This window comes from Flavobacterium swingsii, assembly GCF_900111965.1.
Taxonomy (GTDB): Bacteria; Bacteroidota; Bacteroidia; order Flavobacteriales; family Flavobacteriaceae; genus Flavobacterium; species Flavobacterium swingsii.
In genome coordinates this window covers 1-57,671 of record NZ_FOJT01000002.1, presented here as the reverse complement: position 1 = coordinate 57,671, position 57,671 = coordinate 1, and the positions used below count along the sequence as shown (strand labels likewise).

Below are 57,671 nucleotides of genomic sequence, written 5' to 3'. Positions count from 1 at the left end.
AATGCTTAATAATTTCAGTAGAAACCAAAATTATTAAGCATTTTTTAAAATCTAATTTATCTGAAAATTATTTTTTCCCGAACAAATTATTTATATCTGCTTTAGTCATCGAATCAGAAATTCCAGTAGCCGTAGTTACTTTATTTTTGCTCATAAACTGTAAGGTAACAAGTTTTTGTAAGTTTTTTGTGTAGTGTAACCAAACAATATCATTAGGTAAGTCTAATTTTATATCAGCAACTGGTGTTGCATTAAAGCCATTAGAAATAATCGTATACAAGCTTTCGAAATCACCAGCTAAATCTTTAAAATTAAATTTTATATTGCCATTATCTACATCATCAATGTTTTTGAAAGAAATAGTGTATTCATTACCTTCTTTCTGAATATAAATATCATTCGTTCCGTTATCTCCTATTCTTCCAATTTTTTCGATTGGCACCGTTTCTATAACTTTTATTTGACTAAATCCTGTGTAGGTAACTAATAAAAATGCAATTGCAACAAATTTTCTCATGGTACTTTGGGTTTTTGGGGTTATTTTTTTAAAATAAAATTTTGACAAACCTAATAAAAAAATGTTACGAAATAAACTATTCAAACTTAATTTTTTTATTGTGCAAAATAAAATTAAATTTTCTTCCCAATAATTATTTATTAACCGTGTATTTTCCTCATAATTCTTAATTTATCAATCTATTTTTTTATAAATTGCTAACTGTAAATATTTCATGATATTTTTTAAATTAATATATAAAAAAATGAAACTAGACATACTCGCTTTTGGAGCTCACCCAGATGATATCGAATTGGGTTGTGGCGCTACAATTGCCAAAGAAATTTCGCTTGGCAAATCCGTAGGAATTATCGATTTGACACGTGGCGAGTTAGGAACTCGAGGATCGGCAGAAATTAGAGATTTAGAGGCTGCAAAGGCTGCAAAAATTCTTAAAGTCGCTGTTAGAGAAAACCTTGGTTTTAGAGATGGTTTTTTTAAAAATAACGAAAAGCACCAGCTAGAAATTATTTTAATGATTAGAAAGTATAAACCAAAAATTGTGCTTTGCAATGCTATTGATGACCGTCATATAGACCACGGAAAAGGAAGCAAGTTAGTTTCCGATGCGTGTTTTTTGTCAGGATTATCTAAAATAGAAACCAGCCTAGATGGCAATATCCAAGAGGCTTGGCGACCAAAAGTCGTGTATCATTATATACAATGGAAAAACATAGAACCCGATTTTGTAGTAGATGTTTCTGGTTTTATGGATATTAAAATGGAAGCTATTATGGCTTACGATTCGCAGTTTTATAACCCGAGTTCGAAAGAACCAGAATCGCCAATAACCTCTAAAAACTTTCTAGATAGTGTAAAATATCGTGCTCAGGATCTAGGAAGGTTAATAAATACGGAATATGGGGAAGGTTTTAATGTGGAAAGGTATTTGGCTGTCAATAGTTTAGGAGATTTGAAATAATTTTTTTATTTTTTTCTTTGCAAAACACAAAATTTACAATATATTTGCACTCGTTAAACAAATGGTGGTTGTAGCTCAGCTGGTTAGAGCGCTGGTTTGTGGTGCCGGAGGTCGCCGGTTCGAAACCGGTCATCCACCCTAAATAACGCAAAAGCTCCGAAGTGATTCGGAGCTTTTTTTATACAATACTATTTCTTGCGTGAGTGATGGTAGCGGTAGCCCACAGCCTGACGAAGGAAGTGCGAGGACTACAAGCGAACAGCACGACCCTTGGGGTCACGCCCTAAAAAAATTATTTCCCTGATTTATCTACTACAGGTCTATTTTTTTTGTTTGCCAATTCCCAAGCGATGCTAAAGGCGAGTTGTGTTCTTTTTGCTAGCGCATCAAATTCTATTTTGCTTACTTCGTCCGATGCTTGGTGGTAATCTTCGTGAACTCCATTAAACAAAAATACCGATGGTATATTGTGTTTTGCAAAGTTATAATGGTCTGAACGATAGTAAAAACGATTGGGGTCGTTACGATCATTAAACTTATAATCTAAAGTGATATTTGTATATTTTTTGTTTGCTTCTTCGCAGGTTTTATACAAATCGGTCGAAAGATAATCGGAACCTATGAGGTAAACGTAATTGCTGGAATCTTTGTGAAACTCATCACGGCGCCCTATCATATCGATATTAATGTCGGTAATGGTATTTGCTAACGGAAACAAAGGATTGTCTGTATAATAGCGAGAACCATGCAGTCCGTGTTCTTCTCCAGTTACATGAAGAAAAAGTATAGAACGTTTTGGACCATGACCTTCGTTTTTTGCTTGTTGGAAAGCTTGCGCCATTTCTAACAAAGCTACTGTTCCTGAGCCATCATCATCGGCACCATTATAAATCTCTCCATTTTGGATACCAATATGGTCATAATGTGCTGAAATAACAAGAATTTCATTGGGTTTTTCAGAACCTTCTATATACGCCCAAATGTTTTCAGAATCGGGTAATTTTTCGCCATATTCAGTATTCATAAATGCCGCTGGAACTTTCTGATAAAAATTCGCTGCTCCTTTTGGAAAAGAGATTCCGTTGCTTTTATAAGTTTCTATCAAATAATTTCCTGCTTTTTTTTGCCCTTTTGTTCCTGTATCTCTTCCTTCCATTTCGTCGGAAGCAACAATAGTAAGATGTGCTTTTAGGTCTTCAACAGTGATTGAATTTATGTATTTTGTGGCATCGTCTATCTTTTCTGGAACGGCAGATTTCTGCGCAGAACAACCAGTAATTGCGATTGATGCTAAAGCGAATAATATAATTTTATTTTTCATTATTGAATTGTTATATTGACGAAAATAAACTTTTATATTTAATTTTTTCACTATTTATCGAAATTTAATTTTCCTCTTCGTTTAATGTATTTGTGTTTGAATAGGTTCTCCATTTTTCGATACATTCTTTCATATCCGAAGGCAATTCGGTGTCAAAACGCATCATCTCGCCCGTAGTTGGATGTTCGAAACCCAATGTTTTTGCATGCAAGGCTTGTCTTGGAAGAATTTTGAAACAATTGTCTATAAATTGCTTGTATTTTGTAAATGTTGTTCCTTTTAGGATTAGATGTCCTCCGTAACGTTCATCATTAAATAAAGGATGTCCAATGTGTTTCAAATGCGCACGAATTTGGTGTGTTCTTCCTGTTTCTAATTTACAAGAAATAACTGTAATGTAGCCAAAACGTTCTAAAACTTTATAATGAGTTATGGCTGGTTTTCCTATTTCTGGATCGGCAAAAACCGCCATTTGCATTCTGTCTTTTAAGTGTCGTGCCAAATTTCCTTCTATAGTTCCTTCATCTTTCTGAACATTTCCCCAAACGATGGCAACATATTCTCTTTCGGAAGTTTTGTTTTCAAATTGCTTGGCCAAATGAGTCATGGCTTGCTCCGTTTTTGCAATAACCAAAAGTCCTGTGGTATCTTTATCAATTCTATGAACTAATCCTGGACGTTCGCTACTGTTTAGTGGCAAATTCTGAAAGTGAAAAGCCAATGCATTTACTAATGTACCAGTATAGTTTCCGTGACCTGGGTGCACAACTAATCCTGCGGGTTTATTTATGAGCAATAAGGCATCGTCTTCATAAACAATATCTAACGGAATATCTTCAGGATCAACTCTGTTTTCAAACGGTGGATGCGATAACATAATCGTAACTACATCGAACGGTTTTACTTTATAATTTGATTTTACAGGAATATCATTTACAAAAATATTTCCCGATGTTGCTGCTTGTTGTATTTTATTTCTGGTAGCATTTTCTAACAAATGCATCAAATATTTGTCTATTCTAAGAATAGATTGCCCTTTTGTGGCAACAAACTTATGGTGTTCGAATAATTCTTCGTCTAGTTCGTCGTTGTCGGTCGTTATGTCTTCGTTCATTATTGTGTTAACTCTTTTTTAATACTATCATTTTCAGAACCGTTTAGTTCTTCTTCTTCAAAACCTATTTTTCCGTCACCAAGAACCAAATCTACTTTTGTCATTTTTAGTACTTGTTGTCCAGCTTTTATAGGTTGTCCGTTCATTTTCATTTCTAGTATCATGTCTTTTGCAAGATTAGGCACATAGGTTGTATCTCCTACTTCAAGTCCTAATGCTGCAAGTGTTGGCACGGCTTGACGATACGTTTTCTGAATCAAATCTGGAATACGCACTTTCGAATAGCCCGTTGAATTTATTTTTAAGTAAATGACCCTGTTTTGTTTTACTTTTTCTCCTGGATTCGGATCTTGTTGTACAATAGACAGTTTCGGATAAGCATCATTATAATCTACAGTGTCTAGCAATTCGTAATCTAAATCTAGCTCATCAAGTTTGTCTTCTGCTTGCTCAAGTGTTAGTTTACTCAAATTGGGAACAACAATTTCTTGTCCGTGGTTTGTGGTAAAACCTATCCAATACATAAACAGAAAAAGGGTAGCACATATAATAAACATAGCTATTAGCACTTGCTTGACAAAGGTAAAACTGAATAAAAATTTCTTGAAACTCATAAAAATGTATTTTGACAAAGATAATAAAATTGTTATGAGCTTTTGTTTGAAAAAAAATGATAATTTTGTTAAGTAATTTAATTCTTTTTTAGATGAATGTAGCAGTGGTTATGGGAGGATATTCTGACGAAAGTGTAATCTCGTTAAGAAGTGGTCAGTTAATTTTAAATAATTTAGACAAATCGAAGTACAATATCTTCGAAGTTCACATACTTCCAAATGATTGGTCGGTCGTTATTGATGGCGAAAAATATCCCATAAATAAAGCCGATTTTTCTTTTACTAAAGATACTATTACAACAAAATTTGATGTTGCTGTAAACACGGTTCATGGTACTCCTGGCGAAGACGGACATTTGCAATCCTATTGGGAACTGATGGATATTCCTTATACGGGTTGTAACTTTTACCAATCTGCGTTAACATTTAACAAACGTGATACTTTATCGGTTTTAACCAAATTTAATATTCCAAAAGCTAAATCTATTTATTTACGAAAAGGAGATAGTATTGATGGAAATAAAATAAAAACAGAACTTGGCTTGCCCTTTTTTGTAAAACCAAACCAATCAGGAAGTAGTTTAGGCGTTTCTAAAGTTGATGTTTTAGACCAATTAGAAAAAGCGCTCGAATTTGCTTTTGCAGAAGACAACGAAATCCTAATAGAATCTTATCTTAACGGAACAGAAGTTTCCGTTGGAGTTTTAAAGTATAAAGGTGAAACTAAAGTTTTAGGTATTACCGAAATACTTTCTCAGAATGATTTCTTTGATTATGAAGCGAAATATTTAGGAAAATCCGAAGAAGTTACGCCCGCAAGAATTTCGAAAGAAGAAGAAACGTTGGTTATCGAATCGGCTAAGAAAATATACGATTCACTTGGAATGTCTGGTTTTTCTAGAACCGATTTTATTATTATGAACGGCATTCCGCATTTTATCGAAATAAATACCAATCCAGGATTATCGCCACAAAGTATATTTCCGCAACAAGCAGCAATTGCAAAAATGAATATGAGCGAAATGTTTGACAACGAAATCGCATTGGCTTTGAGCAGAAAACCAATTTGGAAAAAATAAAAAATTTATATGAATAAAAGTAGAATTGAAGCATTTAGCGATGGCGTTTTGGCAATTATAATTACCATTATGATACTGGAGATAAAAGTGCCTCATGAAAACACTTTTCAAGCACTGAAGCCTCTCATTCCTGTTTTTCTGAGTTATATTTTAAGTTTTGTCTACGTAGGAATTTACTGGAATAATCACCATCATATGTTTCATTTAGTAAAAACAATCAACGGATCTGTCATGTGGGCAAATATGCATTTGCTGTTTTGGTTGTCTTTAATTCCTTTTGGTACAAGTTGGATTGGCGAACAACATTTTTCGGCAGTACCAATGAGTATTTACGGATTTATTCTGCTAATGAATGCTATTTCATACACATTACTTCAAAATAAATTAATTCGTTTACAAGGAAAAGAATCCCATTTACATCATGCTGTAAAAGATGACAAAAAAGGAAAAATATCATTATTTTTTTATATCATAGCAATTCCTTTAGCATTTGTTTCTCCTTGGATTTCTGGATTATTATATATTACAGTTGCTTTAGTTTGGATTATTCCAGATAAGAGAATTGAGAACCAAATAAATAAAGACTAATTTTACTTATAAAAGTGCAAACATGATATTTTACGGAACAAGGTCATCAAATTTAAAAAACGGGAAAATTAAAAACATTTCTTGCCAAAATTGCGCAACCAATACAGATATGAATTATTCTGTTTTCGGAAAATATGCTCATATATATTGGATACCATTTTTCCCTATAGGAAGAACAAATATTGTAGAATGTAATAATTGTAAATCTACTTATGATTTAAAAAATCTTGATGAATCTGCAAAAGAAAAATTTAAAAAGCAACAAGATTTTAATCCCGTAAAAACACCAATATGGTTTTTTAGTGGATTATTTGTCATAGCAGCAATAACAACGTCTGTCATGTATTACAATAACAAGCAAGATGATGACGAAAAAGTGTTTATTAAAAACCCTAAAGTGGGTGATTTATACCATTTTAAAGCAAGTGAAGGTTTTTATTCTTGTATGAAAGTACAAAAAGTCACAAAAGACAGTGTTTTTTGTCTTGCAAATAATATGGAAATAGATCAAGAAACAGGAATTGATGATATTAATATTGATAAAAATTATAGTTTAAAAACAATTTGGGGTTATTCTAAAGAAGAATTAGTCGAATCAATGAAAGACGAAGAATTTATTTATCAAATAGACCGTAACTAATGAGAAAAGCCATATTCCCAGGTTCGTTTGATCCTTTAACTTTAGGACATTTAGACATCATCAAAAGAAGTATTCCTCTTTTTGATGAAATTATCATTGCTATTGGTGTAAATGCTGAGAAAAAATATATGTTTTCGCTCGAAGAACGCAAACAATTTATCGAAGAAACCTTCAAAGATGAGCCTTCAGTTTCGGTAATTACTTATGAAGGATTAACTATCGATTTGTGCAAAAAACATCACGCTGCATTTATACTTCGTGGGCTTCGCAATCCTGCCGATTTCGAGTTCGAAAAAGCCATTGCCCACACCAACAGAAGATTATCTAAGATAGAAACTATCTTTCTTCTAACTGCAGCAAGTACGTCGTTTATAAGCTCGAGTATTGTTCGTGACGTAATTAGAAATGGTGGTGATTATAAAGTTTTGGTTCCTGAAGCTGTTAGGATTAAATAGAGTTTAAACAACAAAAGACATCTTAAATAAAGATGTGTTACCTGCAATTGCCAGCAAACTCAGCTTAAATAGAAAATATTCAACAAAAAATGAACTTAAAGAAAACTACTCCACCATATAAACTAGGATATTTAGGAATAATTCCACTTGTTGGGTTCGTCGTTGGATTAGCCCTCACATTGTATGGAATATTTAGATATAAAGACAGAAAGTTAACCGCAATAGGAATAGCTTGCATGGTATTTACAGTTATTGTATATTCTGCATTAAACTACGTTGCATTTTGTACAGATATAGGCAAAGTAGACAAGGAGAAACTTGCTCAAGTTAGGCTGAATTCATTAATCGCAAATATTGAATATTATAAAGGTCAAAATGGAAAATATCCAGATAGCTTGGCGCAAGTAAAAAGTGAGACTGAATTAATATTTATATTGGATCCTACATCAAAGGCAAACGTACATTATTTTAACTATACAAATATTGGAGAAAACTACCAACTCTTCTCATGTGGAAGTGACCAAATAAAAAATACATCTGACGATATTTATCCGCAAATAAAAAATCTAAAAAAAGTCGGGTGGATAGAGCATAATAACAACAGCTGGTAACAGCATTTTATGAGATGCTAGGCTTGATTTGTATTTGAAAAATAGGCTTTAATCAAAAAATTCGGCTTTCTAAACCAGCCACATCTCCAAACGACCAAACGTAAAACAAAAAAGCATAATAAAATCCCTTTTATTATGCTTTTTTGAAACTATTTTTATATTAAATTAAAAAACGAAAATCGCTCTTTCTCCCATCATTTCGTTTACTTCGTCAGCAACTTGTTCAAGTATTTCTTCATTAGTATGGTTCATAATTACTTTATCTATAAAAGCAACGATAGTTTCCATATCTTCTTCAAGTAAGCCACGAGTTGTAATAGCTGGTGTTCCTACACGAATTCCTGAAGTTACAAATGGTGATTTGTCATCAAAAGGAACCATGTTTTTATTTACAGTAATTTCTGCTTTAACCAATGCATTTTCAGCTTCTTTTCCAGAAATATTTTTATTTCTTAAATCGATAAGCATCATATGGTTATCCGTTCCGCCAGAAATAATATTATAACCTCTTTTTACGAAAGCTGCTGCCATGGCTTTAGCATTTTTTTGCACTTGCATCGCATATCTAAAAAACTCATCTGTTAATGCTTCTCCGAATGCTACTGCTTTTGCTGCGATAATATGTTCTAACGGACCACCTTGATTTCCAGGAAAAACTGACATATCTAAAACGTGCGACATCATTCTGATTTCTCCTTTTGGCGTTTTTAAACCCCAAGGATTTTCAAAATCTTTACCCATCATAATTAATCCACCACGAGGTCCACGCAAAGTTTTGTGCGTTGTTGTAGTTACAATATGACAATGTGGAATTGGATCATTCATTAATCCTTTAGCAATTAATCCCGCTGGATGCGAGATATCAGCCATCAAAAGTGCTCCAACTGAATCCGCAATTTTACGGAAACGTTCAAAATCCATATCACGAGAATAAGCAGATGCTCCAGCAATGATTAGTTTTGGTTGTTCTTTTGTTGCAATTTCTTGTATTTTATCATAATTCAAAACTCCTGTTTCTGGTTCAACACCATAAAACGTTGGGCTGTATAATTTTCCTGAGAAATTTACTGGAGAACCGTGCGTTAAATGTCCACCGTGAGATAAATCGAAACCTAAAATTTTATCTCCTGGTTTCAAACAAGCTGCAAAAACTGCTGTATTCGCTTGCGAACCTGAATGCGGTTGTACGTTTGCATATTCAGCACCAAACAAATCTTTAGCTCTATCTATCGCAATTTGTTCGATAACATCGACTACTTCGCAACCTCCGTAATATCTTTTTCCTGGATATCCTTCAGCGTATTTGTTTGTTAATACAGATCCCGCAGCTTCCATTACTTGGTCGCTTACAAAATTTTCGGAAGCAATTAGCTCTAAACCGTGAATTTGTCTGTCTTGTTCTTCAATAATTAGGTCAAATATTTGTTGGTCGCGTAACATATTTTTTATTTAGTTAAATTCCGTACAAAAATACAAAAAAACGTTTGGTAAAATAATAGTTTATGATATATTTGATATACCAATTATCAACAAATAAACAACACAATTATATGCCCATTACAGCAAACGATTCGAACAGAAAATCATGGCTAAACATAGCTAATGACAGCGATTTTCCGATACAAAATATTCCTTTTGGTGTTTTTTTGACCAAAGAAAATATAGTAACCGTTGGAACTCGAATTGGAGATTACGCAATAGATTTAGGTGCTTTGCAACAATTAAATTATTTTGAAGGAATAGAATTAACTGATGATGTTTTCATGCAAGACACTTTAAATGATTTTATTTCTGACGGAAAAAAAACATGGCGATTGGTTAGAAATCGTATCGCAGATATTTTTGATATTAACAATCCAAAATTAAAAGACAGTAAAAAACATCGTGATATAGTAATCTTTAATATAGCTGATGTAGAAATGCAACTTCCTGTATTTATAGGTGATTATACCGATTTTTATTCGAGTAAAGAACACGCTACAAACGTAGGGAAAATGTTTCGTGATCCAGAAAATGCTTTGTTACCGAACTGGTTACACATTCCCGTAGGTTACCACGGAAGAAGTTCTACGATTGTTCCTTCTGGAATTCCGGTGCACAGACCAAACGGACAAACTTTGCCAAATGGAGAAACGCAACCTGTTTTTGGTCCTTCTAAATTAGTAGATTTCGAATTAGAAACTGCTTTTATTACAACCGATGCTAATATTATGGGAGATAATATTCCTGTAGGTGAAGCCGAAGAATATATTTTTGGAATGGTTTTACTAAACGATTGGAGTGCTCGTGATATTCAGAAATGGGAATATGTGCCGCTTGGTCCATTTTTAGCAAAAAACTTTGCCTCTTCTATTTCTCCTTGGATTGTAACTATGGATGCATTAGAACCATTTAGAGTAGAAAGTCCTAAACAAGAACCAACACCACTTCCCTATTTGCAACAAAAAGGAAAACATTCGTTTGATATTAATCTTGAAGTAGCTATTGCTCCTGAAAATGCTGAAGCTACAGTGATTTCTAAATCAAATTACAAATATATGTATTGGACAATGAGCCAGCAATTGGCACATCATACTAGTAATGGTTGCCGAGTTAATTCTGGCGATATGATGGGCTCTGGTACAATTTCTGGCCCAACCGAAGATAGTTTTGGTTCGATGTTAGAATTGACTTGGGGCGGATCAAAACCTTTAAAAATGAATGATGGTTCTGAAAGAAAATTTATAAATGACGGAGATACCGTGATTATGAAAGGTTTTTGCCAGAATGACCAAGTAAGAATTGGTTTCGGGGAAGTTTCTAGTAAATTATTGCCTGCAAATAAGATGAAATAAAAAGGTTTATAAGCTAAACTTGAAAAAGAAAAAATTATAATTTCTTTTTCAAGTTGGCTTTAACTTCATCAAACCATTCGTCACGAAGAATACTCAAAATAATGCTATCTCGTCTTCCGCCGTCTAGTTTTGTCATATTGCTTCTCAAAACACCATCTACTTTACAACCAATACTTTTCATCGCGGCTTTACTACGCTCGTTTGCATTATCAGCGCGAAATTCGACACGTTCCATATTCATTTTTTCGAAAGCAAATTCTAGTAATAAATATTTACAATGTTTATTGAGTCCTGTTCCGTGAAATTGTTTTCCGTACCAAGTATATCCTAATTGCAAGGTTTTATTACTAAGCTGAATATCGTAAAAGCGAGTACTTCCTGCGTATTCATTTGTGCGTTTGTCGAAAACCACAAAGGCGTATTCAGTTAGTTTTTCTCTATTATTTAATGCAAATTGAATGTAGTTTCTAAAATTTTCTTCTCCAATTGCGGGTAAAGATGAAAATGTCCAGATTTCTGGATTTTGCAAAGTTTCTGTAAATAAATTGGCAAAATGAGATTCTTTCAAAGGTTCTAATCGAACGGAATCATTTTCTAAAATGTAGTTTGTAGCAAAATCGAAATTCATAACAATTGTATTACTCATTGAATTCGTCTTGTCGTTCTGGAACTTGCGGATCATATAACGGACATTTGTATTCTTCGAGAATATCTACCAATTTGTCCATAGTTTTTCCTTCAGTACCGTAGCAATCTATTTTGATGCTTTGTGGTGTGGTTCTTATGTGAAATGCTCCTACTCCGTCGTTATTTTTCCAGCTTTTTTCGTCTACTTTTTCCCATTTTGAGAAAACGTTTGCGATTCGGTTCAGGATTACTTCGATGGGTAAATCTTCAAGTCCGTCGACTATTTCTTCCTCTGAAATGGCTTCGTAAACCAAATGATGGTTTAGGTAAATTCCTTCTTTATAATTCCAAAACACTAGTTCGTACATAGTTTGTTATTTAAAAACAGATTACACAAATTATAACAGATTTTTATATTATTCCTGAAAATTACAAATATTTTAGCCCTGATAGAAGTGAAAATCCTTTTTATTTTTTCTTTAAAAATAAAAAGATTACTTCACTTAACTTTTATTTCAATTGGAGTTCAGTGAACTTCGTTTGCAACGGATAGCAGTCCCGATAGCTATCGGGATATCTCCTAAAAAAATTAATACTTGAAAGTCCCGTATTCGGATTGTATTGTTAATTTTTTATTTTCGCTTGCTTCTACTCTACCTACAATTTGCGCATCGACACCAAACGATTTCGAGATTTCGATGATGTTATTTGCTATGTTTTCTGGGACATAAATTTCCATTCGGTGACCGCAATTAAACACTTGATACATTTCTTTCCAATCGGTTTTCGACTGCTCTTGTATGAGTTTGAAAAGTGGCGGAACTGGAAACAAATTGTCTTTTATAACGTGTAAATTATCTATAAAATGTAGAATTTTTGTTTGTGCTCCTCCGCTACAATGCACCATGCCGTGTATTTCGTTTGGTGTGTAATTTCCTAGTATTTTTTTGATAATTGGCGCATAGGTTCTTGTTGGAGAAAGCACTAATTTACCAGCGTCTATTGGGGAATTTTCTACTTCGTCTGTTAGTTTTACACTTCCTGAATATACGAGTTCGTTAGGCACTTGAGCATCGAAACTTTCTGGATATTTGTGTGCTAAATATTTGTCGAAAACATCGTGACGGGCAGAAGTCAACCCGTTGCTTCCCATTCCGCCATTGTATGATTTTTCGTAATTTGCTTGACCAAATGAGGCTAATCCTACGATGACATCTCCTGGTTGAATATTGGCATTATTGACCACGTCTTTGCGTTTCATACGAGCTGTTACGGTCGAATCGACAATAAGTGTTCTCACGATATCGCCCACATCGGCAGTCTCGCCACCTGTAGAATGTATGGTTACTCCGAAGGTTTTTAGTTCGGCAATTAGTTCTTCGCTTCCGTTGATAATTGCAGAAATAACTTCGCCTGTTATGAGGTTTTTATTACGCCCAATGGTTGATGATAACATAATATTATCGGTCGCACCAACACATAATAAATCGTCGATATTCATGATTAAAGCATCTTGCGCAATGCCTTTCCAAACGGACATATCGCCTGTTTCTTTCCAGTACATATAGGCTAACGACGATTTTGTACCTGCTCCATCTGCATGCATAATGAGGCAATATTCTTCGTCATTTGTTAAATAATCTGGGACAATTTTGCAGAATGCTTTGGGGAATAATCCTTTGTCAATATTTTTGATGGCGTTATGCACATCTTCTTTGCCTGCCGAAACGCCACGAAGTGCATATCTTTTTGAAGTATCAGAACTCATTTTTGTTTGTGTTGTTGTCTGGCAAAGATAATATTTTAGATTTTAGATTGTAGATTTTAGATTGCGGATTTTTACTTTTCTACAATTAATATTTCTACTCGGCGATTGGCCAATTTTTCCGAATCATTTTTTTCTGGTATTTTATAAATAGGTTTCGAACTTCCGAAGCCTTCGTGCGTTACTCGAAAAAATAAAATTTCTTTTTCTACTAAATAAGTATAAATAGATTGTGCTCTTTTGCTAGATAATTTTACGTCTTTAATATCTGTATTACAACAAATATGTCCGTTTATTTTGATTTTTAAATTCGGATTCTGTAATAAAATATTATAAAGTCCTAATAAAATTGGTTTCGATTTTTCGATTATTTTATCAGAATCGAGGTGAAAATAAATATTATCAATCGTAATGATATCTCCTTTTTTGGTGTTTTTAAATTTACTTACTAAAGAATTCGCTTCTTTAGTAATTTTAGCATTTAAATCATTATCCGTCGGAATTTCCTCGTTTGTTAACACACTAATTTTTTGCGCTTTTGGATTGTCATAAAAAAAGGTTACTTTTCTGTTTTCATTCTGATTATCAGACAGCTTGAAATCTTTACCAAACGGCATTAGTTCGACGTTTTCGCTTAACTGAAGTTTGCTTTCTTTCAGGATTTTTATCACTGCATTTATTCTTTTGGTCGACAATTCTTTGTTATACGATTTGTCATCTACGCTGTCGCAATAGCCATATATTTTAGTTATTTCGGCTTTCGGGTTTTCTGAAATCCAATTTTGAAAGTTTTTGGCTGAACTTTCGTTTGGAACCTCAACATTAAAATCGAAAAAAATATCGAACTTCTCTTGCGAATAAGTTCCTATTGATAAGAATAAAAAAAGTAAAATGTAACGTGTCTTCATATAATTAATTTTCGATAACTTCAATTTCTACTCGGCGATTGGCCAATTCTTCTTGGTAACTTTTTTCTGGAATTTTGTAAATTGGGTTAGCGCTTCCGTAACCTTTGTAACCTAATCTTGCAGTTGAAATTCCATTTTTTATTAAATAATCGAATACAAATTTAGCTCTTCTGTAGGACAATTTTACATCATTTGTGTTACGATTGCAACAAATATTTCCGTGAATATCGATTTTTAGTTTCGGATTGTTTTTTAAATATTCTAAAAGATCTAATACAACTTGCTCTGAACCATCGGCTAATTTTTCGGAATTAATTTGAAATAAAATATTATTAATGATAATAACATCGCCTTTTTTAGCGTTTTTAAACTTTTCGAAAATTGATTTTTCGGAATCTAAAAACTGATTTAATATTTCTTGATTTTCTGGCGAATCGAAACTTCCGTTTTCTGAATTATTAGGATTTGGTTTTTGAACTAAAACAGGTTTAAAAAAAATGATTGCTTTTCTATTCTTGTCTAAATTTTTAGATTGACTGTAATTTTCGCCAAAACCTTTTACTTCTATTTGATTGTCAATTGCAATATTTTTTACTTTAAAATAATTGAAGATATTTTTTGCTCGTTTCGACGAAAGTGAATCGTTGTATTTATTAGTATCAACCGAATCAGCATAACCGTGAATTTTTAAAATTTCGATTTTATTTTTTGAAGTAATTAAAGAATCTAGTTTGATTTTTGCTTTGGTATTTATTTCTGATTTATTAAAATCGAAATAAACTTCTAACTTTTCTTGCGCAGAAACACTTTTTACAAATAATAAAAGAAGTAGAAAAATGTTTTTCATACTTTAATTTTCGATAACTTCAACTTCAACTCGGCGATTGGCTGCGCGTTCTTCTTCGGTATTTTCTGGCAAAGGAAACAACGGAATCGAGCTTCCAAAACCTTTGAAACTCATTCTGGTTTTTTCTATTCCGTTAAGTTCTAAAAATTGTTTAACGGCTTTGGCTCTTTGGGTTGACAAGTCTTTCCTATCGACAGAAACGCAACACAAATGTCCTTGAATACTAATTTTCATTTCTAGTCGTTCTTGCATAACGAGCAACAATTCGTATAGTTTTCCTCGAGAATCGTTAGTTATTGCAAAAGTATTCAGAACAAAATTAAGGTTGTTTAATTTTAATTTTGTTCCCGGTTCAGCATAACAAAGCTCGTTCATAAACTTGACGTCCAGTTTGTATTCGGTTTTTGTGCCATTAATATTATTTATCACAACCTTGTCAGGAAAAACAATTGGTTTCTTGGTTTTGGTGATTTTTTTAGATTTTAAACCTAAAATTTCATCTTCATGAATAATATCTTTTTGCAATAAATAGTAAATCGTAACTTTTCTATTTTCCTTCTTGTTTTTTGATTGTTGGAAGTTTTCACCAAAGCTTCGGGTTTTGAAATCTTCTCGAATTTTTACTTTATCTTTTATGTTTTGATATACTTTTTCGACTCTTTTTAATGCTAATGAATCGTTGTATTGGTTGGTTCCATCTTCGTCAGTATAACCATTTATAGCTAGGATTTTACTTGTTGGGTTTTGACTTATCCAAGTTTGAAGTTCTTTATTTTCAGGTGCTGACAATTCGTATTTATTACTATCAAAATACACAGAGAATTGCTCTTGCGCATTTGCTAGATAAATATTTGTCAAAAATACTATGTAGATAAAAAGTTTCTTCATTTATAATAATAAACCGAATTTACTGGAAAATATTGTTTGATTAATCAAAAACAATACCAATAAAAAAGCCATTTGATTTCTCAAACGGCTTCAAATATAAAGTATTTTAAATTTATTTCGTAAACAACAACTCTCTATATTTAGTTAATGTCCAACTTTCGTTATCTACCAACAATTCTAGTTTGTCGCAGTGTTCGCGAATGTCATCAAAATATGGTTTTACAGCATCACAATATGATTCAGCCATTTTCTGAGCATCGGTAATAACATTTGCTTTTTTACGAGCTTCTGTCATTGCTTCTACTTTAGTATTAATTCCTTCAATATGCTCGGAAATTTCTTTGATTAAAACGATTTGCTCTTTACCAATTTTTTTGAATTCCTCTCCAAAAATATCTTTCAATCCTTTTACATTTTCTATTAATGTGTTTTGGTATTTAATCGCTGTTGGAATCACGTGATTACGAGCAATATCACCTAAAACGCGGCCTTCAATTTGGATTTTCTTAGTATATTCTTCCAATTCGATTTCGTAACGCGCTTCAACCTCAACATGGTTCATGACATTCATTTCTGAAAATAAATCTAAGGCTTGTTTCGAAACTTTAGCTTTCAATGCTAATGGTGTGGTTTTGAAATTACTCAATCCACGTTTTTTAGCTTCTATTTCCCAAGCATCGCTATAACCATCGCCTTCGAAAAGAATTTTCTTAGATTTTTTGATATACTCTCTCAAAACATTGAAAATAGCATCGTCTTTTTTCATGTCTTTACTTTCTATTAAAGCATCGACTTCTTTTTTAAAATCTTTCAATTGTTTGGCAACAATCGTATTTAATGTAGTCATCGCATTGGCACAATTCGCAGAAGAACCAACGGCTCTAAACTCAAATTTATTTCCTGTAAATGCAAATGGCGACGTTCTGTTTCTGTCGGTATTATCTAAAAGTACGTCTGGAATTTTCCCTACTACGTTTAGTTTTAAATCTGTTTTTTCTTCTGGAGATAATTTACCAGTTGTTACACCTTCTAATTCCGCCAAAACTTTTGTTAGTTGTTCTCCAATAAATACCGAAATAATTGCTGGTGGCGCTTCATTTGCCCCTAATCTGTGGTCGTTAGTTGCCGTTGCAATTGCAGCACGAAGTAATTCTTCATAATCATTTACCGCTTTTATAGTATTGATAAAAAATGATAAGAATTGCAAATTACTCATTGGCGTTTTGCTCGGACTTAATAAATTAATTCCAGTATCGGTCGCTAATGACCAGTTGTTATGTTTTCCAGAACCATTTACTCCTTTGAAAGGTTTTTCGTGAAACAACACTTTAAAATCATGACGCTCTCCTACTTTTTGCATCACATCCATTAATAATGAATTATGATCTACTGCTAAATTTGTTTCTTCAAAAATAGGCGCTAACTCAAACTGATTTGGCGCCACTTCGTTATGACGTGTTTTTACTGGAATTCCAAGATACATACATTCTTGTTCCAACTCACGCATATAATTTAACGCTCTTGTAGGAATTGAACCAAAATAATGGTCGTCTAATTGTTGTCCTTTTGCAGATGTATGTCCTAGCAAAGTTCTTCCTGTCATTAAAATATCAGGACGAGAATTTGCTAAAGCAGTATCTATCAAAAAGTATTCTTGTTCCCAACCTAAAGTGGCGGTTACTTTTTTTACATTTTTATCAAAATATTTACAAACATCAGTCGCTGCTTGATCTATCGAATGCAAAGCACGTAATAATGGTGTTTTATAATCTAAAGCTTCTCCTGTGTAGGATATAAAAACTGTTGGAATACATAATGTTGTACCAAAAATAAATGCTGGAGATGTTGGATCCCAAGCCGTATAACCACGAGCTTCAAATGTATTTCTAATTCCCCCGTTCGGGAAACTTGAAGCATCTGGTTCTTGTTGAACAAGTTGTGCACCACCAAATTTTTCGACTGCATCGCTTCCATCATAAGAAGTTTCAAAAAACGCATCGTGTTTTTCGGCAGTGGTTCCTGTAAGTGGTTGAAACCAGTGTGTATAATGGGTTACACCTTTAGATAGCGCCCATTCTTTCATTCCCATCGCAATATAATCGGCTAACTTTCTGTCAATTTTTGTTCCGTGCTGTACGGCATCTTTCACTCCTTTATGTGCATCTGAAGTAAGAAATTGCTTCATTGCTTTGTCATTAAACACATTTGCACCGAAAATATTAGACTTTCTGTCGGCTTCTTCAAATTTTACAGGTTTTCTACCTGATGCTTCTTTTAATGCTTGAAAACGAATTGTTGACATAAAAATTGATTTTTAAAAGTTATACCCCATTAATTTTGATGCAAATATATGAATTTTTATTAAAATAAAATTTTAACCCCTATTTTTTTAGGGTAAAATTTTAAAATTACGAATTACGAATTATAAATTACGAATTCTTATATTTGTAAAAAAGATTGCGGTATGATAGTTTGGATTTTGTTTTTCACAATGGTTTTGGTGATTTTGGCACTCGATTTGGGAGTTTTCAATAAAACACCACATATAATAAGTACTAAGGAAGCTAGTAAATGGACTGCCATTTGGGTTTCATTATCTTTTGCCTTTTCGGGAGTTATATATTGGTTATACGGAACTGATTTTGTTAATAATCCGAATAATCTCACTCAAACTGGTGCTGCGCTGAAATTTATTACTGGATATTTAATCGAATTATCATTAAGTGTCGATAATATATTTGTAATCGCTATTATTTTCGCTTCTTTTAAAATTCCACAGAAATACCAACATCGAGTTTTATTTTGGGGAATTCTTGGTGCTATATTTTTTAGAGGCTTGATGATTTCTTTTGGTGTTATTTTAATTAATAAATTTAGTTGGACGACTTATCTTTTTGGTGCATTTTTATTATTTACAGCTCTAAAAATGCTATTTAGTAAAGACGAGGAAGATTTCGAACCAAAAGATTCTTTTATATATAAAACTTTAGGCAAAATCATGCCTATTACTTCTGAAACCGATAAAGAGAAATTTTTTATTCCTACCAATAAGGGAAAAGCGGCAACACCTCTTTTTGTAGCTTTAATAGTAATTGAAGTGATGGATGTTTTATTCGCTGTAGATAGCGTTCCTGCAATTTTAGCAATAACATCGGATCCTTTTTTAGTTTTTAGCTCTAATATTTTTGCTATTCTTGGTTTGCGTTCTATGTATTTCTTCTTGGCTAATATGCTAGAAAAATTCAGTTATTTAGAATACAGTTTGATTGCTATTTTGAGTTTTGTAGGTCTAAAAATGTTATTGCATGATTATATTGAAATTCCGGAATGGGCATCGCTAGGATTTATAGCAGTTTCGTTATTGGTTGGGATTTTAGTTTCTTTGAAAATTGGTAGTGAAACTGATTTAGAAGAATAAAAAAACTCTATAAATTATAGAGTTTTTAACCTTTTGGTTTTCTTGTTTTCTATATAACTCTTTTTAATTCAATCGACAAATCGTTAGACTCACTATAAACCTTACCACTTATTAAATCCGAATTTAAAGTTCCGTTTTGATTATTATCATTGTCAATAAGGTTATTTCCTATAATTTTTCCGCTATTTTTAGACAATGCATTTATTGTTTCCTGAAATCCAACATAAGAATAACTTCTCATTTCTGACCAATAAGCTTTAGATCGAGATATAACAATCAATTCATCGGCTAGTTTTTCATTTAACTGTGTAGCATGACTTACTCCTATTAAATATCCTTCAAAAACTTCTATCATTTCATTAGATCTTTCTTTATAAATAGTATTTACATCATTTGCTGTTTTGAAAACAAGATCATTTCTCAAAGTTATTTGAGGATCATTTCCATTCAGCATCACATCAAATGCTAATGAAATTGGCGTACCATTATTATCGGCAAAAATTGCATAATATCTTTCGGAATCTGAATAACTTTCTAAAAATGTCAATGTTCTAGTTATATTATTTTTCAGTAAGGAAGCTTTCATTTCCCCAATATTTTTATTATCAATATCTATCGATAAAATTCCACTTTCTGTAAAGCCAATATAAATCCCTTTGCTTGAGTTATCGTTTACAGCTAAAGCTTCGGAACTGGTTTTGCAAGTAGTGCATTTGTATACGTTTGTCGGAGCAATTACTTCCGAAGCAGTATCGTTATCGGAACAAGAACTAACCAAGAAGAAAAAACTACCAATTAATAGTAACATTAAGAAATTTCTTAAATCTATAGGCAAAACATTTTTTTTCATAACACTTTTTTTTTGATTAATGAAAATCAATTGTTGGGTTAAAAGTATTTTTGAAAAAATCTTAAACATAAATTTACTATGAATTTTGACAAAGTGCTGTTAAATTAATTATAAATAATCTTCAACATATTCATAATTAACATATTATATTAAACATTATTTAATCGTATTTGAATCAATAAATGGGTTTAGATATTTACTAAAATCGAAAACATGCATTTCTTGCGGATTATTAGCCAACACAAACTTTAAATGTTCGTTTGTTATATAATAATGTAATCCATCATTTGTAGAGATTCCTTCTATTTGCAAAAAACGAGTTTTTAGTTTTATTTTTCTTTTATTGCCTGCAAAAAAATTATTTTCTTTAAAATCATAAAACAAATTGACAAACGGCTTTCCGTTTCTAGTATATCCGCAAAGAGCTAAAATATTTTTTGCTTTTAAATAAGTTGCGCCTGTTATCAAACCTTTAATATTATAAACTTCTTTTTGCTTCGCAATATACTTTCCTGGCGTTTTTGGCAATGAATAAATTGTTGTTTGCTTGGTTTTCCATTCTTTGGTAAAAAGATAAATACTATCCTTTGTAACTACGAAAGCTTCACAGTCGAAATTAGTTTTGTTAGCAAATTGTTTGGTAAAATTAGTTTGATTTGAATATTTAAATTCAATTTTATCTATTATTGGATTTCTGGCTAATAACGAACTTTTTTCGATTCGTAAAATATGTAAATCCGTTCGATTACCCGAAGCATTATTTCCGAAATCGCCTATGTATAAATAATTTTCATCCTGTGATATTTCTTCCCAATCGGTGTTTGTAACATTTGGCAAATTATAAGTTTCTAGAATTTTTCCATCTATAGTATCTAACGCATACAAATTTGTATCCGTATCATCATTGTGCGTCCAAAGTCTATTATTCCAATGTATAAGTCCCGAAGTTTCTTTTAATTTTTCATTTAATACAAAAAAACGAGTAAGGTTAATTGTCTCTTTTTTATAAACACAATTTCCATCATTAATAGTAGCCTTAGAATTATAATTTTTCGCCAAAACATCAGTACAACCTAAAGTTTGAGATATTCCTTCGATAGAAATTAGAATACAAAACAATAGAAATCGAAAATTCATAAATTCTTTTTTACAAATGTACAATTTCATGAAATAGATGCCATAAAAAAAGAGATTGCATTACACAATCTCTTCTTCACCTAACTTTAACTAAACTAATTTCTATTTTTTATTATTTTCGAATCATCAAGATTGTATGCTTTTACAACTGCATCATAATTTGAATAATCGATTGCCATTTTATTACCAAAATAAGCTGGTACAATTACGATTCTAAAGGTTTGATTTTGTGTCCAATCTGATGACAATGTATTCAAATCGAAGTTGGCACCAAGAAAAATATTAACATCGTAATTTGTAAAATCGAAGTTATAATCTAACTCGCCCGTTGTTCCTAAATAATAAGTTTGTGGCATTTGTCTCCAAACATCAGTACCGTTGTTTACGAGATTATTATCCAAACGATATACTAAAACCATATCCGATGTATAAATAGGTCGATTGAAAGTGATTAATCTTTTGTAATTATTTCCTGAATTGAAAGAAACTGTATATTCAAGAACTTCACTAATCGTATCGTTATCTGTTGTTTGTACTGGAGTTACCACTTCTTCGTGAACCGTACAACTTTGTAGCGTTATCATACTGATAAAAGCTAGTAATAATATAATTTTCTTCATAATTTTCTGGTTTAATGATTAATGTTATTAAAGGCTATTCATTAACTGTGCCAAAGTTTCTTTTTTCTATCAAAAAAAGAAAAAACCTTTCAAAATGAAAGGTTTTAAATATAAATTTCTTCATTTCTTATAATAGAAACGTTACATATTCCTTCTATATTGCCCACCAACTTCAAACAAGGCGCTAGTAATTTGTCCTAACGAACAAACTTTTGTGGCTTCCATTAAATGTGCGAAAAGGTTTTCGTTTTTGATGGCTGCCTCTTGCAATGTATTTAAGTGCTCTTCCACTTTATCAGCACTTCCTTTATGCAAATTAGTCAACATATCTATTTGATATTGTTTTTCTTCTTCGGTGGCACGAATTACTTCGGCAGGAATTACAGTTGGAGAGCCTTTAGAACTCAAAAAAGTATTTACACCAATAATTGGGAATTCACCAGTGTGTTTCAAGGTTTCGTAATACAAACTTTCTTCTTGAATTTTACTACGTTGGTACATAGTTTCCATGGCACCAAGAACGCCACCACGTTCCGTAATTCTATCAAATTCAGCTAAAACTGCGTCTTCTACTAAATCGGTCAATTCTTCGATGATAAACGAACCTTGAATTGGGTTTTCATTTTTCGCCAATCCTAATTCTTTATTAATAATCAACTGAATTGCCATCGCACGACGCACAGATTCTTCCGTTGGAGTTGTAATCGCTTCATCATAAGCATTGGTATGCAACGAATTACAGTTGTCATAAATTGCATATAAAGCTTGTAAAGTCGTACGAATATCGTTGAAATCTATTTCTTGTGCGTGTAACGAGCGTCCAGATGTTTGAATATGATATTTCAACATTTGGGCTCTTTCATTAGCTCCATATTTGTTTTTCATGGCTTTCGCCCAAATTTTACGAGCTACACGACCAATTACTGCATATTCTGGATCGATTCCGTTTGAGAAAAAGAACGAAAGATTTGGTCCAAAATCATTAATATTCATTCCACGACTCAAATAATATTCCACGTAAGTGAAACCATTAGAAAGCGTGAATGCCAATTGCGTGATTGGATTAGAACCTGCTTCGGCAATATGATAACCCGAAATAGAAACCGAATAAAAGTTTCTTACATTTTCTTTGATGAAATATTCTTGCACGTCACCCATTAAACGCAAAGCAAATTCGGTCGAGAAAATACAGGTATTTTGTGCTTGATCTTCTTTAAGAATATCGGCTTGAACGGTTCCACGAACTTGAGATAATGTTCTTATTTTGATATCATTATAAACGTCTGAAGGCAAAACTTGATCTCCAGTAACACCCAAAAGCATTAATCCCAAACCATTATTTCCAGCAGGAATTTCTCCTTGGTAACTTGGTCTCGTAATTCCTTTTTTCTTGTAGATTTCGTTTATTTTTTCTTGAACTTCAACTTCAAGATTATTTTCTTTGATGTAAAATTCGCATTGTTGGTCGATAGCAGCATTCATAAAGAAACCAAGCAACATTGGTGCTGGCCCATTGATAGTCATAGAAACTGATGTCATAGCATGAACCAAATCGAAACCTGAATACAGCTTTTTAGCATCATCTAAACAACAAATAGAAACTCCTGCGTTTCCGATTTTTCCGTAAATATCTGGACGAACATGTGGATCGTTTCCGTATAAAGTTACACTATCAAAAGCGGTAGAAAGTCTTTTTGCTGGCAATCCTGCAGAAACATAATGAAAACGTTTGTTGGTTCTTTCTGGTCCACCTTCACCGGCAAACATTCGACTTGGATCTTCTCCTTCACGTTTGAAAGGATACAATCCAGATGCAAAAGGAAATTCTCCTGGTACATTTTCTTGCAAGTTCCATTTCAAGATATCTCCCCAAGCTTGATACTTTGGTAATGATATTTTTGGAATTTGAGAATGTGATAAACTTTCGGTATGTGTCGCAATTTTTATTTCCTTATCACGAACTTTGAACGTATAAAAAGGATTTTTGTATTTATTTACTTTCTCTTCCCAAGTGAGAATTACTTCCCAGTTGTAAGCATCTAAGTCCATTTTTACTTTATCAAATTGATTGAGAAGTAAATTAAGGAATATTCTGTTTTCAGCATTCTTTTCACTTTCGATTGCAGAAGGCAAAACTGAACTATCGTCGATACCAGATTTTGCAATAATTGGTGTTTTTCCAGAAACAGATTCGATAGTTTTATAAATTCCGTATAGTTTTTGAGCTACTTCTTGTTGTGTTTTTGCAGTTACATCGTATTTGCGATTATTCTCTGCAATTTCAGACAAATAACGTGTTCTGTGTGGTGGAATTACAAAAATTTTCTCGCTCATTTCACGAGTTATTTTGAAAGTCGATTTTAAATCTGAATCTGTTTTTTCGACAATTTTATCCATTATCGATTTATACAACGTATTCATTCCTGGATCGTTAAACTGCGAAGCTATCGTCCCGAAAACTGGCATATCATCTGGACTTGCATCCCACAAATTATGATTGCGTTGGTATTGTTTTTTTACATCACGAATAGCATCGAGTGCGCCACGTTTGTCGAATTTATTTAAAGCTACCAAATCGGCAAAATCTAACATATCAATTTTTTCCAACTGAGTTGCAGCTCCAAATTCTGGTGTCATTACATAAAGAGAAACATCAGAATGGTCCATGATTTCGGTATCAGATTGTCCAATTCCCGAAGTCTCTAAGATTATAATATCATATTTTGCTGCTTTTAATACTTGAATGGCTTCGGCAACATATTTAGACAACGCTAAGTTTGATTGACGTGTTGCCAACGAACGCATATAAACTCTAGGATTATTAATGGCGTTCATACGAATTCTATCTCCTAACAAAGCTCCTCCTGTTTTCCTTTTTGATGGATCGACGGAAATTAATCCAATAGTTTTTTCTGGAAAATCGATTAAGAAACGACGAACTAATTCATCTACTAACGATGATTTTCCTGAACCTCCAGTTCCTGTAATTCCTAAAACTGGAATTTTTGAGGTTTCGTTTTGCTTGTGAATTTTATCAAAATAAGGTTTTGCTATTTCTGGGAAATTTTCGGCAGCAGAGATTAAACGGGCAATTGCCGTTGGATTTTTCTCTTCAATGTGAGATAATTCTCCGTTTAGTTTGTCTCCAACAGGAAAATCTGAACGTTGCACTAAATCGTTTATCATGCCTTGCAATCCCATGGCGCGACCATCATCTGGCGCATAAATACGAGTGATTCCGTAGTCTTGTAAATCGGCAATTTCGCTTGGCAAAATTACACCACCACCACCACCAAATATTTTGATATGCCCTGCTCCTTTTTCTTTAAGCAAATCGTACATAAACTTAAAATACTCATTATGACCACCTTGATATGAGGTAATAGCAATTGCATTTGCATCTTCTTGAATGGCTGTATTTACTACTTCTTCAACGCTACGGTCATGGCCAAGATGAATTACTTCTACTCCTGTAGCTTGAATTATTCTTCGCATGATATTTATCGCTGCATCGTGACCGTCGAAAAGTGCTGCTGCAGTTACTATTCGTACTTTATTTATTGGGATATAAGGTATTTGTGGTTCCATTTTGAGGATTTGATATTTTTGAGTAGCAAATTTACAATTTTTTTGTTCGAAATGATACAAAGCCAAAAAGTTTTGAAGGATAAAATAAAGTTACTATTTAGCCCTGATTACTTCACTATACTTTTATTTTCATCGAAGTTCAGTGAACTGCGTTTGCAGTGGAAATCCTTTTGCTTTTTTCTTTAGAAAGCAAAAGATTGAAACGTATAGCAGGATATGTGTTGAAAGAAATCGTAAAGTTTGTGCTTCTAAATAAAATATTGGCTCTATTTTTGTTTGTAAATTTGGTAAACACATTTACTTATGAAAAAAATATTTTTACTAGCTGTTTTCATTCCAATGATTGGTAATGCGCAACTGAAAGATCTTTTAAAAAAAGGACAAGACAAATTATCTAGTATTACTAAAACCAATTCTGGGATAGATATTGCTGCCGGTTTGAAGGAAGCTCTGAATAAAGGAGTTACGGATCAAGTCTCTAAATTAACCGCTCTAGATGGTTTTTATAAAAATGAAGCGGTAAAAATAATTATGCCCGCTGAATTGCAAAAAGTAGATAAAACTTTAAGAAAATTAGGCATGAGTAAACTGGCTGATGATGGAATTAAAGCTTTGAATCGCGCCGCCGAAGATGCTGTGAAAGAATCTACTCCTATTTTTGTTTCGGCAGTAAAAAATATAAATTTTAGTGATGCTAAAAACATCTTAATGGGCAAAGAAAATGCCGCTACTGCTTACCTGCAAAACGCTACTACCAAAGATTTGTATACAAAGTTTAGTCCTGTTGTAAAGCAATCTATTGGGAAAGTAGGAGCTGATGTGATTTGGTCGAATATCATTACAAAATACAATGCCATCCCTTTAGTTAAAAAAGTAAATCCGGACATTACTGATTATGTAACAAACAAAGCTTTAGACGGTGTTTTTAAGATGATTACAGTAGAAGAAAAAAACATAAGAACCAATTTAGGCTCAAGAACTTCTAATTTACTACAACAAGTTTTTGCCATGCAAGACAAAAAATAATATATTCTAATTATGAAAAAATCGATATTATTATTGGCCATTCTTCCATTTTTTGGTTGTGCCGAATTACAACAAGTAGCTAATCAATTACCTGGAATTTTAGAACAAGGAAATGTAGACATTGCTGGTGGTTTGAAAGAAGCACTAAACAACGGAATCTCAAAACAAGTAACAAAACTGACTACTACCGATGGTTTTTTTAAGAATGAAGCGGTAAAAATCTTATTGCCTGAGGAATTGAAAAAAGTAGATGCTGGTTTGAGAAAAATTGGTATGAGCAAACTGGCTGATGATGGTTTGAGAGCAATAAATCGTACAGCCGAAGATGCTGTAAAAGAAGCGACTCCAATTTTTGTCGATGCAGTAATTGGAATGAGTTTTACTGATGCAAAAAATATTTTGATGGGTAACGAGACTGCTGCTACAACTTATTTGCAAGGCTCTACATCGACTGCTTTGTATGGAAAATTTAATCCTGTGATTAAGAATTCGTTTGCAAAAGTTGGCGCTGATAAAATATGGACACAAATTATCACAAAATACAATAGCATTCCGTTGGTTAAAAAAGTAAATCCCGACTTGACCGATTATGTTACAAACCAAGCCATGAATGGGGTTTTTAAAATGATTGCTGTCGAAGAAAAAGAAATTAGAACCAATATAAATGCTAGAACTTCTAATTTATTGAAGAATGTTTTTGCAATGCAAGATAAGAAATAATTTTATTAAATAAAATCCTATTTTTTAACATTTAATGATAAAATAACATAGTTTTAACGTTAAATTATAAAAAGAATTCCGTTCTTTGTATAAGAATTCATAGAATTTTGTTTGGTTTGGTTAGTTTATAAGAAAGTCAGCATTTAGGTGCTGACTTTTTTGTTTTAAATAGTTATATCGTCGGCTTTGCTAAGTATTTTTTTTATTATTATTTCACAGAGATACGCAAAGAAAACACAGAGACACACTAAGTTTTTTAAATTTTTCTTGGAGAATCTCCGTGTTTTCTTTGCGTATCTCTGTGAAAAGTTTTTCTTTAAATATCCTTAATAAAATCTTCATATTCGAGAAAAAAACGTTCTAACTTGTCCATTTTTTCGTTAAAAAAATCGAAAATTTCGTCCCAATATTGTCTATTACTTACGCTAACTTCGAGCTTTTCAACCCAAATACGGCTGATGGTTTTTTCGCTTTCGAGTGTGTATTTGTTTTCAAAAACTAAATCTTTGATGTATTCTTCTTCAAGAATATTTTTTAGAGATTCTAATTTTTCAAAATAAGATTTTCTTTTCTCGGCATCACGCATTTCTATATCAATAAGAACTTGCGCTTTTTTATTATCGACAAAAAACTTAAAAGAAAAATCTTTAATTTTTGTGTCGTACAAAATCCATTTTCTTGGGTATTTCTCGGCAAATGAAATCCAGAATTCTCGTTTCAATCTTTGGCTTTCTTCTTTGGTGTACATGATTTATTATAATATAAGAATTTGGAACTTGAAATATTTAAGCTATCTTTATGTTTGTGTTTTTTTCTAAACTAGTAAATTAATTTCTTTTTAAAAATTGCGAAATGGATTTTTCAGATTTTTTAAAATATGTGCCAAAAATAGCAAAAGAATCGCTACCAGCGACTATTGCGCATGCAAAAATGATTCCGCCAGAAAGAATCGAGTTATTAAATAACCAAGATTTTTCGCAGATAATTCCCAAGAAAGCAGCAGTTTTGATGCTTTTGTATCCAAAAAACAACATCACCCATTTGGCATTAATAGTTAGAAATTCTTATCCCGGAATTCATGCCTCGCAAATTGCATTTCCTGGAGGAAAAGTTGAAGATTTTGATTTATCACTTTCCGAAACTGCTTTACGAGAAACACATGAAGAAATTGGTGTTGCTGCAAAAAAAGTGACTCTTATTAGAGCATTTACCGAAGTTTATATTCCGCCGAGTAATTTTCTTGTTTCTCCATTTTTAGGTTTTGCTGAAGAAGAACTTTCGTTTACCTTAAGCCCTGATGAAGTTGATGAAGTTATCGAATTACCACTATATCAATTCCTTGATGAAAAGATAGTTATTACTGTAAACATGTCGACTTCCTACGCCTCAAACATACAAGTTCCTGCTTTTCAGATAAATGAACATTTGGTTTGGGGAGCTACTGCCATGATGATGAGCGAGTTGAAAGAAATTCTAAAAAAAGTCTTATAACTTAATAGTTTTCGTAAATTTGTAGTTCACTTTTTTTATAAAATTATGGGATTATTTAAGAGAAATCCTTTTGGACATATACTTTTTCTGAAAAAATGGTTAATCCGAATTTTTGCAGCCATTACTCACAGACGTTACAGAGGTTTTAACGAATTGCAAATAGATGGTTCGGAAATCATTAAAGCTTTACCAGATACAAATGTTTTGTTTATATCGAACCATCAGACGTATTTTGCCGACGTTGTGGCTATGTTTCATGTTTTTAACGCTAGTTTAAGCGGTCGTCAGGATAATATCAAAAACCTTGGTTATATCTGGCAACCCAAATTAAACATTTATTATGTCGCGGCAAAAGAAACCATGCAATCGGGTTTATTACCTAGAATTTTATCTTACGCAGGAGCAATTTCTGTAGAAAGAACTTGGCGCGCAGGCGGTAAAGATGTAAATGAAAAAGAAAAAAAAGATGTAAATCCTAATGATACCGAAAATATAAAAATCGCTTTGGCCGATGGTTGGGTGATTACTTTTCCGCAAGGAACCACAAAATCGTTTAAACCTGTTCGTAAAGGAACAGCTCATATTATAAAACAACACAGACCAATTGTTGTGCCCATTGTTATTGACGGTTTTCGTCGTTCGTTTGACAAAAAAGGACTCCGAATGAAAAAGAAAGGAATCCTACAAACGTTTACCATTAAAGAACCTTTAGCTATTGATTATGATAATGATACGATTGAAGAAATTGTCGAAAAAGTAGAATATGCTATCGAGCAACATGCTTCTTTTCTAAAAGTAATTCCTGTCGAAGAAATCGAAGAACAAAAAGAATTAGACAGATTGCGCCAGTGGCAGTATTAAAGCTTTAAGCAATAGCCCAAAAACTTAAAGATCTATTTTCTTTAATTCTTCAAAATTTCTTTTTAGTTTTTTTAATAAAAATCCGTACAAGAGTTTATAAACAAACCAAATTATTGCTGTAAAAATTCCTGTAATTACAAGGATTAGTAAAAAAGTTAGAATATAACCTTTTGTAGAAATTTCAACTAATTTTCCTGTGGTTTCTAATGATGCTTTATCTGCACTAATTTTCAAAACGTAAGAGAAAAACGGCACAAACCCAACAGCAAAAGCAATCAAATTAAATAATATATAATTCTGAACTGTTTTTCGTGCTTTCAAAATATTTGTCATCAATTGTTTTGTGTTATCAGTAGTCGAAACTTTTTTGTACATCAAATAAAATCTGATAATAAAATAAACAACAACAACATATAACACACCTACAAAAGCTTCGTAATAATTATAAACACCTATAGTTTTTAAGAATTCCGTGTTTTCGATATCAAATTTTGTAAATGACAAAATAATTCCTAAAACCAACCCAAAACTGAGTTCTAAAATGCTAATTATAAAAATCCATTTTACAGTCGAAGAAGAATTTTTATGCAACATCGCATAAATTTCCTGCTCCGAAAACTTCGGATAATTATCGTTTTTATTCCAATCTTTTTTTAATAAATCCAACTCTTTCATATATTCCTTTACCTTACGGATTAATAATTTTCTTCAATTTGCTCTTAATTCGGTTCATTTTTACCCTAGCATTCACTTCGCTAATTCCTAATGTTTCCGATATTTCGGTATAATCCTTATCTTCAAGATACATAAAAACCAAAGCTTTCTCGATATCATTCAATTGTTGAACCGCTTTATACAACAGTTTCAAATGTTCTTCTTCCTCATAATTATACTCCTCTTGAAGTACAAAATGCTTGCCAGTTTCAAATTCGATAGTATTTACTGTTTTGGTACTTTTTCTGTATAAAGTAATAGCAGTATTTAGCGCCACACGATAAGCCCAAGTAGAAAATTTAGAATCGCCACGAAACTTAGGAAAAGCTTTCCATAACTGAATCGTGATTTCCTGAAACAAATCATTATGCGCATCGTCATCTTGAGTATATAACCGACAAATTTTGTGAATTATATTCTGATTTTCCTTTAGTTGTCCAACAAACGACTGCTCTAATGCATTACTCATATTAGGTTAGTAGTATTAATAGTAAGTTTGTTACAAAGTAAACTAAAAAAATGTCATCCTGAGCGTAGTCGAAGGAGGAGCAAAACATTCCAATTCTTTTCAACTATTATCCCGCTTTCCGCAGTATCTTTTGGCTCAAAAAAACGAGCCAAAAGGATACAAGCTTCAATCGGGGCTAAAAATTAGCATCCAAATTCTAAAAAACCTTTGTATCTTAGCATCTCAGAATCTTAGCGCCTCAAAAAATAATGAATATTCCACAATCAAACTTACCTCGCATAGTCATTATAGGTGGCGGTTTTGCAGGTATTGCCATCGCAAAAAAACTAAGAAACAAAAACGTACAAGTAGTCTTATTAGACAAACACAATTACCATACTTTTCAGCCCTTATTATACCAAGTTGCCACTGGCGGACTCGAAGCAGGCTCTATCGCCTATCCTATTCGCAAAGTCATTCAGGAGTATAAGGATTTTTATTTCCGATTAACTTCTGTCAAAGAAATTGACACCAAAAACCAAAAAATAATTTCCGAAATAGGCGATTTACATTACGATTATCTCGTGATTGCTACAGGAAGTAAAACCAATTATTTTGGCAACAAGGAAATCGAACGCAATTCGATGGCGATGAAAACCATTCCGCAATCGCTCAATATTCGAAGTTTAATTCTCGAAAATTTCGAACAAGCCGTTCTCACCAAAGATGTGGCCGATAAAAATAGCTTAATCAATTTTGTATTGGTTGGAGCAGGACCAACAGGAGTGGAACTTGCAGGCGCATTGGCAGAAATGAAAAAAGCCATTCTTCAAAAAGATTATCCAGATTTAGATGTTTCTAAAATGGAAATAAATCTCGTACAAAGTGGCGACAGAATCCTAAACACGATGAGCGAAAAATCATCAAAAGCTGCAGAAGAATTTCTATTAAGTTTGGGTGTTAAAATCTGGAAAAATGTTCGAGTAACTAATTATGACGGACGAACGATTTCGACCAATTCTACTCTTACTTTCGAAACTGCTACAGTAATTTGGACAGCTGGCGTGCAAGGTGCAGCAATTGCTGGTCTTGATGCTAAATCATTAATAGAAAAAGTAGAACGCATACGTGTTAACCAATACAATCAGGTTGCTGGTTACGACAATATATTTGCCATTGGCGATATTGCTTCTATGGAAACCGATAAATATCCGCAAGGTCACCCCATGATGGCACAGCCAGCCTTACAACAAGGTGATTTATTGGGTGAAAATTTAATAAAACTCATTCAAAACCAACCTTTAAAACCTTTCGAATATAACGACAAAGGCAGCATGGCAACCATTGGACGTAATAAAGCGGTGGTCGATTTGCCTAAATACCATTTTAATGGTGTTTTTGCTTGGTTCGTTTGGATGTTTGTACATTTATTTTCTCTAATAGGTTTCAAAAACAGAGCCGTTGTCTTCCTAAATTGGGTTTACAATTACATACGTTTTGATCGTGAAGGAAGATTGATTATTCGTCCGTATAAAAAGAAAAGTTTTACGACTTTTACAAGTGACGAAATTTAGTTACTTTTCTGATTATCAATATTTTAATTCATAAAATAATTAACTTGTTTAATTTTTTTAGTACCTTTAAGGTTGCTTAATAAATACATATTTAAATAATATTTCCTTTAACTTTTCCAAAGAAACTGTACGCAGAGTGTTATATAATTTGGCGACAGAAATTTCAATAAACTTAAAAATTGATTTTCACAAAAGAAAGGAGATGCCGAAAACCAAATAGAGTAGGCAAAATTTAAATTTAAGCAAAATGAAAAATTCAATTCTAATGATACTGTCATTGTTTGCGTTTATGACAGTTTTTAATGTGCAGACTGCTAATGCACAAGCAAAAATGGAACCATGGCCAGGTGTCACCAAGAAAATTTTGACTGACAATGAAAAAGTTAACGTAGCAGAAGTGACTTTTGCACCAGGAGCTGTAGCTGATTGGCATTCTCATCCACAATATTCTGTTTATGCATTAACAGACGTGAAAATGAAAACCGAAGTAAAAGATAAAGAACCAGTTATTGTTGAAATGAAAGCAGGTCAAGTGGGTTGGTCAGAAGCTGTAATGCATAAAACAACGAATGTTGGCAAAAAACCTTTTACCGCAATTGTAACTGAAATTAAGTAAATGGTAAAAGTAATTTTGAAAACGTCAATTAAAAATTAAAACCCTAAAACAATCAATTGTTTCTAGGGTTTTCAATTATTTACAAAGCTCTTTTATCATAATAATTCACCATCAAATCGACAAACTTGCTGTAACTTTCTAATCCGTCTTTTTGCTGATTTAATTTTAAAAAATTATCATAAAAAATCTGAAATCCAGTATCTATAAATGTTTGGTGGCTTTCCCAAAAATCTTGACTTTCTTGATAGTTTTTCAGCACTCCAGGGTTGATGGTTTTTAGTAATTTTTCAAATATTTCAGGATTTCTAACTTCCCAATTAAACAAACAATAACGTAGCGCATAACTGTAACCTGAATATTTAAAATATAAATCCTCTTCTTTTGTAGAAGACAAAAAACTAATAAAATTACACTCACTTTCGCTGGCATAACCCATTTGGTGTGCCATTTCGTGACAAGCCGTACTCGGGAAATTATACATCGGAATCATGTCGTTTACTTGCGCTTCATTGGTAAACGGATTCAAATAACCTCCAAAACCCATATAAGTTAACGGATAACTAAACAACGATTTTTTCTGACTCGGAACACCATAAGTAAAAAATGAATATTCTTTAGACAACTTCTCGTAAGCAATAATCGATTTATCAAAAATCTGATTTTGAGTATAAACAGTTGTTACTTTTTTCGCAGTATCATGAGTAATCTGAAATTGAATTTCGTTGGTTTTTACAATTAATTTTTTAGTGAAATCGAGTAATTGTTCATCTGAATATTCTCTTTTTATATTCATTTTTTCAAAAAGTGGTACTCGATAATAATTGAAAGCCCACAAAGCATTAAAAACAAAATAAGCAACAGAAACAAACCCTAAAACTGATAAAGTTTTATTTTCCCAATGCTCTTTTCTGTTTTTGTAAAACCAATAAATCGTCCAAAGAATTAAAATCCCGTACAAAATATCGCCAAACGAAAACGGAAACCAACCCAAACAAGTCCTAGAAAATTTCGAAATAATTGGATAAATCCCGTTGCTGTAATTTTTTTCGACAAATTCAGGAAAAAAAGTAAGCAATTTCAATCCAATAATTTGAATTAATAATAGTAGCGGAAGTAAGTATTTTCTGTTCACAAAAATGTTTTAAAAACGTAAATATAATCATTCTCAATTAGCAGAAAAAGAATTTAAACTTTGTAACTTTGACGCTTTCAATTTAGAAACCAAGAAAAATGAGCCAAGAAATAAGAAACCTTGAACCAAAGGAACTTTGGAACAAATTTGCCGATTTAAATGCAGTCCCTCGTCCTTCTAAAAAAGAAGACAGAGTAATCGAATTCATGAAAAACTTCGGAAACAGTTTAGGATTAGAAACTTTTGAAGACGATATTCGTAACGTAATTATCCGCAAACCAGCAACTGCAGGAATGGAAAACCGTAAAGCGTTGGTTTTGCAAGGACATTTAGATATGGTACACCAAAAAAACGGCGATACTATTTTCGATTTCGACAAACAAGGAATCGATATGTATGTAGATGGCGATTGGGTTCGTGCTCGTGGTACAACTCTTGGTGCCGATAATGGTCTTGGAGTAGCTATGATTATGGCGATTTTAGAAAGTAAAACTATCAAACATCCAGCGATTGAAGCATTGTTTACTATTGATGAAGAAACTGGAATGACAGGTGCTTTAAACCTAAAAGGTGGTGTTCTTCGTGGCGACATTCTTTTGAATATGGATACCGAAGAAGATGACGAAATAGATATTGGTTGCGCAGGCGGAATCGATGTAACTGCAACTCGTTCTTATAACGAAGAAGAAACTCCTGAAGATTCTGTAGGTTATCTAATTACTGTAAAAGGTTTGAATGGCGGACATTCAGGAATGGATATTCACAAAGGTTTGGGTAATGCAAACAAAATCATGAACCGTTTGTTATTTGACGGATTTGAAAATTTTGGATTACAAATTGCCGAAATAAACGGTGGAAGTTTGCGTAATGCAATTCCTCGCGAAAGTGTTGCAAAAGTAATCGTTGCAGGAATGTATGACGAAGCTTTTGCGTTTGATATGCAAGAGATTATTGGTGATATTAAAACCGAATTCAAAACAACGGAACCAAACCTTACTATCGAAATTGTAAAAAGCGATTTACCTAGTAAAGTAATGGATTTAGGTGTGCAAGAAGGACTAATTCGTTCTATTTATGCTGCTCATAATGGCGTTTACAGAATGAGTGCTGATATGGAAGATTTAGTAGAAACTTCAAACAATATTGCTCGTGTCATTGTAAAAGATGGTGAGATTTCCATTCAAAATCTGACTCGTTCATCAGTTGAAACGTCTAAGTTTGATTTAGCAAATGCTTTGCGTTCTGCTTACGAATTATTTGGTTGCGAAGTAAATCTTGCGGGTTCTTATCCAGGTTGGACACCAAATGTAAAATCGGAAATATTAGACGTTTTGGTTGGTATTTATGAAAAACAAAATAACGAAAAACCAAAAGTAGTAGCTTGTCACGCCGGATTAGAATGTGGAATCCTTGGAACAAATTATCCAGATATGGATATGATTTCTTTTGGACCAACAATACACGGAGCGCATTCTCCAGACGAAAGAGCTTCGATAAAATCTTCTCAGAAATTCTATAAATTCGTATTAGAAATTTTGGAAAATATTCCTGTGAAATAATAGTTTTAAAAAAACATTAATAGAAAAAAACGCATCATAAAAAATTATGATGCGTTTTTTTTTAACCTAATAATATAAATTTAACTCAAAAAAATCAATATTAATATTGGGAATATTAGTCCTGCCAAAGCCAGTTTCCAACCACGTCGCTTGAAAGTAAATTTCCCTGCTGGTATCATAATTGCTCCTGTAATAGCTATAATTATTAACGAAATTCCGAAAATATCCGAGTAATAAATCCACCAATTAGAATCGGTTTTATGCAACTTCATCGTTTGGCTAATAAATGGTGTTTTGAAAAATGATACTATTTCGCCTTTTCCGGTTTTCATATCAATTTCGACATCATGCTTTTCAAAAGAGATTTTAAAAGTTCCTTTTTTCACATTATGACGACGCATTTTATCATCGATACCTAATGTTTTGCCTAAGTTTTCGGCATACTTTTCGTTAATTTCACTTTCTAAAGGCAATTTTACTTCAATAGCTTTAGTTTCGGTTGTATATTTTTCTGGGTGCCAATGTTCTCTGTGGTTCATTAATACTCCTGAAAAGGCAAAAGAAATAATTAATCCGATATAAAAATAACCTAAATCTCGATGTAAGTTTCTTGCTTTAATAAGTTTCATTTTTTAGAATTTATATTTTAAACTTGTCATTACTTGACGTGGCGCTATAGGATTTACACTATAATTTTCGTGTACCGTATAGTTCAACTCGTTAGCAATGTTTGATAATTTGCAAAGTAATGAAAATTTCTTCCAAGTATAACCTACAGAAGCATCAATGGTTGTGTAACCTTCTAATGGAATCTCACGATCTCTGATACTTATAGTGTATGTTTTTGGTGTAGTTGAAGGTTTAATTTCTGTCCATTGATAATCATTATTCCATCCTCCAAGACGCTCTCCAACATAATTCCCGATGGCTCCAAAAGAAAGTCCTTTTAATACTCCAGAAGGCAAAGTATAGAAAAAGCTTAAATTAGCAGTGTTTTGTGGAGTTCTTGCTACACGGTCTCCTGCAATGAAACTTCCGTGCGTTCCTGAAGTATTAGTATAACGCATATCGTTGTAGCTATAACCAGCAATAATATTTAAACCCTCAATTGGTCTTGCGGTAATGTCAATCTCAACTCCTTTGCTTTTTGTTTCTCCTCCTAAAATTTTTATAGTTGAGTCTGTATTAAGTGATCCATCGGCTTTAAATTCGGCAGTTTGTGCTAAATTACTATTTGTAATTTGATATAATGTAATATTTGTACTTAAAATGTTTTTCCAAAAATCTTTTTTAACTCCAACTTCATATTGATCTATAACAGAAGGTTTTATTGCAACTAAATCTACAGTTGTTCCTGAGTTTGGCGTAAAAGAGTTAGCATAACTAGCAAACAAAGAGATGTCTTTTGTAGGTTGAAATACCAATCCTACTTTTGGAGAAAATGCTTCGTCTTTACGTTTTGGAGCTTCAACAACTGGTGCATTAGTAACCAAGTTATATGTATCAACTTGAGCTTCTTGCCATGACCAACGCAATCCTGCTAAAAACTTAATTTTATCTGTAAAAGATACTAAATTTTGTGCATAAACTCCGAAACGGTTAGTATCTGTTTCTGTTCTTGCAGTGTTAGTAGAATTTGGGATCGCTCCTCCTTGATTAAAATTATCAAAATTAAAAATATTACCACTACCGTAAGTATTAGGACTAAATACAAATGTATTGGCTTCAAGAAGTGCGTTTTCAAAATCAACACCTGTAAATAATTGATGTTTTATTGGACCTGTAAGAAAAGTTCCTTGTAAACTCAGTTGTTGACTCGTGATTTGTTCTAGATTTTTATTTTCTCCAAGCGGTCTATTCCAGTTTCCATAAGTTGCCGTGGCTTCTGATGGTTGCACACGTTCAGTTCCTTTTGAAGTTCTGCTATAATCCTGAAACGAAGTATTAAAATTTAACTTCCAATTGCTATTAAAATCATGCTTTACCAATGCGGTAACGCTAGCTTGTTTTGTTTGTCCGTTAGACCAAGTAGCTCCTAAATACTTATTACGAGATAAGTTTACAATATTTTTTCCAATAATTCCGGTACCAAAATCTGGCGTCCAATTGTCATGTAAATAATCTCCTTGTAAAATAATTTCTGTTTTTTTACTAATATTAAATAAAAAAGACGGGTTAATATAGTAACGTTCTTTTTTTACAACATCTCTAAAACTTTCGGAGTTTTCGTAAGAACCTGTAAATCTATAAGCAATAGCATTATTTAAAGGACCATAAATATCTACCGATGGTTTATAGAAAGAATAACTTCCCATTTGCATAGATACTTCTCCTCCTTTTGTAAAAGATGGTGATTTAGTAACCATATTTAAAATTCCTCCTGGAGCAACATTTCCGTACAATAACGCAGCACTTCCTTTTAGAACTTCTACTTTTTCTAAAGAAGATACTTCAGGAATAGAACCGCTATTGAAACGAAAGCCGTTTTTAAACATATTATTTGCTGACATATCGTATCCTCTTGAGTAAAAAGATTCTTGAGCACCACCACGAGCAGAACTTACATAAACACCATTTACGTTTTTTACAACATCACTCAATCTAATGCTTTGTTGTTGTCCTATCGTTTCAGAACCAACCACTTGTACGCTTTGTGGTAAATCCATTGATTTTATCCCTGAACGTGTTGCAGACACTGGAGTTTTTTGTTGGTTCGAAATAATCGAGACTTCATCAAGGATTCGTCCCTTTTTGTTTTTTACGGTATCATTTACCATAATTTGATTTTCTAAAAAATCATTATTTATTTGAGAATTGTTTGAATCTTGTGCAAAACTTGTAGCACAAAATAGTAATACTGCTGACGGAATTAAAATATATTTACGCATTTATTTAGAATAAGTTAAAATAACGATGCAAATGTAAAACCTAGATTTCAATTTTCAAAGTTTATTTAGACTAATTATGAATAATAATTTTAATTACCTGATTTTATGTAAAATACGGTAGCAAAATATTTTATTTCCTCTTCATAGGAAAAGCCTCTTTAGCTTCTTTTCCGTTTTGAATTCCTGAGATTTCAGCTACTAAACTGTCTTTTGTTACCTGCGCATAAGTAATTTTATTAGGAAAATCGTGTTTTGGGTTTTCGAAAACCAATTCATACTTAGAAAATTTTACAAGATAAAACGAAACTGGTTTTTCTTTATTCTGCCCTTTTACTGAAACTGTATAAAACAAACTGTCGTTTTTTTGCTGTAAAACTACGTTTTCATAAAAAACGGTATCTTTAGCAACCAGAACATAACTTTCACCAACAAAAGTACTGTCGTCTTTTTTTGTCCAGTTTTCTGCGAAATCACTTTCTTTTGTTGTATTTCCCCATTTACCTAAAAGCCAATTGGCATTTTCTAGCTGCGAATATGTTTTACTTATTTCTTTAGTTTCGTTTTTACAAGCTATAAATACTATAGCTAGAGATAGTATTGAAAATACTTTTTTCATAATTGTTTGATTTTGATTAAAATGTAAATTTAGTAAATAATGTTCGTTCTAGCCCAGATAGAAGTGGAAATCCTTTTTGAGGTTTTTCTCCGAAAAAAGATTGAAACGGATAGCTGGAAATAGCTCCTAATAAAAAATCTGAGGTTTAAAAATTACAATATGCAATCTTTTTTGTAATTTTGCACTCCAAATAAAGGAAAAGAAAATGTTAGACAGACTTCAAATAATAAAGCAAAAATTTGACGAGATATCTGATTTGATTATTCAGCCAGACGTCATTGCCGACCAAAAGCGCTATGTTCAACTGAATAAAGAATACAAAGATTTAAAAGCATTGGTTGAAAAACGTGATGAATACTTAAGTCTTGATGGTAATATCAAAGAAGCACAAGAAATAATAGCCGATGGTTCTGATGCAGAAATGGTCGAAATGGCCAAAATGCAATTAGACGAGGCCAAACAACGTATTCCGGAAATAGAAGAAGAAATCAAATTCATGTTGATTCCTAAAGATGCCGAAGACGCTAAAAACGTTATGGTTGAAATTCGTGCAGGTACTGGTGGAGATGAAGCGAGTATTTTTGCAGGAGATTTGTTCCGTATGTATACAAAATATTGCGAAAACAGAGGTTGGAGAACTTCGGTTGTAGATATGAACGAAGGAACATCTGGTGGTTTTAAAGAGGTTATTTTTGAAGTTACTGGCGAAGATGTTTACGGAACTTTGAAGTTTGAAGCTGGTGTACATCGTGTGCAACGTGTTCCTCAAACCGAAACGCAAGGTCGTGTACACACCTCAGCAGCAACAGTTATGGTTTTGCCAGAAGCGGAAGAGTTTGATGTTCAGATTGATATGAATGACGTTCGTGTCGATTTTTTCTGTTCTTCAGGACCTGGAGGACAATCGGTAAATACTACCAAATCGGCGGTACGTTTAACACATATTCCAACTGGATTAGTGGCCCAATGTCAGGATCAAAAATCACAACATAAAAATAAAGACAAGGCTTTTATAGTATTGCGTTCGCGTTTATACGAACAGGAATTGGCTAAAAAACAAGCGGAAGATGCTACAAAACGTACTTCGCAAGTAAGCTCTGGTGACCGTTCGGCAAAAATCCGTACTTATAATTATGCACAAGGTCGTGTTACTGACCATCGTGTCGGATTAGACGTTTTTGATATGGATGGTGTCATGAATGGAAAAATTCAAAAATTTGTCGACGAACTACAGTTGGTAAACAATATGGAAAAACTAAAAGAAACAGAAGTTTTTTAAAAACTAGCTACTAAAAACACCATAATAGCCACTAATTCACGAATTAAATTTAAAATTTTGTGAATTAGTGGCTAAATTACGCTAACTTTAACTTTCTTTTAAGAAAACACAAACTATCAAACTAACTAAATCATGAAGAACAAAATCATCTTCCTTTTTGTACTAACTTCTGTGTTAAGTGCAAAAGCTCAGTCTTATCTAGGCTATTATTATGATAATTATGCTGGAGTGCAAAGCGCACTATACAATCCCGCATCGATTGCAGATTCTCGCTTTAAGGCCGATATAAATTTAACTTCTTTTAGCGCAGCCGTAGGTAATGATTATTACGGATTTAGTGTGTCTGACCTCATGAAAGGTGGCGATTATGACTTCGAATTACAATCTAAAAAATTTCCGTCAAACAGCAATAATTTTATTGTAAATGCAGATATTATGGGGCCGTCATTTATGTTTAACATTGCGCCTAAACATGCATTAGCTGTTTTTACCCGAGCAAGATCTATTGTAAATGTTAGAAATATCGATGGTGATTTGTTTAATAAATTAAGTAGTGATTTTGATGCTTCACAAGATTATTCCATAAATTCACAAAATTTTTCTGTCGTAGGAAATGCTTGGGGAGAATTAGGTCTTTCTTATGCTGCTGTAATTTTAAATAAAAACCAACATTTTCTAAAAGGAGGTTTGTCTTTAAAATATCTACAAGGTATTGGAAATGCTTATATGAAAGCAAATAACGTGTCGCTTGCTTATGATAATAATTCAGATAACCCTACCCTTAACACCCTTACTACAACGGGTAATTTAACTTACGGTGGAAGTCAAGAACTTGAAAATGATGATTATGAATTCAATCAAAACTCTAATGGTTTTGGGGCAGATTTAGGTTTTGTTTACGAATACAGACCAAATTATGCTAATTTTTCGGCTGATGATAAAGATTTAAATAAATATAAATTAAGATTTGGAGTATCTGTAACCGATATTGGTTCGATCACATACAAAGACGCAACTCAAAGAATCCATGATTTAAATGGTACTAGAACGGAAGAACAATTCGAAGAATTAAGTAGCGACGAATATTTAAAAACTTTTCCAACAACATACTCTGATGCGAAGAAAACAAGCTTACCAACAGCTATACACACAAATATAGATTGGAATTTTTATAAAAAATTCTATTTAAACTTAAACTCCGATATGAGTTTAACAAGCAAAACAGCATTAAACTCAAACTCAATAGAAAATGCAGTATCACTTACACCAAGATACGAAGTAAAATGGTTTAGTTTTTACTTACCACTAAGCTACATGCAATACAGCGATTTTAGAGCTGGTTTTGGCTTCCGAGCTGGACCATTATTCCTAGGATCAGGCTCTGCAATATCAAACTTAATTTCTGATGAATCGAAAGGAATAGATGTTCATTTAGGATTAAAATTACCTATATATCAAGGTAAGAAAAAAGACAAAGACAACGACGGAATTTTAGACAAATTAGATGATTGTCCTGAAATAGCTGGTCCAATAGAAAATAAAGGTTGTCCTTGGAAAGATACAGACAATGATACCGTTTTAGACAAAGATGACAAATGTCCTACTATTGCTGGACCTGTACAAAACAACGGCTGTCCTTATGAAGATACAGACAAAGATGGTACTTTAGATAAAGATGACAAATGTATTAATGAAGCTGGACCTGCCGAAAACAATGGTTGTCCTTATTTAGATACAGATAAAGATGGTACTTTAGATAAAGATGACAAATGTCCTACAGTTACAGGAGAAAAAGATAATTCTGGTTGTCCTTGGTTAGATACTGACGAAGATGGAACACTAGATAAAGATGATAAATGTCCAGCTGTAAAAGGAACCATAGCAAATAACGGTTGTCCTGAAATTACCGAAGCCGTTATGAAAAAACTAAACGATTATGCTAAAACTATTTTGTTTAATTCGGCAAAATCTACTTTCCAACAGCAAACCTATCCAATTTTACAATCTATAACAGCGATTTTAAAAGAATATCCATCGTCTAACTTCTCATTAGAAGGACATACGGATAGCGATGGTGCCACGCTGGCAAATCAAACTTTATCAGAAAACAGAGCAGCTGCAGTTAAAACCTATTTAATTGAAAATGGTATAGACTCTAGCAGATTAGTTTCGGTTGGTTTCGGGGAATCTAAACCAATTGCAAAAAATACAACTAAAGTTGGTAAAGCTTTAAACAGAAGGGTCGAAGTTAAATTGACTAAATAATAAAAAAACAAAATTTTAAAAATCCTCCGAATACTTTTCGGGGGATTTTTTTTATAAATTTGCACCACAACACAACAAAATGACAACACAACAACTAACACAACAAATCCGAATCAAAAAATCCTTTCTTTGCATAGGTTTAGATGTCGATTTAACTAAAATTCCGCAACATTTACTCGAACTCGAAGATCCCATTTTCGAATTCAATAAAGCCATTATCGATGCCACGCATGATTTATGCATTTCCTACAAACCCAACACCGCTTTTTATGAAGCTTACGGTATAAAAGGCTGGCAATCGCTACAAAAAACCATCAATTATATTAACGAAAAGTATCCTGAAATCTTCACTATTGCCGATGCAAAACGTGGCGATATCGGAAATACATCGACCATGTATGCCAAAGCTTTTTTTCAAGATTTAAACTTCGATTCCGTTACCGTTGCCCCATATATGGGAAAAGATTCGGTAGAACCATTTTTAGCTTTTAATGACAAACATACTATTATGTTGGCCTTAACATCTAACGAAGGTGCTTTCGATTTTCAGACTTTGCAAACAAACGGAACCCGAGGCGAAGCCGAACTGAGCGGAGCTAAAGAATTATACAAACAAGTTTTAGAAACCTCAAAAACTTGGAAAAACGCTCAGAATTTAATGTACGTTGTGGGCGCAACCAAAGCAGAATATTTTACCGAAATCAGAAAAATTGTCCCAGATAGTTTCTTATTAGTTCCTGGAGTTGGCGCTCAAGGCGGAAGTTTATCCGAAGTTTGCAAATACGGAATGAATACGAATATTGGTTTATTAATAAATTCTTCTCGAGGAATTATTTATGCTTCCAATGGAACTGATTTTGCCGAAAAAGCAAGAGAAGAAGCGTTGAAAATGCAACAAGAAATGCAACAAATCCTTAAATAACAATACTATGAAAGGAACTTTTATATTGCGTTTTGCGGTAGCCATAATTCTAATTGCGCACAGCATTTCGGGTATGTTTAACAATGGCGTGAATGATTTTGGAAACCTATATTTAAATATTGTTGGATTTTCCCCCATCGGATTATTATTGGCTTGGCTCATCAAAATATCTCATTTGGTAGCTGCCGTTTTACTTTTAATCAACAAATTCATTAAGCCAGCAGCTATTATCACTATTTTTATTTTGATTATGGGTATTATCATGATTCATTTCCAAGAAGGTTGGTTCGTTGTTGGTGGTGGAAGAAATGGGATGGAATTTAATTTTTTACTGATTTTCGTTTTGGTTGCTATTATGTTTCCAAATGGCATAAACTTTAATAAATCAAATCAATAATCATTGAAAACTTATATTGACCAACTTGGATTTTCCCACACTTTCGAAACTTCTCCAAAAAGAATAATTTCTTTAGTCCCTTCTCAAACCGAATTGTTATATGATTTAGGTTTGGAAGAAAACCTTGTTGGAATCACAAAATTTTGTGTGCATCCGTATCATCTAAAATCGACAAAAAAAATTGTTGGCGGTACAAAAAAAGTGAATTATGATAAAATTAGGGATTTAAATCCTGATATTATTATTTGTAATAAAGAAGAAAACACGTTAGAAATAGTCGAAGAATTACGAAAAATTTGTCCCGTTTGGATAACTAACATTATCACCATTGAAGATAATTTTCAGATGATTTCAGACTTTGGTCAACTCTTTAATTGTCGTACCGAATCTCAAAAAATAAATGATAAATTAGATTTTGCATTAACCGAATTCAAAAAATTCGTTAAAGGAAAACCTGCACAAAAAGTCACTTATTTTATTTGGAAAAATCCTTATATGGTTGCTGGTTCAGCCAATTTCATCAATGAATTACTAAAACTGAATAACTTCGAAAATATTTATGATAAAGGTGAGCGTTATCCCGAAATAGAGCTCAAAAAAATACGTTTAGATGGTGATCCTGATTTGGTTTTTCTTTCATCGGAACCATTCCCATTTAAGGAAGAAGACGCTTTCGAGATTGGAAGATTTACACACCATGCCAAAACCGTTTTTGTAGATGGCGAGATGTTTTCTTGGTACGGAAGCAGATTATTGAAGGCTTTTGAGTATTTCAAAATTCTGCACAGTAAGATTTAACATAAATATCTTGTCTATTATTTTTCATCTATTATCTTTACTCAAATTTTAGAAATTGATAAACTATTCTATTTACGAAAATAAAGACAGCAATCAGTGGGTGACATTCGTTCACGGCGCTGGCGGAAGTTCGTCTATATGGTTTAAACAAATTCGTGATTTTCAGAAGCATTATAATGTTTTGTTGTTGGACTTGCGTGGTCACGGAAGCTCAAATAATCAAATAAAAAAAGCTTTTCACAATAAATATACTTTCAAATCGATTGCAAACGATGTTCTTGAGGTGATAGACCATCTTAAGATTGAAACCTCGCATTTTGTAGGTATTTCTCTAGGAACAATTGTCATTAGACAATTGGCAGAAATGCATCCAGAACGTATCAAAAGTATGATTTTAGGCGGAGCAATTCTAAAAATGAATTTCCGTTCTCAAATTTTAATGCGCTTGGGAAATATGTTTAAATATGTACTTCCGTATTTGGTATTATACAAGTTTTTTGCCTTTGTTATTATGCCAAACAAAAACCACAAACAATCTCGTTTGTTGTTTATAAATGAAGCTAAAAAATTATACCAAAAAGAATTTATTCGTTGGTTTAAGCTTACTGCCGAAATAAATCCAGTCCTTAAATGGTTTCGCCAAGTTGAAGTAAATATTCCTACACTTTATGTTATGGGCGAAGAAGATTATATGTTTTTACCATCGGTACGAAAAGTAGTCGAAAAACATTATAAATCTTCCAAATTATTTGTTATCGAACAATGCGGACATGTTGTAAATGTCGAGCAACCATTGGTTTTTAATACCGCTGTAATCGAATTTATAAACGATACAAAATAAAAAAATTATTTTAATTTTTCTATCCTTATACGTTCATTTTCTTCTAATACTTTATCACGGCCTTTGACTACCATGAGCATTAATATAGAAAACAAAAAGAGTAAAAAAATAATTATTAAAACGCCTCCTTTTTTATCCTCTGTAAAGTTATAATTTAAGAATTTATTTTTTCTAACAAAGAAAAAATAATTAATGAATCCAACAATTAAAAAAATTAAGAAAACAGAACCTTTACTAATATCTTTTATAATTTCTAACTCAGAAAAATAATATTCATATGTATATAAACACGTTTGGATTGAAATTATTACTATAAAAGTCGAAAAAACTGTAATAAAATAATGAACTCCTCTTTCATTATAGTTTCCTTTTGAAAAAAAACTATATATTCTAAATAATAAATAATTGTAAATTTTCATGATTATGGGTTTTGTGGTTTTGTAAACATTGTTTATTCAGAACACATTTTATACAAAAAAACTCCTTAATTACTTAAGGAGTTTTTTTTTGTGGGCGATGAGGGGTTCGAACCCCCGACCCCCTCGGTGTAAACGAGGTGCTCTGAACCAGCTGAGCTAATCGCCCTTTCGGGTTGCAATGTCTTGCGTTATTGCGAGTGCAAATATAACACGTTTTTTCACTTCTGCAAACAAAAATCGAATAAAATTATAAAATTTCTGCTACGACAAATGTGCTTCCGCCAATATAAATAAAATCGTCTTGCGATGATAATCTCAAAGCTTCTTGATAAGCTTCTGAAACAGAATTATATACATTTCCTATTAGTCCGAACTCAGCCGCTTTTTCTTGCAGAATTACAGCATCTAATCCTCGCAAAATATTTGGCTTACTAAAAAAATAATTGGCGTTTTTCGGGAATAACGGCAAAACATCATCTAAATCTTTATCATTTACAAAACCTAAAACAAAAAACAAATTGTCGAATTTTTCCTTTTCAATCTGATTTAAGACAATTTTCAAACCATGACTATTATGCGCCGTATCGCAAATTACTTTCGGATTTGAATGTATTTGTTGCCAACGCCCTAACAATCCTGTGTTTTTCACCACATTTAGCAATCCATTTTTTAAATTTTCTTCTGAAACTGAAAAATGAGATTTTAAAACTTCGATAGTTTGAATAACCGTTTTCTTATTGTGAACTTGATAATCTCCTAATAAATCACTCGGATAATCTGTTTTAATTAAATCGGAAGCAAAATAAATTTCTGACTTACAATCTTTGGCTTTAGTCAAAAAAACTTCTTTTGTTTGGTTGGTATATTCTCCTATAATTACCGGAATATTAGGCTTTATAATTCCTGCTTTTTCACTCGCAATGGCTTCTATCGTATTGCCTAAAAACTGGGTGTGATCTAAACCAATATTGGTAATTACCGAAACCAACGGTGTAATAATATTGGTAGAATCTAGCCTTCCTCCCATTCCAACTTCAATAATAGCAACATCAATTTCTTGTTTCACAAAATAATCGAAAGACAAACCTACTGTCATTTCAAAAAAACTCAGATTATTTTCTTCAAAAAAAGCTTTGTTTTTGGCAACAAAATCGACAACAAAATCTTCAGAAATTTCTATTCCGTTTATTTTAATTCTCTCTCTAAAATCTTTCAAATGTGGCGAAGTATACAACCCAACTTTATAACCTGCTTCTTGCAAAACCGAAGCAATCATAGACGAAGTAGAACCTTTCCCGTTGGTTCCTGCCACATGAATTGTTTTTATTTTTAGTTCCGGATTTCCCAAATGATTGGCGAGCAAAATGGTATTTACTAAATCTTTTCTGTATGCCGAAGCACCTTGCTGTTGGTACATGGGAAGTTGTGCAAATAGCCAATCTAAAGTCTGTTGGTAATTCATAAATAATTAAATAAAGATTCAGAATATAAGTCTTTTTCAATTCACCGCAGATTCGCAGATTTATTTATTTTTTAAATTAAAAAAATCTGCGAATCTGCGGTGTAAAAAGTTATTTTCATTGTTCACAAAATAATTTATCTATTTTTTAGTTTAGTATAAGATAGACAATTATCTTTATGCAAAATTGAGCTATTTTTTAATATAAATAAAGTACTTTACCATATGATTGGATTTTTTTTACAAGCCCAAAACGACACCATTGCAGCTGCATCTGGCGCAGTAATTGAAAATATTGCAACAGACAACGAAATTTCAGTTTTAGAATTCATCCTCAAAGGTGGATTTTTCTTAATTCCCATCGCTTTATTGTTGTTTTACACGATTTACGTAATTATCGAACGTTATATTTATTTAAAAAAACATACAAAATACGATACCCATTTGATGAAAGACATCAGAATTCACCTCAATTCTGGTAATATCGAAATGGCGATTGCTTCTGCCGAAAAAGACACTACCGCTTCTGGAAATGTGATTAAAGAAGGACTTCACACCATTGGAAGACCTATTGCCGAAATAGAATCGAATATGGAAAAAGTTGCCAACATAGAAATTGGGCAAATGGAACGTAGATTGGGTCATCTTGGTCTTATCGCCGGTATTGCGCCAACCTTAGGTTTTATTGGAACTATTGGTGGTGTAATTAAGATTTTTTATAGCATTTCTATCACCGAAAACATTAGTATCGGGAATATTTCTGGTGGTTTGTACGAAAAAATGATTAGTTCTGGTTCGGGACTTATTGTAGGAATTGTGGCTTACTCAGCCTACCATTTATTTAACGGAGTGATAGACAGTTTTTCGTTAAATATTCAGCGCCACGTATTAGAATTTGTAAACATAATTCAGAGACCAAATGCCACAAATAAGACGAAATAAACGATTTCACGCAGAAGTAGCAACGTCGTCATTAAGTGACATTATGTTCTTTTTGCTGTTATTTTTCCTAATCATATCTACATTGGCAAACCCAAATGTGATAAAAATGACGTTGCCAAAATCGAAAAACAACGAAAAAACAAACAAGCAACACATTACGCTTTCGGTTACCGAAGACAAGAAATTTTATTTAGACAAACAAGAAGTTGCTTTTGATAATCTAGAAACTACTTTGCTCTCTAAATTAGGAGAAACCAAAGACCAAGCCGTCATTGTTCGCATTCCTTATAATATGCAAGTACAAGATTTAGTCGATGTTTTACAAATAGGCGTCAAAAACAATTTGAAATTTGTAATCGCAACGAGTGCTGGTAAATAAAATTTAAAATTTTGGGCGTGACCCGAAAAGGGTCGGGCTTTTCGTTGCAATCTTTTTTTCGTTCCTCAAAAAAGGATACCGCTTCAATCCCTCACGCGAGCTACACAAATCGATAAGTTACCTGCAATTTTAAACCACATTATGATTAAACGAATTTCAATTTTTTATTGCTTATTAATATTTCCAATTTTTTCGAGTTGTAAAAAGAAAACTATCGAACCAAAATTTGATTATAATCAGAAAGCTAATGAACTGATTCAACAGGTTATATTAGATGATTTGTGTGTATGTATTTTGGAGATAACTAATGAATCCTTGATTAAAACCAGTCAAAATGAAAATCCTAGATTTGATATTCAAAAATTAATACTAGAAAAACTTCATTTAAGAGATAGAAAAGAATTAGATAGCATAGAAAAGCTTACAAATAATTTTATTTTAGATTCTGCCTTTACAAGGCAAAAAAGCATCAAAGTGATTCCAATAAAATCACTAAAAGAATTAGCCAAAGACCCCAATTTCTTTAAAACTTGTCCTGGGGGAATTTTAGGTATTTCAAAACCAATTTTTAATAAGGAATATAAAATTGCAGTTTTAAGCCATGGTTATGCATTTAATTGTATTGGAGGTGGAATGGCAACTTACAGATTCAAAGATGGTAAGTGGTGTAAAAAGTAAAAACTGATGAATATTTAATGGGTCAATTATATATTATAATCAATATTCAAAAGCAAAATAATCTAAAATGAAAATAAACCTTTTTATAACTATTTTACTCATAATTACATCTTTCCAACAGGATAAAATAGCAGGAAAATATAGAGATAATTTCGGAAGTGAATTTACATTTAAATCGGATTCAACTTATGAATATAATGCTGCTTCCCACTTCACGGGATTCTGGTCTAAAGGAAAATGGAAAGTTAATAATGATACTATCTTTTTTAAAGCAGTTCCTTCTTATGACACCTTGAGAATAGTTGGTAGAAGAGACTCTTTAATTTTATCAAGAACTAAAACACCTCAATTGATTTCTGCAAATAGCATTAAAGAAATTTTTTGGCCAAAATCATCTGGTATACAAGATGTTTATAGCGGAAAATTGTTTTTTCAGGATAATAGACTTTATGAGATTAAAAACAATGGTAAACTTATAACTAAGAAAAAAACTAGAAGTGACCGAATTGATGGAGAAAATTTGACCCGTGGTATACAAAAATATCCAAATAAAACCTACGCAAAACAGCGGCTTTGTTACCACAATGATATCAAAACAAAAAAGCACAAAATTCATAATGAATTTTGTGCTTTTTTGTTTATAAATCTAAAAATTTTTAATTCAAACTAAAACTATACACAATTTTCCCTACTTGTCTTTCTGGCGCGTCGTCGCTAGCTTGCCATTTGGTATTCATTGCGGCAATTCGGGCTTGATCTAATAAACATTTTGCAGTGTTTGTAGTTCCTTTTACACCTGGAACCACGCTAACGGTGTTTCCATTTCTATCTACCGAAACTTCAACTACAACTTTACCCGATTCGTTACAAGTATATTTGGGTGCTGGTTTAGACAATGCTTTTCGACCACCGAGTGAATAACCTACTCCGCCTCCACTTCCGCTTCCTGAGCCGCCACCAGATCCTGAGCCACTTCCTTCTCCTGTTCCTGTTCCGTTACCAGAACCGTTTCCGCCGCCTGTGCCTCCGCCAGAACCACCATTTCCGTAGCCATCGTTAGACAAACTTCCGTTCGATGAACCTTGGTTTCCTTGTGTGCTCGAGTTTCCGTCGCCGCCTTTGTTTCCGCCTTTTAGGATATTGGCTAAAGCATCATTGGTGTTTTTAGTAACTTTTGGTTTTACTACAACAGGTTGAGTTGCTTTTTTTACAATTTCAACCTTAGGTTTTTTTGTAATGGGCTTTTTAGCAATAACCACATCATTTTCTTCGGTCGAATTCTCTTGTGCTATAATTTGGTCTTCGGCAGTTTCTATTGGTTTTACAACTTGCTTGGTTTCGTTTTTTACATCTAAAACATCACTTTCAAAATTATTTCCAGAACCAAATTCAGTATCTCCAAAATTGACAGTAACACCGCCTCCGCCACCACCGCCAGCTAATTCTTGCATGTTTGCTGGTGGCCAAAATCGTATAAAAAATAATATCAGCAACAACAATATATAAATCACTGTAGTTATTACAAATGATTTCCTCTTGTCTGCTGCTGATATTACTACTTCCATAATTATATTCTTAATAATATATAGTAACGAAAATACTAAATATTTGTTATGCGTTTATGAAAATTAATTTCAAGAACTATACCAATTGCTTCAAAGCGATTTCAAAAGCTGTTGCGCTAATATTTTTCTTATCTGAATTTAAGGTATGTGCTTTTTCGATAGCTTTCTTGATAATATCTGAAGTATCGCTAAAGATTGATTCGTCAGTCATTTCGACTTTTTTCTCCATAAAATAAGCAAAAACACGCGCCATTCCACAGTTTGAGATAAAATCTGGAATTAAACTTACTTTGCTATCTACTTCTTCCATAATTGGACCAAAGAAAATTTCTTTGTCTGCAAAAGGCACATTTGCCCCACAAGAAATCACTTCTAAACCAGCAGCAATCATACTATCTACTTGACTTTTTGCAACCAATCTTGATGCTGCACAAGGAGTGAATATTTCGGCACCAATAGACCAAATTTTAGCATTTATTTCCTCAAAAGGAATCATATTGTCTGCTACTAATTTGTTTCCGTCTTTATTAAGGAATAAAGTTCTAATTTCTTCGAAAGTGAATCCGTTTTCATTAATCAAACCACCATCTCTGTCGATGATTCCAACCACTTTTGCACCCATCTCTGCTAGGTAAAAAGCAGCTGCCGAACCTACATTTCCGAAACCTTGTACGATGGCTTTTTTGCCTACAACGCTTCCGCCATAAATATCATAATAATGACGAACGGCTTGTGCCACGCCATAACCAGTAATCATGTCGGCAACAGTATATTTTCTTGCAATATCCGGTGAGAAAGTAGTGTTCTCTATTACTTTGACAACACCTTGACGCAATTGTCCAATTCTATTTATTTTGTCGGCTTCAGTTGGTTTAAAATGTCCGTTAAAAACACCTTCCTGCGGATGCCAAACACCACATTCTTCAGTCATTGGGATAACTTCGTGAATTTCGTCAACATTTAAATCGCCACCTGTTCCGTAATAACTTTTTAACAAAGGAGAAACGGCTTTGTACCAACGTTGTAAAACGCCTTTTTTGCGAGGATCATTCGGGTCGAAATTTATTCCTGATTTTGCACCACCAATTGCTGGTCCAGAAACTGAAAACTTCACTTCCATCGTTTTTGCTAACGAAAGTACTTCATTCATATCCAAACCTTTGCGCATACGAGTTCCTCCACCAGCAGCGCCACCGCGTAGTGAATTTATAACTGTCCAACCTTCTGCTTCTGTTTCTGGATCTTTCCAATTAAAAACTACTTCTGGCTCTTTATTTTCGAATTTCTTTAGTAAATCTTTCATTTTATGTATTTGTTGTATCGTTTTTTTGTTTCGCAAATATAAAAAATAGAATAAAGAAAAATATGTATTTCTGATTTTAAAATACATATTTTTCTTTATTCTATTTTTTACAATCTACTTGCTCTATATAACAAGTTTTTTTATATTGTATTTATTAGTATTTTCCTAACAAGTCGTTTTTAAGATCTTCATCGACTGGATTGTTAGAAAGCCAAATGCCGAAAAAAGCCTTTTTGAATTCAAACCCAGGAATTTTCCCTTGCAATTTATTGTTTTTGTAAAGCCAAATAGACGCATCAATAGGGTTATAAATAAGATTGAAAGCATCGTCTTTTCTAGTTTCTTCAGTACTCATCAATGATTCTAACAATATTATTTGGGATTCAAATTGCTTCATATTTTCTTTACCAACAGACTTTTCCATACCACTATTTAAAGATTTAGTCAGTTTTTTTGATGAAACTAAGTTTGAAAGAATTTGAATTCTAATACCCATTTCTGTATCACTATCTAATATATATTGTGCTTCTTGAGACAAAGTTGTTAGATATAATGCTTGTACATAAACATCGACCCACATTTTAGATCTAGTCCCGAAACCGTTTAGCTGTAATGTTTTTCCTTGAAATTCTATATTTCTTGGTACAATAACGCCTTCTGTTTCGAACTGATTTTGTGCCGTGGCAACATTAGATTGAATAAATAAAAATAGAGTAAAAAAGGGCAAAAGGAAATTTTTCATGATTTTTTTAAGTAGGAATTAATTTTGGTGTAAAATTAAAAAATTAATGCTAACTTTTGTTAAAAACAAAAAATTAATACTCATAAATTTCTCCTGAGCTATGATTGTGAGTTGCTCCTGTAACACTTGCTAAAACATTAATTTCGTTGCGAAGTTTAAGAACACCAAGTAATGCAAAAATTAAGGCTTCTTTAAATTCGATTGTTTTTGTATCCGGAATTACAATTCTCATTTCTGGCAAAAAAAACTGTGTTTTTTCTATTAAAAAATCGTTGTAAGCGCCACCACCCGTAATAAATAAACTTCCTGTTTTTTTAGGCAAAGCCAAAGCAATTTGCATGGCAATATGTTCGGTAAATGTTCGTAGTTTGTCTTCTATTGGAATTTGATATTTTTCGATAATTGGAAGAAGAATTGTTTTTACAAATTCGAATCCGAGTGATTTTGGATAACTTTTTTTATAAAAATCTAACTCATTTAATTCTGACAATAATACTTCAGAAACATTTCCTGAACGAGAAATTTTTCCTTTATCATCATAATCGAATCCTAATTTATTAGCATAAAAATTTAAAACTGTATTTACTGCCGAAATATCGAAAGCAATTCGACTTCCGTTTTCATTGAAAGAAACATTCGAAAATCCGCCAAGATTTAAGCAATAATCATATTCTGAAAATAGAATTTGGTCACCAATAGGAACCAACGGAGCTCCTTGTCCGCCAAGTTTTACATCTTGAACTCTAAAGTCGCAAACTACTTTTTGGTTTGTTAATTTCGCAATTTGAGGCAAATTCCCTATTTGTAAAGTAAATCCGTTTTGCGGCTGATGCAAAATCGTGTGTCCGTGAGAGCAAACTGCATCGAGATTTTCGATATTATTGGTTTTAATAAAATTAGAAATAATCTCAGCTAATAATATTGTATAATCTTCATTTAATTTTTTTAATTCTAAATCAGAAAAATCGACAGCTTTTTTAAGTCGATTTATCCATGATTCTGAATAACTAATGGTTTGACTTTCTTTTATTTCGAAACTCCATTTTCCTTTTTCTTCAAAAAAATAAATATGCGCCAAGTCGACTCCATCAAGTGAAGTACCTGACATTACTCCCAAAACATTATAGTGGTATTTTAACATGGGTTAAAATTAGGAAAACCTTTTGAAAAATTCATATTAATCAACTATATTTGAAAACTTTTTTAAAAGATTTACAAATAAAATATTTATATAAAAATGGACTTTAATTTAAGCGAAGAACAGTTAATGATTCAACAAGCAGCAAGAGATTTTGCTGTAGCAGAGTTATTACCAGGAGTTATAGAACGTGATGAACACTCGAAATTTCCAACAGAACAAGTTAAAAAAATGGCAGAACTTGGATTTTTGGGAATGATGGTCGATCCTAAATACGGAGGTTCCGGATTAGATAGCGTTTCGTACGTTTTGGCTATGACTGAATTGTCTAAAATTGATGCCTCGGCAGCAGTTGTAATGTCTGTAAACAACTCATTAGTTTGCGCTGGATTAGAGAAATATTGTAACGAAGAACAAAAAATGAAATACCTAGTTCCTCTTGCAAAAGGAGAAGTTATTGGAGCTTTTTGTTTGTCTGAGCCAGAAGCTGGATCTGATGCAACTTCGCAAAAAACAACTGCAATAGACAAAGGAGATCATTACCTACTAAACGGTACAAAAAACTGGATTACAAACGGAGGAACTGCTTCTACTTATATTGTAATTGCACAAACTGATGTTGAAAAAGGTCATAAAGGTATTAATGCTTTTATTGTAGAAAAAGGTTGGGCTGGTTTTGCAGTTGGTCCTAAAGAAAAGAAAATGGGAATTCGTGGTTCTGATACACATTCATTGATGTTTACTGATGTAAAAGTTCCTAAAGAAAATAGAATTGGTGAAGACGGATTTGGTTTCAACTTTGCCATGGCAGTACTTAATGGTGGAAGAATTGGAATTGCATCTCAAGCTTTGGGAATTGCAACTGGAGCTTACGAACTAGCATTGAAATATGCACAAGAACGGGTAGCATTTAAAAAACCAATTTTTCAGCACCAAGCTATCGCTTTTAAATTAGCAGATATGGCTACGCAAATTATGGCTGCCAAAATGTTAGTACTTAAAGCCGCTACCGAAAAAGATGCTGGTCTAGACATTTCGCAATCAGGAGCGATGGCAAAACTTTTTGCTTCGGAAACTGCTATGAATACTACTATCGAAGCAGTACAAATACACGGTGGAAACGGTTATGTGAGCGAATATCATGTAGAACGTATGATGCGTGATGCTAAGATTACTCAAATTTATGAAGGAACTTCGGAGATTCAGAGAATTGTAATTTCTAGAACTTTAGTAAAATAATTTTTTATTCTATAAATGAAAAAGGCTTCGCAAATTGCGAAGCCTTTCTTTTTAGATTTAAATTAATCAATATTCATTAGAAAGTACTTTTCTAATACTAACTCCTTTATTGGTAATGACTTTTACAAAGAATAATTGGTTTTTACCTTTTTTGAAACTAGGCGTAATAATTACTTCTTTGTTTTGATATGCATCAGCGTCATCCTGAGTCATTAACAATGTTCCTTTAGTATCCAAAATTTGAATTTGAACATCAGATTGATAATCAAAATCGTATCTGATTTTTATAACATCATTAAACGGAATTGGATAAGCTGTGAATATTGGTTCATTATTAACATTCACTTTCGATGCGTCTATTGGGTCTCCAACTGGTTTAATAATTATAACTACTAATGGAACTCGAATTCTACATCCATCAAATCCTCTGTTTATTGCATCAACAGCTCCATTAATGTTAGAATGAGTTAAACCTCCAATATTTTCGGCTCCTAAAGCTCTATTTGCTAATTTAAATAAATTAGTAACGGTTGCTCCTCCTGGATAGTTAATCAAATTCTCATTTAAATAATTTATTACAGTAGATGAAATAGTAAACTCATGATAAGTATTAGGAATAATATCAGTAGATCCACAAGCGACATCAGAAGTTGCAAATTTAGGTTCTAATACAAAATTACCTAATGTAGGATCTGCCGCAAAATTAAAGAACAATGTCATCGTTTGACTTAATAAATTGTTATTTATAGATCCCATTCCAGGACCATTTTTTGCTAGTGGATCACCATCTATTAACCAATCTGAACCACTACCAAGTGGCAAATTATCATACGTATCGAAACCATCTAAAGCTCTTGGAGTTTTTCCTCCAGGTAACATTTTGAAAATATTATTTGCTGTTGGATCTCCTGCTCCATAAATATCAGAAGCTTTTAATCTGAAAACATTTAGTCCAGAACCAAAATCAAATACTCCTCCAGCCTGATCTATTGCTGTAATCATAATTTGATGATCGTATGTAGGAGTTCCATCAATTGTACAAGCAGAACCATTTAACTCACCGTAGTATCCTTGAGTGTAAGTACAATGAGCATCTGAACAAATAATCAAATCAACAAATATTCTTTCACCGTCTCTACAACCATTTGCATCAACAATTGATACAGAATGAATACCTGTTCCTAAATTCGGAAAAGTGTAAGGAGAGGTAGCGTCAACTATAGCTGCATTTCCATCAATTGAAATATCATAAGGAGGTGTTCCTCCTGAAAATATTACTTCTACACTACCGCTATTTGTTCCTTCACAATTTTCAGGATCTGAAGATAAGTCAAGAGATAAATCATCGAGTGGTTCACTAATTAAAATAGGTTCATTATTAGTACATTCACTTATACCACTGTCATCTGTAACTAAATAACTATAACTACCCGCTGGTAAATTATCAAATAAAACTTCTATAGGGTTTGTATCCAATCCAGACGCAATTCTATATGGACTTACTGGGTCGTCTAATTTGTACAGTTTGACTTCATAAGGAAGTGTACCTCCATTTGCGCTTACTGTAATACTTCCTGTGCTAGCTCCTTTACACAATACATCATCTTTCTCTTCAGAACAATCTATTCTACAACCATTTGCTAGCGTAAAAGTAGAAGGACATGAACCTATACAACCCGTATCTTTATCTGTCAAAGTCCAAGTAACGCTAACAATTACTAATTGTCCCGGAACGGGATTTAATGGTGCCTGACCGTTTACCTGATTCGGATTAGGTGGTAGTACAGAATTATCTACAACAGATCTAATCTCATAAGCATAAGAAATTTCTACAGAATAAAGATTAGAATCATAATCAAACAAATCTAACCAATCTGAAAATTCTTGATTGGTATTAACTTGAGCATCTTCTTGCGAAACCCCACAAAGAACTCCCGTATCAGCAGGGTCAGGACAGTCTGGTTCAGGAAGAGCATTAATAGTGATTGCCAACTCTGCAGGGCTGTCACATTCGTCTTCATTTGTAACTGTAGCATAATAAGTATGAACTCCTACTGATAAATTACCGGTTTCGGTAACAATCAAAGTGCGATCAGAATCACTATACCAAACTACATCTTCGTCTGCCTCTGCTCCAATATTGTCATCATAACCACTTAAAACAGTGTTTTCATGATTATCTTCACAAAATTCTGCCGAAGCATTGTTTACTGATGGAGCTGCATTAATAGTGATTGCCAACTCTGCAGGGCTGTCACATTCGTCTTCATTTGTAACT

At 32.8% G+C, this 57,671-nt stretch carries 56 protein-coding genes and 2 tRNA genes; 27 read left to right on the top strand and 31 right to left on the bottom strand.

The window, feature by feature from the left end:
• Positions 1 to 67: 67 nt before the first annotated feature.
• A complete protein-coding gene (locus BM053_RS02990; RefSeq protein ID WP_091474725.1) occupies positions 68 to 517 on the bottom strand; it encodes a hypothetical protein in 450 nt (149 codons plus the stop codon).
• A 244-nt stretch (positions 518 to 761) separates the two neighbouring features.
• On the opposite strand from BM053_RS02990, the gene bshB1 reads away from it, so the two are divergent.
• Both bshB1 and BM053_RS02980 read left to right on the top strand, forming a co-directional pair.
• On the top strand, positions 762 to 1,478 hold the full coding sequence (gene bshB1, locus BM053_RS02985; protein ID WP_091474723.1) for a bacillithiol biosynthesis deacetylase BshB1: 717 nt from the start codon (positions 762 to 764) through the stop codon (positions 1,476 to 1,478).
• Between the two features lie 64 nt (positions 1,479 to 1,542).
• Positions 1,543 to 1,616, top strand: a tRNA-His gene (locus BM053_RS02980).
• Positions 1,617 to 1,770: 154 nt separating this feature from the next.
• Here the strand turns inward: BM053_RS02980 and BM053_RS02975 are convergent.
• The 3 genes from BM053_RS02975 to BM053_RS02965 all read right to left on the bottom strand — a co-directional run bounded on the left by BM053_RS02975 (position 1,771) and on the right by BM053_RS02965 (position 4,527).
• Positions 1,771 to 2,799 (bottom strand): M28 family metallopeptidase, encoded by a 1,029-nt coding sequence (locus BM053_RS02975; RefSeq protein WP_091473876.1) that lies wholly within the window; start codon positions 2,797 to 2,799, stop codon positions 1,771 to 1,773.
• Positions 2,800 to 2,863: 64 nt separating this feature from the next.
• Positions 2,864 to 3,913, bottom strand: coding sequence for an RluA family pseudouridine synthase (locus BM053_RS02970; RefSeq protein WP_091473874.1), 1,050 nt, complete (start codon positions 3,911 to 3,913; stop codon positions 2,864 to 2,866).
• Positions 3,913 to 4,527, bottom strand: coding sequence for a PASTA domain-containing protein (locus BM053_RS02965; RefSeq protein WP_091473872.1), 615 nt, complete (start codon positions 4,525 to 4,527; stop codon positions 3,913 to 3,915). The genes BM053_RS02970 and BM053_RS02965 overlap by 1 nt, the downstream gene beginning before the upstream one ends.
• A gap of 92 nt (positions 4,528 to 4,619) precedes the next feature.
• On the opposite strand from BM053_RS02965, the gene BM053_RS02960 reads away from it, so the two are divergent.
• The 5 genes from BM053_RS02960 to BM053_RS02940 all read left to right on the top strand — a co-directional run bounded on the left by BM053_RS02960 (position 4,620) and on the right by BM053_RS02940 (position 7,900).
• Positions 4,620 to 5,606, top strand: a complete 987-nt coding sequence (locus BM053_RS02960) for a D-alanine--D-alanine ligase (protein WP_091473870.1) — start codon at positions 4,620 to 4,622, stop codon at positions 5,604 to 5,606.
• A 9-nt stretch (positions 5,607 to 5,615) separates the two neighbouring features.
• A complete protein-coding gene (locus BM053_RS02955; protein WP_091473868.1) occupies positions 5,616 to 6,194 on the top strand; it encodes a TMEM175 family protein in 579 nt (192 codons plus the stop codon).
• Positions 6,195 to 6,216: 22 nt separating this feature from the next.
• Complete coding sequence (locus tag BM053_RS02950) at positions 6,217 to 6,834, top strand: zinc-ribbon domain-containing protein (protein ID WP_091473866.1); 618 nt, start codon at positions 6,217 to 6,219, stop codon at positions 6,832 to 6,834.
• Positions 6,834 to 7,289: a pantetheine-phosphate adenylyltransferase gene (coaD, locus tag BM053_RS02945; RefSeq protein ID WP_091473864.1), complete on the top strand. Its 456-nt coding sequence runs from the start codon at positions 6,834 to 6,836 to the stop codon at positions 7,287 to 7,289. The genes BM053_RS02950 and coaD overlap by 1 nt, the downstream gene beginning before the upstream one ends.
• 89 nt (positions 7,290 to 7,378) lie before the next feature.
• On the top strand, positions 7,379 to 7,900 hold the full coding sequence (locus BM053_RS02940; protein WP_091473862.1) for a tripartite tricarboxylate transporter TctB family protein: 522 nt from the start codon (positions 7,379 to 7,381) through the stop codon (positions 7,898 to 7,900).
• Positions 7,901 to 8,065: 165 nt separating this feature from the next.
• Here BM053_RS02940 and glyA read toward each other — a convergent pair whose 3' ends face one another.
• Positions 8,066 to 9,340 carry a serine hydroxymethyltransferase gene (gene glyA / locus BM053_RS02935; protein WP_091473860.1) on the bottom strand — a complete coding sequence of 425 codons (1,275 nt, stop codon included), beginning with the start codon at positions 9,338 to 9,340 and terminating at the stop codon, positions 8,066 to 8,068.
• 110 nt (positions 9,341 to 9,450) lie between these two features.
• Between glyA and fahA the strand changes: the two genes are divergently transcribed.
• Positions 9,451 to 10,734, top strand: coding sequence for a fumarylacetoacetase (fahA, locus tag BM053_RS02930; RefSeq protein WP_091473858.1), 1,284 nt, complete (start codon positions 9,451 to 9,453; stop codon positions 10,732 to 10,734).
• Positions 10,735 to 10,768: 34 nt separating this feature from the next.
• On the opposite strand, the gene BM053_RS02925 is transcribed toward fahA, so the two are convergent.
• The 7 genes from BM053_RS02925 to BM053_RS02895 form a co-directional block, all read right to left on the bottom strand.
• On the bottom strand, positions 10,769 to 11,380 hold the full coding sequence (locus BM053_RS02925; protein ID WP_091473856.1) for a GNAT family N-acetyltransferase: 612 nt from the start codon (positions 11,378 to 11,380) through the stop codon (positions 10,769 to 10,771).
• Positions 11,373 to 11,729, bottom strand: coding sequence for a hypothetical protein (locus BM053_RS02920; protein ID WP_091473854.1), 357 nt, complete (start codon positions 11,727 to 11,729; stop codon positions 11,373 to 11,375). Before BM053_RS02920 ends, BM053_RS02925 begins: the two co-directional genes overlap by 8 nt.
• 221 nt (positions 11,730 to 11,950) lie before the next feature.
• Positions 11,951 to 13,129 (bottom strand): AIR synthase related protein, encoded by a 1,179-nt coding sequence (locus BM053_RS02915; protein ID WP_091473852.1) that lies wholly within the window; start codon positions 13,127 to 13,129, stop codon positions 11,951 to 11,953.
• Positions 13,130 to 13,200: 71 nt separating this feature from the next.
• Complete coding sequence (locus BM053_RS02910) at positions 13,201 to 14,034, bottom strand: OmpA family protein (protein ID WP_091473850.1); 834 nt, start codon at positions 14,032 to 14,034, stop codon at positions 13,201 to 13,203.
• A gap of 4 nt (positions 14,035 to 14,038) precedes the next feature.
• Complete coding sequence (locus BM053_RS02905; RefSeq protein ID WP_091473847.1) at positions 14,039 to 14,881, bottom strand: OmpA family protein; 843 nt, start codon at positions 14,879 to 14,881, stop codon at positions 14,039 to 14,041.
• A 3-nt stretch (positions 14,882 to 14,884) separates the two neighbouring features.
• A complete protein-coding gene (locus BM053_RS02900) occupies positions 14,885 to 15,739 on the bottom strand; it encodes an OmpA family protein (RefSeq protein ID WP_091474721.1) in 855 nt (284 codons plus the stop codon).
• A gap of 142 nt (positions 15,740 to 15,881) precedes the next feature.
• Entirely contained in the window at positions 15,882 to 18,071 is a 2,190-nt protein-coding gene (locus BM053_RS02895; protein WP_091473845.1) for a glutamine synthetase III family protein, read from the bottom strand.
• Between the two features lie 162 nt (positions 18,072 to 18,233).
• Here BM053_RS02895 and BM053_RS02890 point away from each other — a divergent pair, with 162 nt between their 5' ends.
• The gene (locus BM053_RS02890; RefSeq protein ID WP_091473843.1) at positions 18,234 to 19,187 is read left to right on the top strand and encodes a TerC family protein; all 954 of its coding nucleotides are present in this window, start codon (positions 18,234 to 18,236) and stop codon (positions 19,185 to 19,187) included.
• Positions 19,188 to 19,236: 49 nt separating this feature from the next.
• Here BM053_RS02890 and BM053_RS02885 read toward each other — a convergent pair whose 3' ends face one another.
• From BM053_RS02885 to BM053_RS02870, 4 genes are all read right to left on the bottom strand, one after another.
• Positions 19,237 to 20,037, bottom strand: a complete 801-nt coding sequence (locus BM053_RS02885; protein ID WP_143076457.1) for a hypothetical protein — start codon at positions 20,035 to 20,037, stop codon at positions 19,237 to 19,239.
• A 156-nt stretch (positions 20,038 to 20,193) separates the two neighbouring features.
• On the bottom strand, positions 20,194 to 21,174 hold the full coding sequence (locus tag BM053_RS02880) for a hypothetical protein (RefSeq protein ID WP_091474719.1): 981 nt from the start codon (positions 21,172 to 21,174) through the stop codon (positions 20,194 to 20,196).
• A gap of 95 nt (positions 21,175 to 21,269) precedes the next feature.
• Complete coding sequence (locus tag BM053_RS02875) at positions 21,270 to 21,794, bottom strand: hypothetical protein (RefSeq protein WP_091473838.1); 525 nt, start codon at positions 21,792 to 21,794, stop codon at positions 21,270 to 21,272.
• Positions 21,795 to 21,935: 141 nt separating this feature from the next.
• On the bottom strand, positions 21,936 to 25,382 hold the full coding sequence (locus BM053_RS02870; protein WP_091473835.1) for a methylmalonyl-CoA mutase family protein: 3,447 nt from the start codon (positions 25,380 to 25,382) through the stop codon (positions 21,936 to 21,938).
• A 303-nt stretch (positions 25,383 to 25,685) separates the two neighbouring features.
• Between BM053_RS02870 and BM053_RS02865 the strand changes: the two genes are divergently transcribed.
• A complete protein-coding gene (locus BM053_RS02865) occupies positions 25,686 to 26,408 on the top strand; it encodes a DUF4197 domain-containing protein (protein WP_091473833.1) in 723 nt (240 codons plus the stop codon).
• A 12-nt stretch (positions 26,409 to 26,420) separates the two neighbouring features.
• Entirely contained in the window at positions 26,421 to 27,128 is a 708-nt protein-coding gene (locus BM053_RS02860) for a DUF4197 domain-containing protein (protein WP_091473830.1), read from the top strand.
• A 316-nt stretch (positions 27,129 to 27,444) separates the two neighbouring features.
• Here BM053_RS02860 and BM053_RS02855 read toward each other — a convergent pair whose 3' ends face one another.
• On the bottom strand, positions 27,445 to 27,876 hold the full coding sequence (locus BM053_RS02855; protein WP_091473828.1) for a DUF4268 domain-containing protein: 432 nt from the start codon (positions 27,874 to 27,876) through the stop codon (positions 27,445 to 27,447).
• 104 nt (positions 27,877 to 27,980) lie between these two features.
• Between BM053_RS02855 and BM053_RS02850 the strand changes: the two genes are divergently transcribed.
• Together BM053_RS02850 and BM053_RS02845 are read left to right on the top strand one after the other, a co-directional pair.
• Positions 27,981 to 28,619 carry an NUDIX hydrolase gene (locus BM053_RS02850; RefSeq protein ID WP_091473826.1) on the top strand — a complete coding sequence of 213 codons (639 nt, stop codon included), beginning with the start codon at positions 27,981 to 27,983 and terminating at the stop codon, positions 28,617 to 28,619.
• Positions 28,620 to 28,664: 45 nt separating this feature from the next.
• Positions 28,665 to 29,480, top strand: a complete 816-nt coding sequence (locus BM053_RS02845; RefSeq protein WP_091473823.1) for a lysophospholipid acyltransferase family protein — start codon at positions 28,665 to 28,667, stop codon at positions 29,478 to 29,480.
• 24 nt (positions 29,481 to 29,504) lie between these two features.
• Here BM053_RS02845 and BM053_RS02840 read toward each other — a convergent pair whose 3' ends face one another.
• On the bottom strand, positions 29,505 to 30,155 hold the full coding sequence (locus tag BM053_RS02840; RefSeq protein WP_091473821.1) for a hypothetical protein: 651 nt from the start codon (positions 30,153 to 30,155) through the stop codon (positions 29,505 to 29,507).
• Between the two features lie 13 nt (positions 30,156 to 30,168).
• Entirely contained in the window at positions 30,169 to 30,663 is a 495-nt protein-coding gene (locus BM053_RS02835; protein WP_091473819.1) for an RNA polymerase sigma factor, read from the bottom strand.
• A 248-nt stretch (positions 30,664 to 30,911) separates the two neighbouring features.
• On the opposite strand from BM053_RS02835, the gene BM053_RS02830 reads away from it, so the two are divergent.
• Complete coding sequence (locus BM053_RS02830) at positions 30,912 to 32,216, top strand: NAD(P)/FAD-dependent oxidoreductase (RefSeq protein ID WP_091473817.1); 1,305 nt, start codon at positions 30,912 to 30,914, stop codon at positions 32,214 to 32,216.
• A gap of 265 nt (positions 32,217 to 32,481) precedes the next feature.
• The gene (locus BM053_RS02825; protein WP_143076456.1) at positions 32,482 to 32,832 is read left to right on the top strand and encodes a cupin domain-containing protein; all 351 of its coding nucleotides are present in this window, start codon (positions 32,482 to 32,484) and stop codon (positions 32,830 to 32,832) included.
• A 79-nt stretch (positions 32,833 to 32,911) separates the two neighbouring features.
• On the opposite strand, the gene BM053_RS02820 is transcribed toward BM053_RS02825, so the two are convergent.
• The gene (locus BM053_RS02820) at positions 32,912 to 33,964 is read right to left on the bottom strand and encodes a DUF3810 domain-containing protein (protein WP_091473813.1); all 1,053 of its coding nucleotides are present in this window, start codon (positions 33,962 to 33,964) and stop codon (positions 32,912 to 32,914) included.
• Between the two features lie 98 nt (positions 33,965 to 34,062).
• On the opposite strand from BM053_RS02820, the gene BM053_RS02815 reads away from it, so the two are divergent.
• Positions 34,063 to 35,523: an aminoacyl-histidine dipeptidase gene (locus tag BM053_RS02815; RefSeq protein ID WP_091473811.1), complete on the top strand. Its 1,461-nt coding sequence runs from the start codon at positions 34,063 to 34,065 to the stop codon at positions 35,521 to 35,523.
• An 80-nt stretch (positions 35,524 to 35,603) separates the two neighbouring features.
• Here BM053_RS02815 and BM053_RS02810 read toward each other — a convergent pair whose 3' ends face one another.
• The 3 genes from BM053_RS02810 to BM053_RS02800 all read right to left on the bottom strand — a co-directional run bounded on the left by BM053_RS02810 (position 35,604) and on the right by BM053_RS02800 (position 39,027).
• Positions 35,604 to 36,152, bottom strand: a complete 549-nt coding sequence (locus BM053_RS02810) for a PepSY-associated TM helix domain-containing protein (protein WP_091473809.1) — start codon at positions 36,150 to 36,152, stop codon at positions 35,604 to 35,606.
• A gap of 3 nt (positions 36,153 to 36,155) precedes the next feature.
• Positions 36,156 to 38,411, bottom strand: a complete 2,256-nt coding sequence (locus tag BM053_RS02805) for a TonB-dependent siderophore receptor (protein ID WP_091473807.1) — start codon at positions 38,409 to 38,411, stop codon at positions 36,156 to 36,158.
• Between the two features lie 130 nt (positions 38,412 to 38,541).
• Positions 38,542 to 39,027: a DUF6265 family protein gene (locus BM053_RS02800; protein ID WP_091473806.1), complete on the bottom strand. Its 486-nt coding sequence runs from the start codon at positions 39,025 to 39,027 to the stop codon at positions 38,542 to 38,544.
• A 205-nt stretch (positions 39,028 to 39,232) separates the two neighbouring features.
• Here BM053_RS02800 and prfA point away from each other — a divergent pair, with 205 nt between their 5' ends.
• The 6 genes from prfA (at position 39,233) to BM053_RS02770 (ending at position 45,529) form a co-directional block, all read left to right on the top strand.
• Positions 39,233 to 40,306: a peptide chain release factor 1 gene (prfA, locus tag BM053_RS02795; RefSeq protein WP_091473804.1), complete on the top strand. Its 1,074-nt coding sequence runs from the start codon at positions 39,233 to 39,235 to the stop codon at positions 40,304 to 40,306.
• 132 nt (positions 40,307 to 40,438) lie between these two features.
• Positions 40,439 to 42,571: a DUF5723 family protein gene (locus BM053_RS02790; RefSeq protein WP_091473802.1), complete on the top strand. Its 2,133-nt coding sequence runs from the start codon at positions 40,439 to 40,441 to the stop codon at positions 42,569 to 42,571.
• 79 nt (positions 42,572 to 42,650) lie between these two features.
• Positions 42,651 to 43,493 (top strand): orotidine-5'-phosphate decarboxylase, encoded by an 843-nt coding sequence (pyrF, locus tag BM053_RS02785; RefSeq protein WP_091473799.1) that lies wholly within the window; start codon positions 42,651 to 42,653, stop codon positions 43,491 to 43,493.
• A gap of 7 nt (positions 43,494 to 43,500) precedes the next feature.
• Positions 43,501 to 43,890, top strand: coding sequence for a DoxX family protein (locus BM053_RS02780; protein ID WP_091473797.1), 390 nt, complete (start codon positions 43,501 to 43,503; stop codon positions 43,888 to 43,890).
• A 3-nt stretch (positions 43,891 to 43,893) separates the two neighbouring features.
• Positions 43,894 to 44,688 carry an ABC transporter substrate-binding protein gene (locus BM053_RS02775; RefSeq protein WP_091473795.1) on the top strand — a complete coding sequence of 265 codons (795 nt, stop codon included), beginning with the start codon at positions 43,894 to 43,896 and terminating at the stop codon, positions 44,686 to 44,688.
• Positions 44,689 to 44,743: 55 nt separating this feature from the next.
• Positions 44,744 to 45,529, top strand: a complete 786-nt coding sequence (locus BM053_RS02770; protein WP_091473793.1) for an alpha/beta fold hydrolase — start codon at positions 44,744 to 44,746, stop codon at positions 45,527 to 45,529.
• 5 nt (positions 45,530 to 45,534) lie between these two features.
• Here the strand turns inward: BM053_RS02770 and BM053_RS02765 are convergent, their stop codons facing one another.
• The 3 genes from BM053_RS02765 to BM053_RS02755 form a co-directional block, all read right to left on the bottom strand.
• A complete protein-coding gene (locus tag BM053_RS02765; RefSeq protein WP_091473790.1) occupies positions 45,535 to 45,948 on the bottom strand; it encodes a hypothetical protein in 414 nt (137 codons plus the stop codon).
• Positions 45,949 to 46,039: 91 nt separating this feature from the next.
• Positions 46,040 to 46,114 (bottom strand) — tRNA-Val (locus tag BM053_RS02760).
• Between the two features lie 81 nt (positions 46,115 to 46,195).
• On the bottom strand, positions 46,196 to 47,410 hold the full coding sequence (locus BM053_RS02755) for a bifunctional folylpolyglutamate synthase/dihydrofolate synthase (RefSeq protein ID WP_091473788.1): 1,215 nt from the start codon (positions 47,408 to 47,410) through the stop codon (positions 46,196 to 46,198).
• A gap of 222 nt (positions 47,411 to 47,632) precedes the next feature.
• On the opposite strand from BM053_RS02755, the gene BM053_RS02750 reads away from it, so the two are divergent.
• The 4 genes from BM053_RS02750 to BM053_RS02735 all read left to right on the top strand — a co-directional run bounded on the left by BM053_RS02750 (position 47,633) and on the right by BM053_RS02735 (position 50,076).
• On the top strand, positions 47,633 to 48,349 hold the full coding sequence (locus BM053_RS02750; RefSeq protein WP_091473786.1) for a MotA/TolQ/ExbB proton channel family protein: 717 nt from the start codon (positions 47,633 to 47,635) through the stop codon (positions 48,347 to 48,349).
• Entirely contained in the window at positions 48,327 to 48,728 is a 402-nt protein-coding gene (locus BM053_RS02745; protein WP_091473783.1) for an ExbD/TolR family protein, read from the top strand. The genes BM053_RS02750 and BM053_RS02745 overlap by 23 nt, the downstream gene beginning before the upstream one ends.
• A gap of 141 nt (positions 48,729 to 48,869) precedes the next feature.
• Entirely contained in the window at positions 48,870 to 49,406 is a 537-nt protein-coding gene (locus BM053_RS02740) for a hypothetical protein (protein ID WP_091473781.1), read from the top strand.
• 67 nt (positions 49,407 to 49,473) lie between these two features.
• Entirely contained in the window at positions 49,474 to 50,076 is a 603-nt protein-coding gene (locus BM053_RS02735; RefSeq protein WP_091473777.1) for a hypothetical protein, read from the top strand.
• Here BM053_RS02735 and BM053_RS02730 read toward each other — a convergent pair.
• From BM053_RS02730 to BM053_RS02715, 4 genes are all read right to left on the bottom strand, one after another.
• Positions 50,063 to 50,971: a hypothetical protein gene (locus tag BM053_RS02730; RefSeq protein WP_091473774.1), complete on the bottom strand. Its 909-nt coding sequence runs from the start codon at positions 50,969 to 50,971 to the stop codon at positions 50,063 to 50,065. The genes BM053_RS02735 and BM053_RS02730 overlap by 14 nt on opposite strands.
• A gap of 76 nt (positions 50,972 to 51,047) precedes the next feature.
• Entirely contained in the window at positions 51,048 to 52,274 is a 1,227-nt protein-coding gene (locus tag BM053_RS02725) for a Glu/Leu/Phe/Val dehydrogenase dimerization domain-containing protein (protein ID WP_091473772.1), read from the bottom strand.
• Between the two features lie 154 nt (positions 52,275 to 52,428).
• Complete coding sequence (locus BM053_RS02720; protein ID WP_091473769.1) at positions 52,429 to 53,016, bottom strand: chalcone isomerase family protein; 588 nt, start codon at positions 53,014 to 53,016, stop codon at positions 52,429 to 52,431.
• 73 nt (positions 53,017 to 53,089) lie between these two features.
• Positions 53,090 to 54,157 (bottom strand): anhydro-N-acetylmuramic acid kinase, encoded by a 1,068-nt coding sequence (locus tag BM053_RS02715; protein WP_091473767.1) that lies wholly within the window; start codon positions 54,155 to 54,157, stop codon positions 53,090 to 53,092.
• Between the two features lie 96 nt (positions 54,158 to 54,253).
• Here BM053_RS02715 and BM053_RS02710 point away from each other — a divergent pair, with 96 nt between their 5' ends.
• Entirely contained in the window at positions 54,254 to 55,393 is a 1,140-nt protein-coding gene (locus BM053_RS02710; protein ID WP_091473765.1) for an acyl-CoA dehydrogenase, read from the top strand.
• A gap of 66 nt (positions 55,394 to 55,459) precedes the next feature.
• Here BM053_RS02710 and BM053_RS02705 read toward each other — a convergent pair.
• Positions 55,460 to 57,671 (bottom strand): hypothetical protein (locus BM053_RS02705; protein WP_143076455.1); only part of this gene is annotated, 2,212 nt, incomplete at its 5' end.

Excerpts from the sequence above, each read along its gene's own strand:
- BM053_RS02990 (WP_091474725.1), bottom strand. The coding sequence starts at position 517 with ATGAGAAAATTTGTTGCAATTGCATTTTTATTAGTTACCTACACAGGA.
- bshB1 (WP_091474723.1), top strand. The coding sequence starts at position 762 with ATGAAACTAGACATACTCGCTTTTGGAGCTCACCCAGATGATATCGAA.
- BM053_RS02975 (WP_091473876.1), bottom strand. The coding sequence starts at position 2,799 with ATGAAAAATAAAATTATATTATTCGCTTTAGCATCAATCGCAATTACT.
- BM053_RS02970 (WP_091473874.1), bottom strand. The coding sequence starts at position 3,913 with ATGAACGAAGACATAACGACCGACAACGACGAACTAGACGAAGAATTA.
- BM053_RS02965 (WP_091473872.1), bottom strand. The coding sequence starts at position 4,527 with ATGAGTTTCAAGAAATTTTTATTCAGTTTTACCTTTGTCAAGCAAGTG.
- BM053_RS02960 (WP_091473870.1), top strand. The coding sequence starts at position 4,620 with ATGAATGTAGCAGTGGTTATGGGAGGATATTCTGACGAAAGTGTAATC.
- BM053_RS02955 (WP_091473868.1), top strand. The coding sequence starts at position 5,616 with ATGAATAAAAGTAGAATTGAAGCATTTAGCGATGGCGTTTTGGCAATT.
- BM053_RS02950 (WP_091473866.1), top strand. The coding sequence starts at position 6,217 with ATGATATTTTACGGAACAAGGTCATCAAATTTAAAAAACGGGAAAATT.
- coaD (WP_091473864.1), top strand. The coding sequence starts at position 6,834 with ATGAGAAAAGCCATATTCCCAGGTTCGTTTGATCCTTTAACTTTAGGA.
- BM053_RS02940 (WP_091473862.1), top strand. The coding sequence starts at position 7,379 with ATGAACTTAAAGAAAACTACTCCACCATATAAACTAGGATATTTAGGA.
- glyA (WP_091473860.1), bottom strand. The coding sequence starts at position 9,340 with ATGTTACGCGACCAACAAATATTTGACCTAATTATTGAAGAACAAGAC.
- fahA (WP_091473858.1), top strand. The coding sequence starts at position 9,451 with ATGCCCATTACAGCAAACGATTCGAACAGAAAATCATGGCTAAACATA.
- BM053_RS02925 (WP_091473856.1), bottom strand. The coding sequence starts at position 11,380 with ATGAGTAATACAATTGTTATGAATTTCGATTTTGCTACAAACTACATT.
- BM053_RS02920 (WP_091473854.1), bottom strand. The coding sequence starts at position 11,729 with ATGTACGAACTAGTGTTTTGGAATTATAAAGAAGGAATTTACCTAAAC.
- BM053_RS02915 (WP_091473852.1), bottom strand. The coding sequence starts at position 13,129 with ATGAGTTCTGATACTTCAAAAAGATATGCACTTCGTGGCGTTTCGGCA.
- BM053_RS02910 (WP_091473850.1), bottom strand. The coding sequence starts at position 14,034 with ATGAAGACACGTTACATTTTACTTTTTTTATTCTTATCAATAGGAACT.
- BM053_RS02905 (WP_091473847.1), bottom strand. The coding sequence starts at position 14,881 with ATGAAAAACATTTTTCTACTTCTTTTATTATTTGTAAAAAGTGTTTCT.
- BM053_RS02895 (WP_091473845.1), bottom strand. The coding sequence starts at position 18,071 with ATGTCAACAATTCGTTTTCAAGCATTAAAAGAAGCATCAGGTAGAAAA.
- BM053_RS02890 (WP_091473843.1), top strand. The coding sequence starts at position 18,234 with ATGATAGTTTGGATTTTGTTTTTCACAATGGTTTTGGTGATTTTGGCA.
- BM053_RS02885 (WP_143076457.1), bottom strand. The coding sequence starts at position 20,037 with ATGAAAAAAAATGTTTTGCCTATAGATTTAAGAAATTTCTTAATGTTA.
- BM053_RS02880 (WP_091474719.1), bottom strand. The coding sequence starts at position 21,174 with ATGAATTTTCGATTTCTATTGTTTTGTATTCTAATTTCTATCGAAGGA.
- BM053_RS02875 (WP_091473838.1), bottom strand. The coding sequence starts at position 21,794 with ATGAAGAAAATTATATTATTACTAGCTTTTATCAGTATGATAACGCTA.
- BM053_RS02870 (WP_091473835.1), bottom strand. The coding sequence starts at position 25,382 with ATGGAACCACAAATACCTTATATCCCAATAAATAAAGTACGAATAGTA.
- BM053_RS02865 (WP_091473833.1), top strand. The coding sequence starts at position 25,686 with ATGAAAAAAATATTTTTACTAGCTGTTTTCATTCCAATGATTGGTAAT.
- BM053_RS02860 (WP_091473830.1), top strand. The coding sequence starts at position 26,421 with ATGAAAAAATCGATATTATTATTGGCCATTCTTCCATTTTTTGGTTGT.
- BM053_RS02855 (WP_091473828.1), bottom strand. The coding sequence starts at position 27,876 with ATGTACACCAAAGAAGAAAGCCAAAGATTGAAACGAGAATTCTGGATT.
- BM053_RS02850 (WP_091473826.1), top strand. The coding sequence starts at position 27,981 with ATGGATTTTTCAGATTTTTTAAAATATGTGCCAAAAATAGCAAAAGAA.
- BM053_RS02845 (WP_091473823.1), top strand. The coding sequence starts at position 28,665 with ATGGGATTATTTAAGAGAAATCCTTTTGGACATATACTTTTTCTGAAA.
- BM053_RS02840 (WP_091473821.1), bottom strand. The coding sequence starts at position 30,155 with ATGAAAGAGTTGGATTTATTAAAAAAAGATTGGAATAAAAACGATAAT.
- BM053_RS02835 (WP_091473819.1), bottom strand. The coding sequence starts at position 30,663 with ATGAGTAATGCATTAGAGCAGTCGTTTGTTGGACAACTAAAGGAAAAT.
- BM053_RS02830 (WP_091473817.1), top strand. The coding sequence starts at position 30,912 with ATGAATATTCCACAATCAAACTTACCTCGCATAGTCATTATAGGTGGC.
- BM053_RS02825 (WP_143076456.1), top strand. The coding sequence starts at position 32,482 with ATGATACTGTCATTGTTTGCGTTTATGACAGTTTTTAATGTGCAGACT.
- BM053_RS02815 (WP_091473811.1), top strand. The coding sequence starts at position 34,063 with ATGAGCCAAGAAATAAGAAACCTTGAACCAAAGGAACTTTGGAACAAA.
- BM053_RS02810 (WP_091473809.1), bottom strand. The coding sequence starts at position 36,152 with ATGAAACTTATTAAAGCAAGAAACTTACATCGAGATTTAGGTTATTTT.
- BM053_RS02805 (WP_091473807.1), bottom strand. The coding sequence starts at position 38,411 with ATGCGTAAATATATTTTAATTCCGTCAGCAGTATTACTATTTTGTGCT.
- BM053_RS02800 (WP_091473806.1), bottom strand. The coding sequence starts at position 39,027 with ATGAAAAAAGTATTTTCAATACTATCTCTAGCTATAGTATTTATAGCT.
- prfA (WP_091473804.1), top strand. The coding sequence starts at position 39,233 with ATGTTAGACAGACTTCAAATAATAAAGCAAAAATTTGACGAGATATCT.
- BM053_RS02790 (WP_091473802.1), top strand. The coding sequence starts at position 40,439 with ATGAAGAACAAAATCATCTTCCTTTTTGTACTAACTTCTGTGTTAAGT.
- pyrF (WP_091473799.1), top strand. The coding sequence starts at position 42,651 with ATGACAACACAACAACTAACACAACAAATCCGAATCAAAAAATCCTTT.
- BM053_RS02780 (WP_091473797.1), top strand. The coding sequence starts at position 43,501 with ATGAAAGGAACTTTTATATTGCGTTTTGCGGTAGCCATAATTCTAATT.
- BM053_RS02765 (WP_091473790.1), bottom strand. The coding sequence starts at position 45,948 with ATGAAAATTTACAATTATTTATTATTTAGAATATATAGTTTTTTTTCA.
- BM053_RS02755 (WP_091473788.1), bottom strand. The coding sequence starts at position 47,410 with ATGAATTACCAACAGACTTTAGATTGGCTATTTGCACAACTTCCCATG.
- BM053_RS02750 (WP_091473786.1), top strand. The coding sequence starts at position 47,633 with ATGATTGGATTTTTTTTACAAGCCCAAAACGACACCATTGCAGCTGCA.
- BM053_RS02745 (WP_091473783.1), top strand. The coding sequence starts at position 48,327 with ATGCCACAAATAAGACGAAATAAACGATTTCACGCAGAAGTAGCAACG.
- BM053_RS02740 (WP_091473781.1), top strand. The coding sequence starts at position 48,870 with ATGATTAAACGAATTTCAATTTTTTATTGCTTATTAATATTTCCAATT.
- BM053_RS02735 (WP_091473777.1), top strand. The coding sequence starts at position 49,474 with ATGAAAATAAACCTTTTTATAACTATTTTACTCATAATTACATCTTTC.
- BM053_RS02730 (WP_091473774.1), bottom strand. The coding sequence starts at position 50,971 with ATGGAAGTAGTAATATCAGCAGCAGACAAGAGGAAATCATTTGTAATA.
- BM053_RS02725 (WP_091473772.1), bottom strand. The coding sequence starts at position 52,274 with ATGAAAGATTTACTAAAGAAATTCGAAAATAAAGAGCCAGAAGTAGTT.
- BM053_RS02720 (WP_091473769.1), bottom strand. The coding sequence starts at position 53,016 with ATGAAAAATTTCCTTTTGCCCTTTTTTACTCTATTTTTATTTATTCAA.
- BM053_RS02715 (WP_091473767.1), bottom strand. The coding sequence starts at position 54,157 with ATGTTAAAATACCACTATAATGTTTTGGGAGTAATGTCAGGTACTTCA.
- BM053_RS02710 (WP_091473765.1), top strand. The coding sequence starts at position 54,254 with ATGGACTTTAATTTAAGCGAAGAACAGTTAATGATTCAACAAGCAGCA.